This window comes from Epilithonimonas bovis DSM 19482, assembly GCF_900108115.1.
Taxonomy (GTDB): domain Bacteria; phylum Bacteroidota; class Bacteroidia; order Flavobacteriales; family Weeksellaceae; genus Epilithonimonas; species Epilithonimonas bovis.
Genome location: NZ_FTPU01000019.1, coordinates 1 through 57,671 on the forward strand (window position 1 = coordinate 1; position 57,671 = coordinate 57,671).

Sequence of the window (57,671 nt, forward strand, 5' to 3'; positions counted from 1 at the left end):
ATGAAAACCCTTTCTTGGTAACGCTCATTAGAAACATGGTTTTGTACCAAATTAAGAATGAAAGATTAGAATTTTGCATAATCGTTCCACTTTTCAAGGAAATTCTTTTACGACACTTTTTGCATTCGTAGCTCCAGATGCTTTTAATCCAGAAATGCTCCTTGTGACCGCACTTGCAAACCACTCCGATTTTATCTCTCTGCTCCTTAAAATGAATTCTGCAATCTTCCTCTCTCCCAAAATGCGTTGTAAAACTAAATATATTCATCTAACTAATTGAATTATAAGTAAATATACGAAATTATGTGTAATTACGGATATTCATATTTTATTAAACCTAAACAAATTCACACTTGGAATGTAGATAAACGATGGGAAGGTTACCAAATTTTGATTTCGCCCATACTTCTACAAGAGTACAGTATTGACTTTAGCTTTTTTCAGTATAACATTAAAGAAGCCTTGTTCCTAACTAATGATGAACAAAACCGAATAGAAAATTTATACGAACAAATTTTTGAGGAATACCAAAAAGACAACTATGACATGGCTCTCTTGTTGGCCTATTGCAATCTGATATTTACTTACATCGGCAAATGCTATAAACGTCAGTTTGAAACCAGACAGCCACTTTATAACAAATTAGTTACAGAATTTAAGAAGTTACTGAACGATTACTATTCAAACGGGCAGCAAGGAATGCCAAACGTTCATTATTTTTCAAATAAATTACATTTGTCTTCCAACTACTTTGGCGACTTAATCAAATTCAACACAGGTAAAACGCCTTCAGAGATTATTCAGGATAAAATAATTTCAGAGGCAAAAAAGCATTTGGAAATATCAAATAAAACCGTTGCTGAGATAGGGTATGATTTAGGCTTTGATTATCCCACATACTTTACAAGATTCTTTAAAAAACAGACGGGATCAACACCCACAACATATAGAAAAAATAAAGCCAGCAGGTAATAGCTAAGTTTTCGTTGCGTGCGTAGCACGAACAATGAAAACACTGTTGAACTGGAGCTTGGGAAGCTTTTTTACAGGTTTTTTCAAACATTATGAATTTATCGTAAAATTTTTAGAGGATATTTCAAGAAAGCAGGTTGTTCTCTTTTTTTTGTTGCCATTTTACTGATTAATAATTAGTTTTACAAAGTAACTAAATATGGAGCAGAGAAAGCTACCGAAGGTTTAGTTCAACATTGGTAACCGTTGCACAACTCCCTATTTCTGATAAAATATCATGATCAACTATAAAAAGCGACCTCTTTTAAAGTAATTTAAGAGGTTTTTTTGTGAACTGAAAACACGAATGAAGTCGTAGTTTTCCCATGATTTTTAGACACAACCTGCATAAATGTCATTTGAAATACGAATACCCATTTTTCTATAAAACATTCTGGCGAATTACGCAAGGTTGCCAGGACCCACAAAAATGCTGAGTTTACCAATATCTGGCTTGGGCAATCGATCAATCAATTCAGTGGACAATCAACGGCCCAGATTATTAAGGATCTGATTGAACAGGCGGAAAATTACAGCCGCTGAAAGATATTGCTAAAGACATTAAAAAATGTCCCTAAAACACCATTTAATATAATTTTCTTATTTTCACAATTCTTTAGCTGTCCTGTGTACTCAAAATACCTGTACCATTCTGTAGGCAGCTTCTCGAAATCTTGACTGATAATTAGCTCTGGCTTTTTTATTGTTTAACCAGGTTGCTCAGCAACTTAATATTTTATCGTTCACCGTTATCAGTCCATTATAAGATCATTGTCAGAGAAAGAAAGATAAAATGTGTCCTCCAGTTCAGTGGTGTTAATTCATTTATGTATTTTGCGCCCACCATTTTACTGGAAACAGGGCTGAGCACCCAGGCTGCTTTAACGGCAACTATTGGCAACGGTATTGTTTCTGTCGTCGCTACTCTTATTGGTATTAATTTTATTTCCAAGAAAGGAAGGCGCCCCATCATTATCAGTGGTTTGACGGGCGTTATATGTTGCCATATCCTTTTGGCCAGTGCTTTTTTGCTGTTGCCTGAGACACCAGTCAGAAGTTACATCATCCTTTTCCTAATGCTTGTGTTTCTGTTTTTTGTGCAATCTATGGTAGCGGTAGTTTACTGGCTGATGATCTCTGAAATGTTTCCGCTTCGTCTCCGTGGTATTGCTACAGGGCTGGCGGTGTGCATGCAATGGTTTGCCAATGCAGCAGTAGCGTTTTTATTTCCGGTTTTGCTGGACAGCCTGGGCGGGAAAACATTTATCATTTTTGCGGTGATTAACAGCCTTTCCCTGCTGTTCTTATGGAAGTTTATGCCGGAAACCAAAGGTAAATCCCTGGAGATGCTTGAAAAACATTTTGAAAAGGAACTTTCGTAGGCAGATCGTTATCTATGCTAATAAATCTAACCATCAAGAATTCAGCTATTGGTAATTTTGATTTATTATGAAAGGTATCAGGCTACATGATTGAGAAGCCTGTATAGATGAAACTGTACCCAGTACTATATATTTGCCAGGTGCACAGAAAACAGCCAGGTGCTGATATAAAATAAAATTAAGGCTGATTTCTCAGCCTTAATCTCATTATGTTAATTGTTACAATAGATTTTATTTGATACTTTTGGAAAGCTCGAGCATGGCTTCTATCGGCTTAAGCGCTTTGAGCCTTAACTCTTCATCAATAATAATCTCCGGAAGTTCGTACTTCATGCACAGGTACAGTTTTTCCAAAGTGTTGCGTTTCATATAAAAGCACTCGGAGCAGTTGCAACTCTCGTCGAAAACTAGAGCCGGGATCAATGTTTTATGCGGGGCGCGTTTCTTCATCTCATGCAATATGCCTTCCTCTGTAGCGATGATAAACTCCTGGCAATCGTCTTTTTCCACATAATTGAGGAGGGCAGATGTTGAACCGATAAAATGCGCCAGTTCCAGCACCGGTGATTCGCTCTCGGGGTGTGCAATCAGTTTGGCATTAGGATGCTCCGCCAGCTGTTTGGCAATACGTTCCATAGAAAATGCTTCGTGCACGATGCAGCTCCCGTCCCAAAGGATCATATCCCTTCCTGTTTTTTTGCTGAGGTAACGGCCCAGGTTTTTGTCTGGGGCAAAAATGACAGGGCGGTCTTTTGGTAAAGCTTCGATAATCGTTTCTGCATTGGAACTGGTGACGATGATGTCGCTCTCTGCCTTAGTTTCTGCATTACAGTTGATGTAAGTGGCTACGAGTGCGTTAGGATATTTTTCACGCATTTTTCTCAGGCCTTCACCGCTGCATCCGTCCGCCAGAGAGCAGCCTGCCAAAGTGTCGGGTAAGACTACTTTTTTATTCGGATTAAGTATTTTTGCAGCCTCTGCCATAAAATGGACACCGCAGAATGCGATCATGTCAGCATCTGTATCTTTTGCCTGTCTTGCCAATTGCAGTGAGTCGCCAAGGAAATCAGCAATATCCTGGATAGGCCCAGGCTGGTAGTAATGGGCGAGGATGACGGCATTTTTTTCTTTCTTAAGATCAAGGATGGCTTTTATAAGATCGTCGCCGGTAGGGATTTCCAAACCTTTAAGATCCAGAAAACCTTTTACAGGCATCTGATCTACGGCGGTGTCAAGTGTATCTTTCATCTCGGTTTTTTTTAGATTAAATGAATGTGGAGCTGTGTGTTATGGCTCAACTAATGATTTATAAATTGGTTAATCACCTTTTCTACTTCGGCTTTTGCTTCTGCCAAATCGGTATTAACGATGACGGTGTCAAACTGGTCTTTATAGGCCATCTCTTCTTCGGCTTTGGCCACTCTGGTTCTGATGGTCTCGGCAGAATCTGTATCTCTGGAGATCAATCTCCGTTCCAATTCCGCAATGCTTGGTGGCATGATAAATATGGACAGGGCCTTATCCCCAAAAATGTTTTTGAGCCGGACGCCGCCTTTAACATCCACATCAAAGATGACTACTTTGCCTTCCTGCCAGATCCGCTCTACTTCAGACTTTAGCGTGCCGTAATATTTGTCGGTGTAAACCTCTTCAAATTCTACAAATGCCTGTTCCGTAATTTTTGTGCGGAACTCCTCGGGTGTCAGGAAGTAATAATCCTGAGCGTGTTTTTCTTCGCCTCTTGGCAATCTTGTAGTGGCTGAAACCGAAAAACTCAATTGTGGCACCACAGATAAACCGTGCTTAACCAATGTGGTTTTACCACTACCGGATGGTGCCGAAAAAATAATTACTTTTCCCATACGCAATTGGTAAATTTAATTATCAATTATCAATTATCAATTATCAATTATCAATTATCAATTATCAATTATCAATTATCAATTATCAATTATCAATTATCAATTATCAATTATAATATATTAAGTGTCTGTTCTTTTATTTTCTCAAGATCATCCTTCATTTCCACCACCAGTTTCTGGATTTGGGAATGATTGGCTTTTGACCCCAGTGTATTAATTTCGCGGCCCATTTCCTGAGCGATAAAGCCCAGTTTTTTACCGTTGAAATCTTCGTTATTCATCACATCCAGATAGTACCTTATGTGTTGGGCCAGTCTTACTTTTTCCTCAGAGATATCCAGTTTTTCTATATAAAACATGATTTCCTGATAATATCTGGTTTCATCGATATTCTCAAATTCTTTAAGCGAGGATTGATAACGGTCTTTCACATTGGCAATTCTCTCTTCCTCAAAACCGGGAACTTTGGCCAGGTTGCTTTCTATCTTCAGGAGGTTTTTTTCAAGTTCTTTATGCAAAGTCAACCCTTCGGTTTTCCTGAATTCCAGAAACCTTCCCACCGCCTCACTTACAACCCCGAAAAGAAACTGCCATTCCGGCTCATCTATTTCGGATGTTTTTGTAGACAATGCTTCCGGCATTCTTACGGCCATTTTAAGATATTCGAAATCCGGCCCATCTGCGGAGATACCCTTGAGCTGGCTGATATAATTATTGATAACATCCCTGTTGATGGTGACATCATTGCTCTCTTCCAGATTTTCGCACTGGACGTAGCAGTCGACCTTGCCTCTCAGGATTCTGTCATTCAGCATTTTTCTGATTTCATATTCCTTTTCCTTGTACCGTACTGGGGTTTTTATATTGAGGTCAAAGTTTTTGCTGTTCAGCGACTTGATGTCTACTGATACTTTTTTTCCTTCAAACAAAGCCTCAGCCCTGCCGAAGCCTGTCATAGATAATATCATAAGATTCTTATAAGGTTGCAAAGATAATCATTTTCGGTCAGGAGAAAATTGTTAGAATTGTATTATGCTGATCAAAAACAGGAATTAACATTATGATTGTATAAACTTGGTGTTTTTTTGGAATACTATTTGTGTAAAATCGTATTTTTGCGGACTATGAAAAGATGGTATCTCTACCCTTTTTCCTTAGGTTATCATTTGGTTACTAGCATCAGGAATCGGATGTATGATTGGGGAATTTTTTCTTCTACGAAATTTAAAACACCAATTATTGGTGTCGGTAACCTGTCGGTAGGAGGCAGCGGAAAGTCGCCGATGGTTATGTACCTGGCGGATTTTCTGTCGCGCTCTTGCAGAACAGGAGTCTTGTCACGCGGTTATGGGCGCATCACAAAAGGTTATAAGATCGTTAACTATGACAGTAACTATAAATTGGTAGGCGACGAACCTATGCAGTTGTTTGAGCGGTTTCGGAACCGTTTTGTCATTGGTGTTTGCGAAGACCGTGTGTATGGTGCCAAAAAGATTATTGATGAGATGGATCTGGATGTCCTCATCCTGGATGACAGCTATCAGCACCGTGCCATAAAACCGGGGATGAATCTTCTGCTTACCGATTATAACGACCCATATTTTAAAGATTTTATTCTGCCTGCGGGAGATTTGCGCGAGAGCAGAAACGGGATGAAACGTGCCAATATCATCATGGTGACCAAATGCCCGGATGATCTTACCGAAGAAAAAAAACAATATTATATCTCCAGGATCAAGCCGCAGCATTACCAGAAGGTGTTTTTCTCTGCAATATCGTATGACGAAAATATTTTGGGCATTGATAAAATAATGCCGGTAAAAAACCTGGATTATTACGATGTCCTTCTGATTACCGGGATTGCCAATCCTTCACAGCTCCTGAAAGAGATTGCGAAGTATAATAAGAAGGTGAAGCATCTGCAGTATAAAGATCATCACAACTTTACCGATGATGATATAAAAAAGATAACCAATGAATACAAAAAACTGGGCGAATACAAAATGATCCTGACGACAGAGAAGGATTATGTACGCCTGAAGACGTTTGATTATCTGCGTGATAAGATCTTCTATTGGCCAATAAACGTGGAGATTGATAAGCGCGAAGAGTTTAATAAGATTATTCAGAATTATGTTAGAAAAGTATAAGCATACAGCAGAATTTATCAAAAATATTATTGGGGAGACACCTGATTTTGCCATCGTTTTGGGTTCCGGCCTTGGAACACTTCAGAACGAGGTAGAAGCTATCCATACCTTGGATTATAAAGAGATCCCTCACTTTCCGCAAACGACAGTTGCTGGGCACGGCGGTAAGCTGATTTATGGTATGCTGGAAGGTAAAAAAGTTCTTATGATGAGTGGAAGATTCCACTATTATGAGGGCCACTCTATGGAGACGGTGACATTCCCGATACGGGTTTTTCATCTTTTGGGGATCAAAAACCTGATTCTTTCCAACGCTGCCGGGGGCGTTAATCCTGACTTCAGCGTGGCCGACATTATGATCTTGACAGATCACATCAATATGATGCCCGAGCATCCGCTGAGAGGCCGTAATATAGACGAACTGGGGCCACGCTTTGTGGATATGAGTGAACCTTACAGCAAGAAGATGATTGCCGTTGCAAAGGATGTCGCCAAGACCGAAGCTATTGATGCTAAAGAAGGCGTTTATGTGGCACTGTCCGGGCCAACATTCGAGACACCGGCGGAGTATGGTATGGTACGGGCCATTGGTGGAGATGCTGTCGGGATGAGTACCGTGCCCGAAGTTATTGTTGCCAGGCATCAGGGGATGGATTGTTTTTGTCTTTCTGTTATCACCGATTTGGGAGGTCCGGAAATTGCCTTTGCAGTCTCACATGATGAAGTTTTGGAAGCCGCCAACAAGGCGATGCCTAATGTCATAAAATTAGTCAAAGGCCTGGTAAGAAATTACTGATTATATTGGTAAATGGATATTGGCGGCAAAATGGCCGCTTTTTTTTTAAATTGTAGAGGTCATAACTTAATTACATTCTAAAAAATATAATATTCTCCCTAATAAGACAGATTTTAATTTCAGCATTTGCATAATCAGAAAAATCTGAGAGAATTAGAAATAATCAGAAATCCTTGTAATAAAGAATGGCGTTATGAAAATATCTTTTGACCTCTATTAAATTATATTGACTAAATTCGTTGTAAATAATTAAAAAAATGAAGAGGATTTTAGCTTACATCTTACTGTTGGCTTTTCAGTTTGGTTTTTCCCAGGAGTTTCCCAAAGTGCTTAAAACCAATTTTTCTAAAGAAGCTTTAGCACAAAAATTACAGGATGAAAATGGGAAAGAGATTTCTATTAAGGACATTCTGGATCATCACAAAGGCAAAGTAGTCGTTTTAGATTTCTGGGCTGGTTGGTGCAGAGATTGTTTAAAAGCGTTTCCAAAAGCTGCCGAACTCGAGGCGCAAAACCCAAATATTGATTTTGTTTTTCTTTCACTGGAACGCTCCAGAGAAGGTTTTGATAAAAGCCTGGATAAATTTGAGATGAAGGATAAAGAAAATTACTGGTTCGCGTCGGGTTGGAAGAATGATTTCAACAATTATATTGACCTCAACTGGATCCCGAGGTACATTGTGGTGGATCAAAAATCGAACATTGCAAAATACTATGCCATCTCACCGGATGACCCAGAAATTCAATCGACAATCGACAAGCTTACAAAATAATAATATACAATCCCGAAAAATTTCCGGGATTTTTTTTGCTTAAATTTGTAGTAATTGATGAAAGAAAATTGAAAAAGATTGGTAATTAGTGAGTCTTTAGAACATCATCAATATTGTCCCATTGCTTAAAAGGTTTAATTTTATTATACTAATTTCTAAAATCTTGTATTTAACTTCCACTTCATGCAAGCTCAGCGCAAAATAATACACGTGGATATGGATGCGTTCTACGCTTCTGTTGAGCAGCTGGATAATCCGGGACTGCGTGGGAAAGCTATTGCCGTAGGTGGCGGCCACCGTGGCGTGGTTGCCGCTGCGAGTTATGAGGCCCGGAAGTTTGGTGTGCGCTCCGCAATGCCCAGTAAGACAGCCAAAGAAAAATGCCCGCAGCTGATTTTTGTAAAACCACGGTTTCACAGGTACAAAGAGATCTCTGCCAAAATCAGAAATATTTTTCACGAGTATACCGATTTGGTTGAGCCGCTTTCCCTGGATGAAGCCTATCTGGATGTGACCGAGAATAAAAAGGGTATCGAATCTGCCAATGATATCGCACGTGAAATTAGGCAGCGCATCTTGGAAGATACCGGATTGACGGCTTCCGCAGGGATCTCGGTTAACAAATTCCTGGCAAAAGTAGCTTCTGATATCAACAAACCCAATGGGCAGAAAACCATTCATCCCACTAGGATTGATGACTTTCTGGAGAAGCTGCCGATAGAGAAATTCTACGGCATCGGAAAGGTTACTGCCAACCGCATGCACGAACTTCATATCTTTAAAGGTGCCGATCTCAAAGCCAAATCTTTGGAACAGCTGGAAGGGCTTTTTGGTAAGTCCGGGCGCTATTATTACAATGTAGTGCGCGGTATTCATAACGGTGAGGTTAAGCCTGACAGGATCCAGAAAAGTGTGGCTGTGGAACGTACGTTTTGGGATGACATTAATGAGGACGAGGAGATTGAAGAAAAACTGAAATCCCTTAGCGATGAACTCCAAGAACGGTTAAGCAAAAAAGATATTAAGGGTAAAACACTGACACTGAAGATTAAGTATAAAGATTTTTCCCTCTACACAAGAAGCAAAACGCAGGAGTTGTATTATGAGAATGCTACGAAATTTTACAACACAGCCAGGCAGCTCTGGGAGCTACGCCCGTTTGATAAAGCTATCCGCCTGCTTGGGCTGTCGCTTTCTAACCTGAATACAGATGAGAAAAAACAAGTATCGGTACAGTTAAAAATACCCTTTGAGGAATATGAATTGTGAAGTCTGAATCCTCCTTCAATATGCCCGTTAAATCAGTGCTCCTACCAGAATCAATTGCATTAAGTGAAAATCGGAGACGGATATATGTCACAGATAAATTATTTAGGCTGTCTAAGTAAAATTTTTGCTCATCTGTTGGCTTGATATTTTCATAGTTCAACGCTCACAAAATCTTTAATAACGAAAATATCTACCCACTATGAACGGTACAATGATTCAATTTTTCCACTGGTATACACCTGGAGACTCTTTTTTGTGGAAACACGTTAACGAATCGGTTTCTTATCTTGCGGATCTTGGCATTACTGCCGTTTGGCTGCCGCCTGCCTACAAAGCGATTAGCGGAGGTTACGGTGTTGGCTATGGCCCTTATGATTTGTTTGACCTGGGAGAATTTGATCAGAAAGGAAGCGTCCCTACCAAATACGGCAACAAAGACGAGTACCTTGATGCGATTAAGGCTTTGAAAAGCCACAACATGCAGGTCATTGTAGATATAGTGCTGAATCACAAAGCCGGCGGCGATGAGCTTGAGACATTTCAGGTGGTGCAGGTTGATCAAAATAACCGCAACAAAGTCATCTCTGATGTCATGGAAATTGAATCTTATACCAAATTTACTTTCCCGGGAAGGCAAAAAAAATATTCTGACTTTGAATGGAATTTTACCTGTTTTACCGGTGTGGATTATGCCGAAGGCAAAGATCCGGGTATCTATAGGATTATCAATGATTATGGTGATAACTGGGATGAGATCGTTAATGATGAGAAAGGCAACTATGACTTCCTGATGTATGATGATATAGAGCATCGCAACCCATTTGTAAGGAAGGAGCTGAACTATTGGGGTAAGTGGTACCATGACCAGACCGGTTTTGACGGTGTGCGACTGGATGCGGTAAAGCATATCTCACCCGACTTTTACAAAGAATGGCTTAATAATCTGCGTTCCAATGTAGGAGAAAATATTTTTGCAGTTGGCGAATATTGGGCGCCTGGGTTTTTAAAACTATTAGAAGCTTATATAGATTCTACAGACGGCTGCATGAGCCTCTTTGATTCATCACTGCAAAACAACCTGCATACGGCCTCCAAAAATCCGGATTACGACCTGAGAGAGATATTTACAGAAACCTTGGTGGGATCTCGTCCTGATAAAGCAGTGACTGTGGTGGATAATCATGACACACAGCCATTGCAGGCTTTGGAAGCGCCAGTAGATACGTGGTTCAAACCAATAGCCTATGCTCTGATTCTGTTGCGAAACGATGGCTACCCATGTGTTTTTTATCCCGATCTTTACGGCGCCAGCTACAAAGATCATGGCAAAGATGGCAAAGAGTATGAGATTGTCCTTGAAAAAGTAGACGCCATAGAAGCTCTTTTAAAAGCCAGAAAGGATTATGCTTACGGGGAACAGCAGGATTACTTTGATGACGCCCACTGCATTGGCTGGGTAAGAAAAGGTGATAAAGAACATGGCGGCTGTGCTGTTGTGCTAAGCAATAAAGATAAAAATCATAAATCAATGGAGATGGGGAAGATCTATGCAGGAAAAACTTTCTTTGATTTTACGGGACATTTGCAGGATAAGATTGTTGCTGACAAGAATGGCCGGGCCGACTTCCCATGTCCGGCAGGCAACGTAAGCGTTTGGGTGGCGGAGTAAGATTAGATTATCCAGGATATGACAACCGGTTTCCAGTTTAGAAAAATTGATCAGGAAGATGATCTTTTTGATTACGTTTACGGCTTTTCTGCCTTAGAAAATATTTCCGGTATTTCTAATGGTGTTATTATCCCAAACGGAAGGGTTGACCTGCATCTGTATAAAACCAAAGGCGGCGAATTTTGCATCAGCCTGGTTGGCCTTGAGACCAAGCCGAAAAGCATGCGGGAAGATGAGATTACTACACTTTTTTCAATCAGTTTTAATCCATTGGGGATAGAATATATCCTCCAACGTGACATTGCCGGTATTTTGAATCATGGGGAAAAACTTTCTCCGGACTTTTGGGATTACAGGGAAAGTGATTTGGATGACTTTTCTGCTTTTTGTGAAAAATCGTTATCCATGATTGTATCTTTAATCCCGGGCAAAACCGATCCCCGCAAAAAACAGCTTTTTGATCTTATTTTTCAAACGAATGGAGAAATGGGTGTAAGGGACATTTCGCAGCGTATAAATTGGGGTGAACGTCAGATTAACCAGTACTTTAATAACCAGTTTGGGCTTTCTTTAAAAGCCTATTGTAATATACTTCGTTTTCAGGCTTCGTTGGCTCATATTAATAACGGGCAGCTGTTCCCTCAGCTCAATTACTATGATCAGTCCCACTTTATCAAAGAAATCAAAAGACTTTCCGGGGCTTCTCCCAAAGAGTTGTTTAAAAATGAAAATAACCGATTTTTACAATTTTTACATTTTAACAGCAAGTAATTTTGCATTATTAAATGGAAAATAATGTTGTTAAAAGATAAAAAAAGTAGCCATCGTTGGCGGTGGCCCTGCCGGTTTGTCACTGGCAAGATTATTACAGATAAAAGGTGCGGACGCCCGTGTTTATGAAAGAGATCGCGGACGTGATGTGAGGGTGCAGGGTTCAACTCTGGATTTGCATCCGGGAACAGGCCTGGAAGCTATTAAGCGTGCCGGCCTTTTAGATGAATTTTATAAACATCACCGTCCTGCGGCAAGCAAAATGCTTCTGACAGACAGAATGATGAATGTGAAGTTTGACGAAAGTGCCTTTACCGAAATTACTGCGGAAACACGCCCGGAAATAGACAGGGCGCCACTTCGTGACATTTTGCTGGACTCTTTACAGCCTGAAACCATGGTTTGGGACCGGCATTTTGTAGCTATGGAAAGAACGGGCGACGGCTGGATGTTAACATTCAAAAACGGTGCAACGGCTTATGCAGATCTTGTTGTAGCAGCAGATGGCGCCAACTCCAGGCTGCGCCCTTATATTACAGATATTAAGGCTGTCTATTCCGGCGTTACGATGATAGAGGGTAATATTTACAATGCAGAGAAGTATATTCCTCAGCTTTTTACCTTTGCAAAAGGCGGCAAGGTGATGGCTTTTGATGATGAGAAGTTTATTGGCTATGGCTCCAAAGAAGATGGATCTGTGATGTTTGTTATCAATTTTAAGGCAGACGAGAATTGGCTTTCGCAGAGTAAAATCGATTTTACAGACAGGGATGAGGTGTTGGCCTGGTTTCAAAAAGAGTTTTCTGGCTGGAGCCTCGGATGGCAGGAGTTTTTCACCAATGAGCAAGTTTATTTTATCCCACGTCCACAATATTATTTCCCGAATGATCAGGCATGGGAAACTCAGGCTAATCTTACAATGATTGGTGATGCGGCCCACAGGATGCCACCCTATGCAGGCGAGGGTGCCAATGTTGCCATGCAGGATTCTTTTGAGCTGGCAGAAGCCCTAACCAGCAATCATTTTGCAGATTTGCAGTCTGCTATTTCTTATTACGAGAAAGATATGGTCAAAAGAGGCGCAAACGCTACCAGGGAAACTTTGGATAATCAGGAAAGAATGTTCTCAAAAGACGGATTAGATCAGATGACAACATTCTTTAATCAGGTAAAAGACAAAGAATAATGCCTTAGTATCCGGCTTCTGCACTGCCTTCGCCAAGAAGCGCTTTTGCAGAAGAAGTTCCTATTCTTTGGATTCCCATTGTAATCATTGTTTCGGCGTCCGCAGGTGTTTTAACACCACCAGCCGCTTTTACAGGAAGTTTGCCGGCGTTGTCCAGCATAATTTTAACCCCTTCGAAGGTGGCGCCATTAGGTTTACCATCTTCGGTTTTATAGAAGCCTGTTGACGATTTGACAAAAATTCTTGAGAAATCCTTTTCTTCGAAATTATCCTGAGCCCATTTCCAGATATGTGCTGTTAAATCTGCAATTTGTTGATCTGTAAGTGCTGCGATCTCTATAATCCATTTCACGGTTTTACCGGCTTCTAATCCCAGTTTTGTACCGCTTATGAATTCATTCTCTACCAGAGACAATTCTCCTTTTTTGTAGGCTTCGTAATTGATGACATAGTCTAGTTCGTCCACGCCATCCAGGATAGCCTGCTCTGCCTCTTCCAGTTTTTCTTCGAGAGAATAAGTCCCTTCATGAAAACCTATAACAGTACCCACCAAAACGTTGGAATGCTGTGAGGTAATATAATCTTTGATCAGTTTTACAAAATTGGGCCGGATCATCACTTCTTTAAAATGATAAGTGATGGCTTCATCGGTAAGCGCCCTGACTTTATCGAATGTTTGTTCCTCTGTAAGGCCTGACTGTTCGGGTGTCTTCAGGTATGTAGAGTCTAAGTATTGATTAATTTCCATAATTACAAAAATAAAAAAAGGACTTTAAAACGAAGTCCTTTTTAATAATTTTATAAAATTAAACTCTCAGCTGCCTGTTGATGCTCTGCTCCAGCGATATAAAAGTTTCTGTGCGGGTAACGCCTTTTAGCTTTTGTATTTTATTCAGGATCTGCATAAGGTGGTCATTGTCCTTGCATAGGACTTTTAGGAAAATAGTGTAGTTGCCTGTTGTGTAGTGGGCTTCTACAACCTCATTCACAAGGTTGAGGTTTTTTACGGCATCCTGATAATGGCTGGGTTGCTCCAGAAAAACACCTATATAAGACACCACTTTGTAACCAATTTTCCTTGGGTTAAGAAAAGATATTGAGTTTTCTATCACACCGGCCTGTTCCAGTTTTTTGATTCTCTGATGTACGGCGGTTGTGGAAATACCCACGTTTTTGGATATCTGCGCCAGTGATGTTTTGGCGTTATCCATCAGCATATAGATGATCTCTTTATCTACCCCGTCCAGATGGTAACCGCTTTCAGAAGCACTCTTCATATTTTAAGTAATAGTTAGTTTTATAGGTCAATAATTAATTTTAAAAACATTGATTTCCAAATTGGCTAAAAAAAATGTTCATTATTTTTAATTTTTTGTAAAAATAAATAAATTAATAGAAAATGTAAAAAATATTATGATTATTTCAAAACAATTAATACAGAATGTGTATTATAATGAATGGCGTTTTGTGTAACTTTTGGTTAAAATTAAATTGACATTCAGTTAATGATTAGTGGTTTGTTTGTTGTTTAACTATCTGTTATTAAGTGTATTAAATGCATTTTTTTTGCGGTTTTGATATAAAGGGGTGATTTTGTAAAAAAGTATATATTTAAAAAATATATATAGACCTTTTTTATGAAACATTTTTATAACCTGATCGCATTCTTAATTGCGATCGCAACATTTGCGCAGCAGCAGACTGTCACTTCTACAATCAGTCCTGCAACTTTTAACGACGACGAGTCTGTTACCATTACATTTAACGGTAATAGTATTGATGAGACAGCCTGGGGAATTGCCAACCATTCGCTTTATCTCTGGGCCTGGTCTTATGACAGCAGTGATGCCAATCCGTTGGATTGTCCTACCAACGGAACGTGGGGCGCATCCAACGAAGCCAATAAGTTGACTTACAATGCCGGTAATGATACTTATACAATTGCCTTTGTTCCAAAAACTTTCTACAACAGGACAGGGATTGGAAAAATAGGTTTCCTTCTGAAAACAAAAACCGGAAACGGACAATCTCAGAATTTCTATTCAGAGGTGGGGCGGTTTCAGTTTGTCACAACCACACCTGCGGACGGCTCGGTTAATTTTGTAGCTTCCGGCACCAGTTATCCCATCACTTACAGCACTTCTCTGCCCGCCAACTATGTTGTAAAATCGAACGGAAACACCATCTACACCGGCAACAATGTATCCGGTATTTCTGTTTCTCCAACCATTACCACAGATAATCAATTTCAGGTAACGGCAACAGACACGGCGTCTGGTACAACTCTTACATCCAATTTCTCTGTTTCCCCATCAGCTGACGTACAGACGGCTGCTATGCCGGCCTATATGAGGCAGGGGATCACTTATGACCCTGCGGACCCTACAAAAGTTGGCCTGGCTCTCTATGCGCCTTATAAAAATTATGTGCATGTGATTGGTAGTTTTGATAATAATAACTGGCAGATCTCATCCAATTACCTGATGAAAAGAGATACCAATAATCCGGATCTTTACTGGATCGAAATTACTGGACTTACGCCACAAAAAGTCTATACTTTCCAATACAGAACCAGTGACGGGATTAAGGTCGCCGATCCTTACTCTACCTTAGTTTTATCTCCGGATGATGATTCCTGGATTTCTTCTGCGATTTATCCGGAATTACAGAACACGATGAAATATCCTGCAGGGCAACAGTATGATGTATCGGTGATTCAAACTGCAAAACCGGCTTACAACTGGACAGTAACGAACTTCCAAAGGCCTGCAAAGCAGAATCTGATTGTGTACGAAGCTCTGGTAAGAGATTTTACGGAACAGAAAAACTGGCAGGCGATGATTGATAAAATCCCATATATCAAGGGACTCAATGTCAATGCCATCGAATTATTGCCGGTGATGGAATTTGATGGAAATAATTCTTGGGGTTATAATCCGGGATTCCATCTTGCGTTGGATAAAGCATACGGAACACCTGAAAAATTCAAGGAATTTATTGACAAGTGTCACCAAAATGGTATTGCAGTAATTTTAGATGTTGCACTTAATCATGCGACAGGAAGATCTCCGCTAGAAAGATTATGGTCCACAAGCACCACTGGCGCTTATGGAGATGTGGCGGCTAACAACCCATACTTCAACCAATTGCCAAAACATGCTTACAACGTATTTTATGATTTCAACCATTCAAAACCAGAAACAAGATATTATGTCAACAGAGTACTTGAACAGTGGATCTCGGAATATAAAATTGACGGTTTCCGCTGGGATCTCACCAAAGGTTTTACCCAGAATTGTACACCTTCGGACGAGGCCTGTACCGGTGCGTACCAGCAAGACAGAGTTGATGTTCTGAAGTTATATTCAGACTATCAATGGTCTTACGATCCAACTTCATATATTATTTTTGAACATTTGGGCGGAAACGCTGAAGAAAGAGAGTGGGCAAATTACAGACTGAATGAAGGAAAAGGTGTAATGATGTGGGACAATCTAGTTGGAGCTTACAATCAAAACACAATGGGTTATGATTCTGACAGCAATTTCAACCGAGTGGATTTCGAAAACCATACTTTTTCTGAAAGAAGAAACATCAGCTATGGTGAAAGTCACGACGAAGAAAGATTAATGTTCAAAAACCTAGCTTACGGAAACACCAATGGTTCTTACAATGTTAAAGATTTAAATACTGCGCTTGAAAGACAAAAAGCATTTGGTGCAGTTTTCTTTACAGTTCCAGGACCAAAAATGATTTGGCAATTTGGAGAATTGGGTTACGATTTCAGTATCAACCGATGCGAAAACGGAACGATTAGCAACGATTGCAGAACTTCTCCAAAACCTGTAGCTTTTACTTTAGGTTATGATACCAACGCTAATAGAAAAGCGGTTTATGATACTTGGTCAAAAATATTAGCAATCAGATTATCTAATCAAGTTTTTGATACAACTACTTTCACAGTAGAATCAGGAAATCTTTTACCAAGAATTTTTGTTTGGAATGATGCTTTACCTTCATCTTCTTTGAAAAATGTAGTTGTAGTAGCGAATTTCACAACAACGGCTCAAACTGTAACACCTAATTTCCCTTACGCCGGAACTTGGTATAATTTGATGGATAATTCTTCTATGAACGCTGGCGGTTCTACAACTGTCGTGCTTCAACCAGGAGAATTCAGAATTTTTGGTAATCAGACGGCTCTGGCAACTGATGAAACTAAAATTGATGCCAACAAAACATCATTACAAATCGTTCAGAATCCTGCTACTGACGGATTATTGAAAATCAGATACAGCAAAGCTAAAAACGGACAGATCAACATATACGATCTTAATGGCAAATTGGTAAAATCTTTCGGATTGAAATCTGCTAAAGGAGACGAAACATTCTCTGTCAACGGAATGACTTCTGGAACATACTTAGTTCAGTTAAAATCTGATGAAGGTTTGGCAGTTTCTAAACTAATCATTAAATAATACAAAATAAATTTTAAAATCAAATAAAATCGCCTCGAAAATTCGAGGCGATTTTTTATTTTTCAGAAAGTTCTTTCAGTTTGCCGAGCCCTTCCGAGAACGATTTGTTCATCTGCCAGGTCATCAGTGGTCTCATCGGTTTATAAAGCGTTTCAATTTCATAATCAATATTCCAAGTCACTTTGGTTCCCGAGCCTTCCGAAGCCAAAAGCAGGTCAGACGTTGCAGTATCATCCATCGGTTTGATAAAATGCATTTTCGTTGCCACTTTTTCGCCAGGCGTTATGGCCGTTATTTCCTGTTCACCTTCACCCACATCCTCATTGCCTTTCCAGTGGTAGCCGTCGCCCACCTCGCCACTCGTTCCTTTGTAAGTCACCGCCAGATTCGGGTCATATTTCATCCACGGGTTCCAGGTGTTGAAGGCTTTCATAGAGTTTACATTTTGCCACACTTTTTCTTTCGGAGCATTGATAACTAGAGAGTGTTCGTTATGACATTTGCTGTCAAAAAACAACATTGCAATCACACAATAAGCAATAAAAACCGCCAAAATGACGCCAATAATTTTCAAAAATTTTTTCATAAGTAGATTTTTATTTATTTTTAAAAGTCTTATGGAATCGCTATCGATTTCATAATTGACATAGTTTAAGTTAAAACAAATGTAAACAGAATTTCGTTTCGCAATAACTTTTATATACCTGTTTTTCATTTTTTGGGCGCCTGTATCCGCCCTCCGTTCCCGCTATTTTTTTATTGCGCAGAAACTGAGTCCGACAATAGAAATTGCATCCACCGCAATAAAAAAATGAGCTCCACTCAGGTCGGGGCGCAATTTTGTCATACTTTCAACTTTAGGTACTAAATTTGTGACTTCAATTAGATTAGAAAAAGGCTTCGAGAGCCTCAGCCTGACAGTGTAAAAACAACATACTTTGTACGTTGTCCTGCTGAGGATCTCGAAGCACATAAAAAATAAAATTCCATATTAAAATTATGAACCCACTTTTAGAAAAATTCAATACAAAATATACTTCATCACCTTTCGAGGAAATCAAAGAAGAACATTATCTTCCAGCATTTCAGGAATTAATTAAAACTTCCGAAAAAGAAATTGATGACATCGCCAATAATTCCGAAGCACCGACTTTCGGAAACACAATTGAAGCAATGGCTTTTTCAGGAGAGCAATTGGACAGGGTTTCCAATATTTTTTTCAATCTCAATTCTGCCGAAACCAATGACGAAATTCAGAAAATCGCTCAGGATGTTTCGCCGTTATTAACGGAATTCTCTTCCAAAATTTCGCAAAACGAAAAACTGTTTGACAGAATAAAAACGGTTTACGACCAAAAAGACAGCCTTTCTTTGAATGAAGAACAACAAATGCTACTCAACGAAACTTATAAAGGTTTTGTAAGAAGTGGAGCTTTGTTAAATGATGAAGACAAAAAGAAACTTGAAAAAATCAATATGGATTTATCTGTTAAGTCGCTTCAGTTCGGGCAAAATACCTTGGCTTCAACCAACGCTTACTTCAAACATATCACAGATAAAGAAGAATTGAAAGGAATTCCGGAAGCTATTCTTCATCAATACGAAGAAGATGCGAAAGAAAAAGGTTTGGATGGTTATGTCATTACGCTCCAATATCCAAGTTATCTGCCGGCGATCACGTATGCAGAAAACCGTGAACTGAGAAAAGAATTAGCTCTGGCTAACGGGAAAAAATCCTTTGATGGTGGAGAATTCGACAATCAGAACCTCATCAAAGAAATCGTAAAACTTCGTCAGGAAAAAGCGGAATTGCTGGGTTATAAAAATTTCGCCGATTTTGTTCTGGAAGAGAGAATGGCACAATCGCCCGAAAAAGTGTTCAATTTCCTGAATGAACTTTTGGAAAAAGCAACGCCTTATGCTCAAAAAGAAATTGAGGAATTGAAATCTCTGGCAAAAGCCGACGGAATTGAGGATTTGCAAAGCTATGATCACGCTTTTTACGCTGAGAAATTAAGAAAACAAAAATTTGATCTCAACGATGAAGAGCTGAAACCTTATTTCCAACTGGAGAAAGTGCAGGAAGCGGTTTTCGGATTAGCCGGAAAATTGTTTGGACTGGAATTTAAAGAAATTGATGATATTCAGAAATATCACGAGGATGTTAAAACTTATGAGATTGTTGAGGTTGGAAGTGGGAAGTTAGAAGATGGAAGTACAGAAAAAGGCTTCGAGAACCTCAGCCTGACAACTGACAACTATCAACCATCAACCAATTACAAAGCTCTGCTTTATGCCGATTATCACCCAAGAAAAGGGAAACGTGCCGGAGCCTGGATGACGAGCTATAAAAATCAGTACAAAAAAAACGGTGAAAACTCCAGGCCACATATTTCAGTGGTTTGCAACTTCACAAAACCGACAAAAGATACACCGAGTTTATTGACTTTCAACGAAGTGACAACTTTGTTCCACGAATTTGGGCATGCGCTTCACGGTATTTTAGCAGACACCCAATATCCTAATCTTTCCGGAACATCGGTTAAATGGGATTTTGTGGAACTACCTTCCCAGTTTTTGGAGAACTTCTGCTACGAACCCGAATTCCTGAAAACTTTTGCCAAACATTACCAAACCGGAGAAATCCTGCCAGACGAAAAAATCGAAAAACTGTCGCAAAGCAAGTCGTTTATGGAAGGTTATCAGACGATGAGACAGCTTGGTTTTGGGCTTTTGGATATGGCTTATCATACCAAATCTGATAAAGTTTCGGACATCAAAACTTTTGAAACCGAAGAAACCAAAGCCACCAATCTCTACCCAAGTAATCCGGAAACTGCGGCTAGCCCAAGTTTTTCCCATATTTTCCAGGGTGGCTATTCGGCAGGATATTATTCCTACAAATGGGCTGAGGTTCTGGATGCCGATGCATTTCAGTATTTCAAAGAAAACGGAATCTTCAATCCTGAAATTGCTGCGAAATATAAAATACTCCTGTCTTCCGGAGGAACAAAAGACCCGATGGAACTGTACAAAAACTTCCGTGGCAGTGAGCCAAAAGTGGAAAGCTTGCTGAAAAGGGCTTTCGGAGAATAATCCCTTTAAAAATTAAAAAAAAAAAATCGGGAAGCTCATTGCAACCCGATTTTTTTATAGACTTAGTTGATAATTTACATCGTCATACCGCCATCTACAGCCAATGCCTGACCGGTAACGTGTTTGGCTTCTGCCAAAAACAGAACGCCTTGCGCAATGTCTTCCGGGCTTTGATCTACACCTTGAGGAATCAGTGAACTTATATTTCTTTCCCAAGATTGTTCTTCGGTTTCGCCTTCTTTTTTCCATCGGTCGGCAATGCCGCCTTCGCCACGCCACATTCCGGTCCCGATAATGCCCGGGCAAATGGCATTCACGGTAATCCCTGTGGTTGCCACTTCTTTGGCGATACTGTTGGTAAACCCAATCACTGCAAATTTGGAAGCCACGTAGTGAGACAAGTGCGCCATGCCCATTTTGCCGGCGATAGATGCGGTATTAATAATCGCGCCGGCACCTTGCGGTTTCATCACTTCCAAGGCAGCTTTTGTACAGACAAAAACACTTTTCGCATTAATACCCAACACACGGTCCCATTCTTCGGTGGTCAGTTCTTCGATACTTCCAATGCCTACGACGCCTGCATTATTACAAGCCACATCCACAGAACCTAATTTTTTTGCCGTGTCCTGAAAAATATTTCTTACCGTTTCGTAATCAGAGACATCACCACCAAATGTTAGTGTTTCTGCGCCAAGTGCTTCTACATCGGCTTTTACTTTGTTCAGGAATTCTTCCTTCAGATCTACCAGAGCCAATTTTGCGCCTTCTTTGGCAAATGCCACTGCAATCGCATGGCCAAGCCCTCCGCCTGCGCCTGTTACCAAAACTACTTTGTTTTCAAATTTTTTCATAATGTTTGATTTTAATTTTTACTTTTTTATTGATGGTATGAAGTTAAGAAAATTCAGGATTAATCAGAAAAATAGGGAGAAGACAAACGTCAGTTATTAATAATATTCGAGAAAATCTCATAAAACAACCTTTTCTAAGCCGGGAACTTTTTTGATTAAGATGCATAATTCAATAAAAATCAATATTTTTGTAATAATATGTAGAAAACAACGCCGGCACAGATATAAGGATAGATCACAGCAAATTGAATAAAGGTGTTTATGTGATCCGTGTTAATCAGGATGGTCAGATTTTTACACAAAAAGTAATCAAGTAATAAACTCATATTAAACAATTTCAAAGTCGGTTTTATAGCCGGCTTTTTTTTGTGATCAGCATCAATATTATGTTAATTTTTGTCATTATTAATCCTAGATTTTTAACATAAAACCTGAAAGAAAACAAATTTCATGACTGTTTTCCGTGTAATGGCATAAGGTTTGCAAATTGTTAAAATGTTAAAGTAAAACGAAAAAATTAACGATATGAAAAAAATATTTTTTGGTGCAGTTGTTTTAGCAGCAGGATTGTTCTCAACTGCGAACGCACAGATTCAGGAAGGTAACTGGATGGTAGGTGGTAATTTAGTCGGCGCTGATTTTGGGCTTAACAAAGGTGGTGGATATAATTTTGCAATTCAACCTAAAGGAGCATATTTTATTAAGGATAATGTTGCTGTAGGTGGTTATGTGGATCTTGGTTTTAGTGGTGCAAAAGATGCAGCAACAACATTTAAATATAATGTGGGTGCTTTAGGTAGATATTATGTTTCTCCCGGAGAAGCTGGTGTAGACAATCTTCTTAACCACGGACGTTGGTTCTTTGAAGGTAACGTAGGTGTTGGCGGAAGTTCAATTTCAAAAGGAGGTGCCTCTTCTAATGGGTTGAATTTTGGATTTGGTCCTGGATATTCTTACTTTATTACGCCTAATATTGGTTTAGAAGGACTAGTGAAATATGATGCTAATGCAGGGTTTGGTAATGTTGGTTATACACACAGAATCACGTTTGGGGTTGGATTTCAAATTTACTTACCAACTTCACAAGCTAAGAGAATTGCCAACGAAGCAAAATAATTTTAAAATCTTTTTTTAGATATATTATAACCGGCAAATTGTCGGTTTTTTTATTAATTTTATATTTATGGAATATTTACACACCGTTTATGCGGTTTTACAACGCTGGTACATCCGGTTTGCTGAGTTAACGCCAAGATTGATTGTCGGTATATTGGTTTTCCTTTTTTTCCTGACAACCAGTACCTACCTTAGTAAATGGACAGTTAAACTTTTCCACAAGTTATTTCCTAAAACCAAAAACGATTCTGTAGTAACGCTGGTTGCTGTATTCAGATTTCTGATTATCCTTATGGGAACGTTTATCTCGCTGGAGATTATGGGCTTTAGTGGGTTTTTTATGAAGTTCCTAGGTAGTTTGGGGGTTGCCGGTGTTATTGCCGGCGTGGCACTCAAAGATCTTGTTTCGAGTATATTTTCGGGGATGCTGGTTGGTATTGATAAGGCTTTCAAGGTTGGAGATTATGTGACGATTGGCGGAAACTCCGGAACCGTGCAGGATATAGGCCTGTTAACAACCAAACTGATTACAGATGATGGCAAAAAGGTTTATATCCCCAATCAGGTTATTTTTAATTCAGCGTTTTTCAATATTACAGCCTCGCCACAACGCAGGATTATCCTCGATTTTGAAATTCCAGTAGGAGAGGATATTGCCAAAGCCAAAAGGGTTATTCTTGATGAAATAACACATATGCCACATGTGGATAGGACAGACGCTGCTGATGTTCTGTTTACCAATGTTACACAAGGTGTTTTTAATCTCCGGGTTAGATTTTGGTTGGAGATTGGTGGTGATTTTGCCACGCTGAAAAGTACTGCCATTATGAGTATTAATGACCGGCTTGCTAAAGAAGGGATTAACCTGGTAACGCCTACGAGTATTAATATTACCAATGTGGAAAATCCGGAGGATAAAAAATAGTTATAGACTTTGACAGCTTTCAAAATAAAAAACCGTTTCATTTGAAACGGTTTTTTGTATAATTTTTATCTTAGATAGATTAAGCTAAAACTTCTTTTACTTTATCAGCAGCTTCCTGCAAAGTAATTGCTGAATGGATTGGCAGTCCAGCTTCGTCGATTAATTTCTTAGCTTCTTCAGCATTAGTCCCCTGCAATCTCACGATCAATGGAACCGGGAATTTACCAATCTCTTTATAAGCGTCTACAACGCCCTGAGCTACTCTGTCACATCTTACGATACCACCAAAAATGTTAATAAGGATAGCTTCTACATTTGGGTCTTTAAGAATAATATCAAAAGCTGTTTTTACACGTTTTGCATCAGCGGTACCACCTACATCCAGGAAGTTGGCTGGGTTACCACCGGATAATTTAATCATATCCATAGTCGCCATTGCAAGACCGGCACCATTTACCATACAAGCTACGTTACCATCAAGCTTCACAAAGTTAAGGCCAGCGTCGCCAGCTTCTACGTCCATAGGGTCTTCTTCTCTTTTATCTCTCAGCTCAGCAAGATCTTTGTGTCTGTACAGGGCATTGTCATCCAAAGTTACCTTAGCATCTACCGCAATAATTTTGTTGTCGGAAGTTTTAAGAACCGGGTTAATCTCAAAAAGAGAAGCATCAATACCTGTGTAAGCATTGTATAGTGCGCTGATGAATTTTACAAAATCCTTGAAAGCGTTACCTTCCAGTCCAAGGTTGAAAGCGATTTTTCTTGCCTGGAAAGGCTGAAGGCCGTAAGCCGGATCAATCACTTCTTTATGAATAAGGTGTGGCGTTACTTCTGCCACATGCTCGATATCCATACCACCTTCGGTAGAATAAACAACAGTATTCTCTCCAAGAGCTCTGTCCAAAAGGATTGATACATAAAACTCTTTCGTCTCTGTCTCGCCAGGATAATATACATCTTCAGCAATCAGTACAGAATTAACTTTTTTCCCTTCTGCAGATGTTTGTGGTGTCACAAGCTGCATCCCGATAATGTTGCCGGCATTTTCCTTAAGCTTTTCCATAGTTGGGGAAAACTTAACGCCGCCACCTTTACCACGGCCACCAGCGTGGATCTGAGCTTTTACTACCCATCCCTGTGCACCGGTTTCTGCGGTTAGTTTTTCAGCAGCAGCCACTGCCTCGTCCACATTGTTTGCAACAAAACCGCGCTGGATGTTAACGCCGTATTTTGCTAAAATCTCTTTTGATTGATACTCGTGAAGATTCATAATATTGTATTGATTATTTTTTAAATTTTATAAGATGGACAAATTTAATAAAAAGAGATGAATTATAGGATATAATTGTCTGATTGAAATCAGTTTTGTTTATAACTGAGCTATAATCCGGCAAATGATGTTTCTATGGTTTACTGGTGCCCAAATTTTAAGTCAATTAAATAGTTTTGAGTATTTTAAGAAACCGTTAAAAGCCCAATTCGCCGTATAATACAAAGATTTTAGCGCTGAAAATTTCATATAATCTCTGTAAACCAGGTATTGGTCCTTCATTACATCAGATTTGTTTCTGGAAACACTGTTGGGAAGCATCCGGTATTTTGACAAAGTCTTTTTCAAAGGTTTTCCTTGCGGGATTTTTTTGAGAAGTTCCAGCCACATCACGTGATCTTCGCGTTTGGTACCTTCGGGGAAGTAGAGTTTCCCAACTCTTTTGGAATCGTACATCGAGGCTAACAAAGATAATCGGCATGTTTTCAAAAGATTGTCAAAATTGACAATAGTATCCGCCTCGAAATCGCCGATTTTTGTCGGATTAAGGTTTTCATCGCAACGGGAATAGGTAGAATAAGCCAGTTCTGTATTTTCAGATTTCATAAAGTTGACCATTTCTTCAAGAAAATTGGGTTCCCAAAAGTCATCGGCATCCAAAAAAGTAATGAATCTTCCGGTCGCATTTTTAAGTGAAATATTCCTGGCATGTCCGGCGCCACCATTTTTCTCTGCTTTGAAAACTTTGATTCTTGGGTCATTTTGATTTTCAAGAATTTCTACGGATTGGTCGGTTGAACAATCATCGGTAATCAGCCATTCCCAGTCTTTGAAAGTTTGATTAAGTACGGAACTAATGGTTTCTTTCAAATATTTTGAAGAATTGTAACATGGTGTGATGATTGAGATTTCCGCCACTTGCGATTTTTTACAAAGATAAATATATAGACTTTAAGATAATAGATGAAAGATAAAAGACTTTTAATAATGAATAATCAATATTTCCGTACAGTTTGTCATTCCGTAGGAATCTCAAATTGCTTAGATTCCTACGGAATGACAAAAAGAGTATTTAAATGTGGATGTTGATTCGAAGCTGAAACCTGCGCCCCGACCTGAGTGGAGCTCTTTTTTGTGATTGCGATTGCTAAATGGTTCTATTGATAACTAAGCTTGCTTCGCAATAACAAAAAAAGCGGGAACGGAGGGCGGATAAAGGCGCCCAAATAATTATTATTATCGAAAAGCAAACATGAAAATTTTGAGTTGTGAATTGCTTTCAAAATCTTAACTTTGTGAATCTTAAAAAAATTATTCATTATTAATTCTTACTTTATAGAATGTTTTACGACCATCAGCAGATAGAGAAAAAGTGGCAGAAATACTGGGAAGACAACCAAACTTACAAGACTTCCGACTCAAACGATAAACCGAAATTCTACGTCCTCGATATGTTTCCGTATCCTTCCGGAGCAGGATTACATGTAGGGCACCCACTCGGTTACATTGCTTCTGACATCTATGCGCGATACAAAAGACATCAGGGCTTCAACGTTTTGCATCCGGTTGGTTACGATAGTTTCGGGCTTCCGGCGGAGCAATATGCCATCCAGACAGGGACGCATCCTGCCATTACAACCGAACAAAATATCACGAGATACGAGGAGCAGTTAAGAAAAATTGGTTTTTCTTTTGACTGGAGCAGGGAAGTGCGGACTTCAGACCCTTCCTATTATAAATGGACACAATGGATTTTTATCCAATTGTTTCATTCTTGGTATAATAAAGGTACAGATAAGGCGGAATCTATCGAAACCTTAATCCAACATTTTGAGGAAAAAGGAACGGAAGGTCTTGATGCGAATCAAAATGAGGAACTGGATTTCACTTCAGAAGAGTGGAAATCTTATTCTGATATTAAAAAAGAAGAAATCTTATTGAATTATCGTTTGGCTTACAGAGCGGAAACAACGGTGAACTGGTGTCCGGCTTTGGGAACCGTTTTGGCGAACGACGAAATAAAAGACGGAAAATCCGAAAGAGGTGGTTATCCTGTTTATCAAAAGAAAATGATGCAGTGGAGTATGAGGATTTCTGCCTATTCCGAGAGATTGTTGCAGGGTCTTAAAACTTTGGATTGGCCTCAGCCTTTGAAAGATGCTCAGGAATATTGGATTGGGAAATCTCAGGGTGCGCAGGTGGAATTTAAAGTTCAAAGTTCAAATATTCAAGGTTCTGAAACGTTGAACTCCGAATCCGAAACTTTGCACATAACTGTTTTCACAACGCGACCTGATACAATCTTCGGAGCGACCTTTATGGTTTTAGCGCCGGAAAATCCTTTAGTTCAAAATTTAACTACTCAGGAACAAAAAGCTGAGGTTGATAATTACATAGAAGAAACTTCTAAAAAAACAGAGCGTGATAGAATGGCTGACGTGAAAAACGTGAGCGGTGCTTTCACAGGAAGTTATGCGATTAATCCTTTTACCGGGAACAAAATTCCGGTTTATATTTCGGATTATGTTTTGATGGGTTACGGCACCGGAGCTGTAATGGCTGTTCCTGCACACGATGAGCGTGACCATAGATTTGCTAAGAAATTCGGTTTGGAAATCATTAATGTAATTAAAAATGATAATGATGTTCAGGAAGAAGCTTATGATTCTAAAGATTCGGTTTGTGTGAATTCTGATTTCTTGAATGGTCTTAATTATAATGATGCGAAAGCAAAAATAATTGCCGAAATCGAAAATAAAGGAATCGGTCACGGAACTACGAATTACAGACAACGTGATGCGATTTTCTCCAGACAAAGATATTGGGGCGAACCGGTTCCTATATATTATAAAGAAGGAATGCCTTACACGTTGCCCAATTCTGCTTTGCCTTTGGAGCTTCCTGAGGTTGAAAAATATTTACCAACCGAAGATGGCGATCCACCATTAGGCAATGCAAAAACATTTGCCTGGGACGAGGTGAATCAGAAAGTAGTCGATACCAATTTGGTTGATGACAAAACGGTTTTCCCGTTAGAATTATCCACAATGCCAGGTTGGGCGGGAAGTTCCTGGTATTTCCTGAGATATATGGACCCGAATGATGATGAGGTTTTCTGTAAAAAAGAATTGTCAGATTATTGGGGGCAGGTTGATTTATATATTGGAGGTAGTGAGCACGCAACCGGACATTTGTTGTATTCCCGTTTCTGGAATATGTTCTTAAAGGACAGAGGTTATATCGAACAAAATGAGCCTTTTCAAAAGCTGATTAACCAAGGAATGATTTTGGGGATGAGTGCTTTTGTTTATAGAATTGATGGAACCAATCAATATGTTTCTAAAAATTTAGCGAAAGATTACAAAACTCAAGCAATCCACGTTGACGTATCATTATTAAAAGGAACAACCGACGAATTAGATACAGAAGCTTTCAAAGCCTGGAGACCCGATTACGCGGATGCAGAATTCATCTTGGAAGATGGGAAATACATCACAGGGCGTGAAGTTGAAAAAATGTCCAAATCCAAATACAACGTCGTCAATCCTGATGATATTTGTGAAGAATATGGAGCAGACGGTTTAAGATTATATGAAATGTTCCTCGGTCCATTAGAGCAATCCAAACCTTGGAACACGCAAGGCCTAAGCGGTGTTTATGGTTTCCTGAAAAAATTCTGGAATTTGTATTTTGATGGTGATCAATTCTCTGTTTCTGATGAAGAGCCAACCAAAGAAGAGTACAAAGTCCTGCACGCATTAATCAAGAAAGTGGTTTACGATATCGAGAATTTTTCGTTCAATACGTCTGTATCATCATTTATGATAGCAGTCAATGAGTTACAGAAACTAAAATGTAATAAAAGAGCCATTCTGGAACCATTAGCAATTATTATTTCACCTTATGCGCCACATATTTGTGAGGAGGTATGGAATTTGCTAGGACATAACGATTCAGTAGAATTTGCAGCGTTTCCTCATCTGGATGAGTCTTATCTTGTTGAAGATGAGATAGATTACCCTGTAAGTTTCAATGGTAAGATGAAGTTTAAGATAAAATTGGCAGCTGATCTGGGCAAAGATGAAGTTGAGGAAACTGTAATGAATAACGAAGAGGTTAAAAGGATCTTGGGTGCAAATTCGGTGAAAAAATTCATCTTTGTTCCGAAAAAAATCATTAATATTGTTAGCTAATTAAGTGATTCTTGGGAAATGTTAAGAAAAATTATTATTCTCCAAAGTCTATTGCTTGGAAATTAAAATGATAATAAATGCAAATCAAATTTAATTAATTTCTCTTAATGTTCACAAAACAGATAATAAATTCACAAAAACACTGTTTTAATTTAATTAATAATTAAAGTTCTGTCTTTTTATAGATAAAAAAATCATAAGTCAAAGCAAAAATATTTTTGCATTTTTAAAATATTTGACTTTATTTTACACGATAAAATTTAACAATTATAATTTAGTTTTAATATGGAAATGAATGTTTCAAACACAGATGAGCAAGTAGTTGCTAGAAAAAAGGGAGGTCTTAATCCTGCGATTGTTATTCCAATTTTATTTTTAGTTGGTATTGCAATCTATTTATTTATTTTAGGAAATCCATCGAATTTCCAGCAAGAGGCACAAGACGGTGGTGCTTCAGTTGCGTTTTCAAGCATCCCACACGAGAAATTGGTACCACAAGGTTTAGGTGTTATCTACATGGGAGGTTTCCTTGTTCCTGTTTTGATTACTTTCATGATTATTGTAATCGTTTTCTCAATAGAGCGTGCATTTGTTCTTAGCAAAGCAGCTGGAAACGGAAACGTGGATAATTTTGTAGTCAAAGTAAGAAGTTTGTTGAACAGCAACAAAGTAGATGAGGCATTGGAAGAATGTGACAGACAACAAGGTTCTATCGGGAACGTTGTAAAAGAAGGTCTTACAACTTACAAAGCTTTGGCTCATGACACAACTTTGGACAAAGAACAGAAAATGGCTGGTCTTAACAAAGCTATCGAAGAAGCTACAACATTAGAAATGCCAATGCTTGAAAGAAATATGAATATCTTGTCAACTTTGGGTACTGTTGCAACTTTGGTCGCACTATTAGGAACCGTAATCGGTATGATCAGATCATTCCAGGCTTTGGGTAACGCAGGTGGTACACCAGATGCAGCAGCTTTATCAATCGGTATCTCAGAAGCCTTGATGAATACGGCACTAGGTATTGGTACTTCTGCAGTAGCGATTATCCTATATAACTATTTTACATCTAAGATTGACGGTCTTACTTACAAGATTGATGAGATCTCTATGAGTATTCAGCAGTCTTTTGCAGAATTTCACTAATAGAAAAACTTTGGGGCTTTCCCCAAATTGTAGAAATGCCAACGATGGTATTCTGAAAATAATATAAATAGTTAATTAAGGTATTCAAATAATGGCGAGAATAAAACCAAAAAGACACGGTGTGGCTTTGGATATGACAGCGATGTGTGATGTAACGTTCTTACTTTTGACGTTCTTCATCATGACAACGCAGTTCAAAAAGCCAGACGTGGAACAGATAAAACCGCCTTCCTCGATATCAGAAAAGTTACTTCCTGATGCCAGTCTGATGATAATTAATGTTAACAAAGACGGTATATTCTATTTTCAACCCGTAGACAATGCAACTGAAAAAATTCAGCTTCTTGAGAGAATGGGGCAAAAATACAGGATTACTTTTACCGATGCAGAAAAAGTAGCTTTTTCTAAGCTAACAGCGGTAGGCGTTCCTATGGGACAATTAAAAAGCTTTCTTGATCTTCCTGCCGATAAGCAAAAAGATTTCAAAGCAACAGAAGGTGTCCCTATGGAGGATACAAACAAGCAGTTAATTGATTGGGTACAGCAGAGTCTTGCGATTAATCCTAACTATAAGTTGGCAATCAAGGGCGATGTAACCACAAAATATCCAAAGGTTAAAGGATTGTTTGAAGGTTTAAGAGATATAGATTTTCTTAAATTTTGGCTGATCACATCACAAGAAACTAACCCAGGAAATTAATTCTATAAAAAATGGCAGAAGTACAGGTAAAAGAAGATAGCGGGAAAGGCGGCAAAGTCCGTTCGAAAAAGCATAACCCCCGCGTAGATATGACGCCGATGGTAGACTTAAATTTCCTTATGTTAATGTTCTTTATGTTTACCACGACATTCAGCAAACCCAATGTTATGGATCTTGGTCTTCCGGCAAAACCTAAAAAAGAACAGAAACAACCGGATACAGAGATTAAGTTAAGTAATTCCATTTCTATCATCATAGGAAAAGATAACAAAGTCTTTTACCATCAGCAGGACCAGCAGGGCCTTAATGATCAGACTTTATTAGAAACTACCTTTGACAGAGAAGGAATCACAAAAGTAATCGAGCAGGCAAAAGCCGGAGCCGCAGATAAAGACAAATTTACTGTCATTATCAAGCCAACCGACGATGCCGTATATAAGAATTTTGTAGACATTCTTGATGAGATGGCTATTACCAAAAACGAAAGATATGGGGTTACTGATATCAAACCGTGGGAACTGGCTATCTATAAGAGAAAAGTTGGAGAGCAATAATCCATCTGCAAATATCATTTTAAATTATTAACAATGACAGAAGATAATGTGAACTACACTCCGTCTTTGGATGAGATTGTTTTTCAAAACAGAAATAAAGAGTATGGAGCATATGACTTAAGGACTCAATATCCTAAGCTGCTTACAAGATCTTTTATTATCGGAACCATATTCTTTCTGCTTCTTGCAGCGTCACCTCTGATTTACCTTAAAATTCAGCAAATGAATGCTAAGGAAAAAACAGAAGTTGATGCCAAATTGGTTAACATTCTCGAAGAAGAACCAATCCTGGAGCAGCCGAAAGAAGAAACTCCTCCACCTCCACCTCCACCAAAAGAGGAAGAGAAGCAGGAGGTTATCCAAAACGTAGTTCCTGAACCTAAGAGAGTTCCTAAGATAGAGACACCTCCGCCGCCAATTACAAAGCAATTGGAGACGACTACAGGTTTGGTAGCACAAGAAGGGGTGAAAACACCTTCTTATACGCCACCACCACCACCGCCATCTACAGGAACCAGAACAGGAACCGCTGAAGTAAAACCTGTAACCAACGAGGTTTATGAATCCGTTGACCAGGCTGCAGAATTCCCTGGAGGTACAAACTCTTTCCGTACGAAGTTCCAGAATAATTTTGATGCTGGAAATCTGGAAGGTGAAGGGACGTTGAAAACAGAAATTACCTTTGTAGTAGAAAAAGATGGGTCTATCACCCAGGTTAAAGCTACAGGTCCTAACGCTGATTTTAACAGAGAAGCAGAGGCAACTGTAAAAGGGATCAGAACTAAATGGACACCAGGTAAGGTTAACGGCCAGCCGGTAAGATCTAGATTTAGATTCCCAGTTACGATGAATTTCCAATAAAAGATTAATTAGTAACGTATTATATAAAAGAGAAGTTTTTTTAACTTCTCTTTTTTTATTAGATTTGTAGTATGTTTAATTGGCTTTCTTTATTAACAGGTTTCTTCTACATCGTCTTAGGAGTTGTTGTTATACTTTACAAATTTTTCATTATTATTCTTGAACCAAATGTGGCTTACATGTTGGGAGCACTTCTTATTGCTTACGGTATCTTCCGTATCGTGAGAGGGATTATCAGAATAAAAAATAACGATTAACCAATGAAAAAAATAATCCTTGTGCTTTTGGCTGTTACGGCTATCCTTTTCTCCTGCTCCAAGACCAAAGATAAAGACATTGATAATCCAAATAAGGGCGAAATCACAGTAGAAACAGATGAATCTTTCAAAAGTGTAATAGAGGCATTGGCAGAGCGCTATATGGCGCTTAATCCGTTAACAAAGATTAATGTTGTTATCAAGAAAGAAGATCTTGGTTTTCTGGATCTGCTTAATAAGAAAGCCCGTGTGGTGGTCATGTCCAGAGAATTATCAAATCAGGAAAAAGCCGCTTTTGACACCAAGGTGGAGCTACCATGGCAACCAGCCAAATTTGCTGCAGATGCCGTTTTGTTTGTCGTACCAAAAGATTCGCCGGTAGAATCTGTATCAATGGATGAGATCTATAAAGAATTGACATCCGACAGCAAGAATCTGATCTTTGACGGAACCAATTCCAGTAACCTTAATTTCGTTGCTCAGAAGTTTAATAAAAAGCCTGCTGACCTTAAGTTTTCTATTATTAACGGTAACGAGAATGTTGTGAGTCAGCTGAAGAATTACCCGGGCAAGATTGGTGTGATCAGTTACAATACTATTAGCCGGCCTTTTGGAGAAGAAGCTCAAAGATTAAGAACCGAACTTAAGATTTTGAAAGTCATCAAAAATGGCAAAGTTTATGAGCCATCGCTTGATAATCTTAAGACGATGAATTACCCCTTTACCAGAGTATTATACCTTCTTACCAATGAGACTTATTATGGATTGGGCAATGGTTTTATACGGTTTTCCTGTCAGCAGTTAGGACAAATTGTGGTAGAGAAAGAAGGGCTACAGCCATACAATATTTTTAAAAGAGAAGTACAAATGAGATAGGTAAATTTTAATGTTTTTTTAACGCAGAAAATTTTTTTATCTAAAATAATGGTCTGAATATTGTCAGTCATTCCATCGATTAATTTTGAAAGAAATAATGAAAATAGAGAAAATAATGAATTTATCAAAGAAAATAGCTATTACTGCTGCAGTAGGTTTTTTTGTAAACCTGTCTTTTGGACAGAGTGTTCAGGAGGGTGTGAATTATGTAGATAGTCAAAAATACGCTAAAGCAAAACAAAACTTTACAGATCTGATTAATCAGAATCCTAAAGACGCTAATAATTATTTTTATCTGGGTAATACTTACCTTACCCAATTTGAGCCCAATTTTGAACAGGCTCAGGACAATTTTAACAAAGGTCTGGCAGCCGACCCTAAAAGTTTCCTTAACAAAATCGGTTTGGCTACTGTAAAACTAGGCAAAGGTGACAAATCTGCCGTTGCAGAGATCCAACAGATTGTAAAAGATTCCAAAGAAAAAGATGCAGAAGTTCTTTACCGTGCAGGTGAGGCGCTTACCACATTTGAGAAAAACAGTTCACCGGATCTTGCCATTACTTTTTTGAATAAAGCCATAGAAAAAGCGCAAAAAGGTGGTGTTCCTGCCAATTATTATTACTCATTAGGTGATGCTTACAGATTAAAAAAAGATCCTGGTAATGCGATGTCAGCTTATGATAAAGCAGAATTGGTTGCTAAGAACAAAGCGTCTGTTTACACAAGAATGGGAACGCTTTGGATTGCCGCACAACAATGGCAACGTGCCAAGGAAAATATTGATAAAGCTATAGCTGTAGACCCTACTTATGCCCCTGCTTATAAAGCGTTGGCTGGTTTTAATATCAAGTATCAGAAAAATGCAGAGGCTACACAAAACCTTATCAATTATACCAAATACGCAGACGAAGACCCTTATACACAGTTAGAGATTGCTAAGCTTTATTTTACTAATGAAGATTACGCCAATGCAAAAACTACTTTAGATTCTGTTTTTGACAAGGTAGATGATCCAATCAAATACAGATTAAGAGCTTACATCCAATATGGTGATGGCGATTATGCAGGTGCTCAGCAGAACATAACTACATTTTTGTCCAAGGCTGATAAAAGCAGATTGCAGCCTTCAGACGAAGGGTTACAAGGATTGATCGCAGCCGGTCTTGCTAAGAATGAAAAAGATGCGGCTAAAAAGGCGCAACTGGAGTCTACAGCTCAGCAGAAAATTGCAATTGCCAAAGCTGCTAAAGATGAAACGCTTAACTGGGACGAGGAGCTGGCAAAAGTAAAAGGCGGTATTACAGCTTCTTCGATAGATCAGGGGGCTACATCTCCTGCAATTGAAGCGCTTAAGGCCAAAGTTGCTGCCAATGCTCAGGATACAGATGCATTATACAAGTTAGCTCAGGCTTATCAGGAAGTTAAAAACTGGAATGGCGCGATCCTGACTTGGGGTAAAATGGCCGCTTTATTACCAGACTGGGCACCGGCTTATTACAGCCAGGGATATGCGTACCAGCAGGCTGGAAACAATGATATGGCCAAAACATCTTATGAGAAGTTTATCTCTCTTGTAAAACCTGCAGAAGTGGAAGCTAACAAGCAAAGCTTAGGTTATGCGCATTTCTTTGTCGCATTTATGGAGAAAGATTCTAATCCGGAAAAAGCAAAACAAAATATTGCAAAATCTCTGGAATATGAGCCAACTTATCCTGATGCTGTCAATCTTCAGAAAGCCCTGAATAAGTAATAATAATCTTACCAATACAAGCTTCCCGATTACATCAATTGGGAAGCTTTGTTTTTAGTAAATTTGTAAAAAATATCAGAAGTATGACATGTGATATATTGGCAATCGGTGCCCATCCTGATGATGTGGAACTTGGTTGCGGCGGAACCATTGTTAAACTAATCTCTGAGGGGAAAAAAATAGGAATCATTGATCTCACAGAAGGCGAATTAGGTACCAGAGGAACCCGTGATACAAGAGCTGCTGAAGCCAAAAATGCTGCTGAGATTATGGGAATCAGCGTCCGTGAAAATCTAAAGCTTAAGGATGGTTTTCTTAACAATTCCGAAGAGTATCAACTGAAAATTGTGGAAAAGATAAGGAAGTACAGACCCGAAATAATCCTGGCCAACGCGATTGACGACCGGCACCCGGATCATGCCAAAGCCGCAAAACTGATCTCTGACGCATGTTTCCTGTCTGGACTTAGAAAAATCGAGACCTATGACGAAGGAGCACTTCAGGAAGTTTGGCGTCCCAAACATGTCTTCCATTATATCCAGTGGAAGCATATTGTACCGGATTTTGTCATCGATATCACCGGATTTTTAGATCAAAAAATAGAGGCTTGCATGGCGTACAAAACACAGTTTTATGATCCCAATTCTGATGAACCTGTCACACCTATTGCAACCAAGGATTTTTTGGAGAGCCTTACATACAGAGCACAGGATCTTGGCCGGCTGTCGGGTGTAACGTATGCAGAAGGCTTTACCACAGAAAAATTACTGGCATTTAAAAATTTTGACGGAATTATTTGTTAATAACAAAGAAAATATTATATATTTGCACACGCAAAAACGGTGATTGTAGCTCAGTTGGTTAGAGCGTCGGATTGTGGTTCCGAAGGTCGTGGGTTCGAGACCCATCATTCACCCAACAAAAATCGCTTCTCTTAAGAGAAGCGATTTTTTTATTTTGTATCACATGATTCATCTAATAAAAAAGCGCATTATCTAGATAATGCGCTTTGGTTTTTATATTAGACTTCATCATCAGACTCAATCGTATAAGATGATCTGGTCTTATAGTCTTTATCATGTCTTTCTGATATAACATCTTCCCCTTTCTGCTGAATGATAAAATCTGTAGATTCATTGAACAGTTCCTGGAAACTTTTAAAATCTTCTTTATAAAGATAAATTTTATGTTTTTCAAAAGTTGCTTCCCCGTTTTCACCGAAGTTCTTTTTACTTTCTGTAATCGTTAAATAATAATCACCCGCTTTTGTCTCCCGCACATCAAAGAAATATGTTCTTCTGCCTGCTTTCAACACCTTTGTGAAAATCTCATTCTCATGTCGTTCCTTAAATTCACTCATTGTTAAATATTTTTTAGAAATCTGTATTAACAAATATAACAGAATTATCGGAATTTCAAAATATTTTGTTAAAAAAAGATGCTAAATACCGGTTTTTCTTAAATTTTTGATAAAATGTGATAAGTGATTTAATAAAAATTAATTCAGGTGAAGTATATGATCTGCCCTTTTTGCGCTTGATTCTCTGTGAGTTATTATAATAGATGTGGTGGTTTTTATATCCTTATCTATATTTTGCAGGATATTTTCTTCTGTCTCTGTGTCCAGGGCAGAGAGGCAATCGTCGAAAATAAGGATGTTAGGTTTTTTTATCATTGCCCGTGCAATGCAAATCCTTTGTTTCTGGCCTCCGGAGAGCATTACACCGCGTTCTCCCACCATGGTGTTATATTTATTTTTAAACTCTTCTATATTCTTGTGGACATCCGCTTTTTTCGCCATTTCTACCACCAGATGATGTGATGGGTGATCTACAGCAAAGCCAATGTTGTTCTCTATGGTGTCAGAGAAAAGATAACTCTCCTGTGGCGTATAACCAATCTGGTCTCTGTACAATTGCAGATTATGGTCTTTCAGATTCTTTCCATCGATCAATATTTCACCTTCATCAGGATCAATAAGCCTGCAAATTAATTGGGCGATTGTAGATTTGCCGCTTCCTGTTTTCCCCATGATGGCTAATGATTTCCCGGCATCTACTTTGAAACTTAGATTTTCCAAAGCTTTGATGCCAGTATTTGGGTAAGTATAACTCAGATTGCGAAATTCGATTGTTCCGGTTATGGGGTAGGTTTCGCCGTTGGTATTAATAATCTCAGACTTCATGTCCAAAAATTCATTCACACGCTGCATACTGGCTTCTGCCCTCTGGTTGACTGATGTTACCCAACCCAGCATAGAAAACGGAAAAATAAGCATATTGATGTACATGAAAAAGTCTGCGATCGTCCCCACACTCATTTCCCCGGCAATATATTTTTGTCCGCCGATGTAGAGTATGGCAACATTCAGAAGGCCGATAACAAAAATAATAATGGTAAAAAAGTAAGCCTCGGTACGGGCAAGATCCAGGGCTTTGTCCTGATAATCCTTAACCTTGATACCATAATTTTTTTCGATGTACCGCTCTTTGCTGAAAAACTTAACCACGCGGATCCCGGAGAAGCTATCCTGTACAAAAGTTGAAATCGCAGACTGGCTCTTCTGCATTATTTTCGATTTTTTGTTGATAATATCGCTTACTTTATAAATACCATAAGAGAGTATAGGCAGAGGAATAAGTGTCCAAAGCGTCATCTGCAGGTCGGTCATAAACATATAGACGCTGGTGATGATCAACAGGATAATGAGATTGACCACATACATCACGCCTGGTCCCAGATACATCCGTATGGCAACAACATCCTCACTCAATCGGTTGAGAAGGTCGCCAATCGTCGTCTTTTTATAATCGGTTACAGATAACTCCTGATAATGCCGATAAATTTTGTTTTTTAACTCATATTCTATCCTTCGTGAAGCTACTATAATCGTCTGGCGCATCATAAAAGTAAAAAAACCGGAAAGGAGTGAGCAGACAATCAATATCCCCGAATTGATAAAAATAATCCGGAAATAAGTCCAGTTGTTCTTTATGTTATCAATAATATTAAGATCGGGCGACAGTTGCAGTGTAGAATAATTCTTCTCGATAATATTGATGGTTTGCCCAATATACTGGATCTTGTAGATCGCAAAAAAGTTGCTCAGGACAATGAATAAGAATCCCAAGAAAAGTAACGATCGGTGTTTCCAGAAATATGGGTTGAGTGTTTTTAGCGCTTTCATTTTTTAAGCTTTGATTTTCCAAAGCTGCTGCAAAATTAATAAATATAAATTTCAGAATAGGTTTTGAGATTTAATTTGAAAATTATTCATATTTAGATGGATTTTTACGTGCAAAATCGTGTTAAAATTGACATTAATGAGTAATTTTGTATCTGCAAAAATCTAAACAAGATATGACTCCTAAACCAAAATATGACGTCGCGTTAATTGGAGGTGGTATCATGAGTGCAACATTGGCAACAATGCTTCATGAATTTGACCCCAATCTGGAAATTGTAATTTTTGAAAGACTTGGCGAGGTTGCAAAAGAAAGCTCCTCTGCCTGGAACAATGCAGGAACAGGACATTCCGCTTTTTGTGAACTGAATTATACGCCGGAAAAAGATGGTAAAATCGATATAAAGAAGGCCGAGTATATTGCAGAACAGTTTGAGGTTTCCAAACAGTTTTGGTCTTATTTAATTAATAAAAACATTATACACAGCCCAAAAGAATTTATCAACTCCTGTCCTCACATGAGCTTTGTGTTTGGGGAAAAGGATGTAGAATTTCTTAAAAAAAGGCATCAGGCCCTGCAGCAATCTCCATTATTCCAGGGGATGGAATATAGTGACGACCACGGCAAACTCAACGAATGGATTCCTCTGATGATGCAGAAGAGAATGGCTACCGATAAATTAGCCGCTACCAAGATGGACATGGGTACCGACGTAGACTTTGGGATGTTGGCTACCAAACTGATACAACATCTGGATAGTACAGAATCGGTAGAAGTGTTTACTTATCACGAGGTGAAGGATATCAATGCAGATGGCCATGGTGGCTGGGAGATGAAGGTGAACGACAGAAAGAATCTCCATAAACAGACAATACATGCAGATTTTGTGTTTATTGGTGCGGGTGGCTATGCGTTGCCGTTGTTGGAAAGTTCCGGGATTGAGGAAAGCCGTGGTTATGGTGGTTTTCCGGTGAGCGGGCAGTGGCTGGTAACAACCAATCCCGAATTGGTAGAGAAACATCACGCCAAAGTTTATACACAGGCTACAGTAGGCGCGCCGCCAATGTCTGTTCCGCATCTGGATCTTCGGATTATTGACGGTAAAAAGGCTTTGCTTTTTGGCCCATTTGCAGGTTTTTCAACCAAATTTCTTAAGGAAGGCAGCTATCTTGATCTTCCGGAAAGTATCAATTTCAAAAATATCCGTTCATTATTTGGTGCTTGGTGGCACAATATGCCTCTTACAAGATACCTTATTCAGCAGGTTACCATGAGCAAATCTCAAAGAATGTCTCACCTGCGGGATTTTGTAACTGATGCTAAAGAAGATGATTGGGAACTGAAACATGCAGGACAGCGTGTGCAAATTATCAAACGTGACCGATTTGAAGGCGGCAGGCTGGAATTTGGGACCGAAGTAGTCGTTAACAAAGATGGAAATATTGCATCACTTCTTGGCGCATCGCCGGGCGCAAGTACTTCTGCATTTGCGATGATTATGGTTTTGGAAAAATGTTTTGGTGACAAACTGAAAACAGAATGGCACGAAAAACTTCTGGAAATGATCCCTAGTTATGGTAAAAAGCTGGCCGAACATCCGGAACTGATTAATACAATCCGGACCTATTCCAAAGAAAAGCTGGAGTTACAATACTAGATAATTGTGATAATGGAAGAAACCATTGTAAAACCTGTCATCGCTGATGAACTTCTGCTACAGTTGCAAGCTGAAATAGTGCAGGAGAAGCAGGTTATTTTACACTGTGGTTATAAGTCAGATGTCCATCTGGAAGAGAAAATTAGGATTTGGTCTTCTACCTATCTTGTAGACAGGCATTCCAACCATATTTCTAAATTGATCCACTGTGAAAATATCAGCCTTTATCCGGAATGGACAGATCTTCCTTTTGGAAAGCAGTATTGGTTTACCCTTGTTTTTTCTGGTTTGCCGTCGGATTGTACGGTTTTCGATTTTATCGAATATATTCCACAGTCCGGAGGATTTTTCCGGGAAGGCATCAGCAGAAATGCTTCTGATGTTTACAAAATTCAGATAGATTAGTAAAAAAGGTTCAGATATGTTTTCTGAACCTTTTTTGTTTTAGTTAGCAAGCTTTTGCATCTGCTGTCTAATCTTGTCCTGCAGTCCTTCTGATGCTGCAACCAAAGGAAGACGGAGATAATTCTTGATAATTCCTTTTTCTGCAAGTATGGTTTTTACGCCGCAAGGATTGCCTTCTGCAAAAATCAGGCGTGTGATTTCTACCATTACGTTATGAATTTTATAAGCTTCATCCACTTCGCGATTGAGAGCCAGTTTTACCATCGTAGAAAACTCTTTGGGATAGGCCTGCCCAATCACAGAGATGACACCATCCCCACCAGCCAGTGTTACCGGAAGTGTGTACTCATCATCACCGGACATCAGCGAGAAATGTTCTGGTTTTTGTCTCAGGATATCAAAATATTGCAGGATGTTTGGCGCTGCTTCTTTAATCATAAAAAGATTAGGGAATTCATTTGCCAGACGCAGCGTTGTAGAGGCTTCCACATTTTGGCCTGTTCTGCCAGGTACGTTATAAATGATAATCTTAGCTCCTGTCTCTGCCAAGGCTTTATAATGCTGGTAAAGACCTTCCTGATTTGGTTTGTTATAATAAGGCGATACGGATAATACAGCATCAAAATCTGACAGATCCGTTTCTTTGATCTGTTTCACCACCTCGGCAGTATTGTTCCCGCCAATGCCAAGAACCAATGGTAGCCTGTTGTTATTAATCTTAGTGATATGAGCGATGACCTTTTCTTTCTCTTCCTTAGAAAGTGTTGCAGCTTCTGCTGTGGTTCCCAATACGACAAGAAAGTTGGTGCCGTTATCTATATTATAATCAATTAATCTGGTAAGAGAATCGTAATCTACAGAAAGATCTTCGTTGAAAGGTGTTACCAGAGCTACACCCACGCCTTTTAACTGAGCCATTTTTATAAAAAATTAATTTCCCAAAGTTAAAGTTTTTCATTAGAATGTTAGGCATAGAGGATTGTTTTTTTGGCGAGTGAAGTAAGTTTTATGTAAATGAAATTTTTTAAATAATCATAAGAGATGCTACTGTTTACTTAGAGTATTGCCAGACTTTCTATATTTTTGTAAAAAACTAATTGATGAAGACAAAAAGCTATACTTTCCTGTGGATTATATTAATTCTCAATGTTATCATTTCGCCACTCTTTATTCCAAATGGTGGGTTAATAGGTGACATACAGCATTATGTAAGGCTTGCTTATTATTTGCCGGATGTTAAATGGAGCCTGTATCCTCTTGGTTATCCATTTTTTTTGAGAGCGTTTTATACCATTACCGGTGATTATTATTGGGCTGGCAGGCTTATTAATATCTTATGTTTTACGGCGATTGGCCTTTTTGCCTACCTGAAAAGTTTTCATTTTAAGGAAACTGTTATTTTGCTTTGTGCCAAGATTTTTATTTACTCGTATTTCAATATTCTTTCAGAGGGGATTTTCCTGTGCCTGATGTATTTTTTATTTTACATCTTGTATCAATATTTTTACGGGCAAAAGAGAAAACAACTGGTATTAGCGGGATCTCTTCTAATGATCTTGCTTTTCAGCATTCGGTATTCCGCTTTATATATCTATTTTGCTTTATGCATTTATTATGTATTTTATTATTTTTCTAAGTTAAAACAACAAAACGTCGCGTTTTTCAAAGCGTCATATTTTTGGTTTTTGTTTTTTTCAGGAGCCGGGATATTTCTATATGCCTTGTTTAATTACCTGAACTTTGGAGATGTAATGGGAGAAGGATTTAGAAACCCGTCTGATCTTAAGCTTTTTACAGAGGAGTTTTATATAGCTGTATTTGGTCTTTTTAATGCCTTCAACCCGGTACTGGCAATCAAATCAGTAAAATTAACACCGCGCGCTTTGGCTGTAGAACTGTTTTTATTGATTATTAATTTCATATCCATTGGGTATTTTGTAAAGATCAGTAAAAATTATTTTAGGAAAACAAGGGATTTTTACTTTTACGGACTGATAATTTTTATCGGTATTAGTTATCTGCTGTTGATTTTCCTTTCGTCTTTTTATCAGGGCATTGATAATATGGACATGCGGATACTTTGTGAAGGCTCTTTCTGTTTTTTCTATGTATTCATTTTCATTTATTATAAAGAGAAATATAATGAAAAAGTCATATTTTGTACGGCTGTATTTTCATTCGTTTTCAATACCATTTATGCCATAAAAATCCCCAAATTTTATCTTACTCAAAAATATGAGGTAGAAAAAAAACAAGGAGATATTGGAAATAAAAAATATTTTTTTGATGACATTGGCGATCATGAAGATAATGGTTATAAAATTCCTTTAACCAATAAAATAGTAAGGTATAATAACCCTTATGTGCAAAGCGGGTTTATCAACGCCTACATTATTATGACAAAATATCCCCAGATATATATTCTTCTGGATGAATCAACCGTAAATAATAAAGAACTTATTATCTATAATTCTCAGTTGCAGAATGCGGCAAACAATGAGCATAAACCTGATAAAAAATAGTTTTGATTGGTTAGGATGTTTTTTAATTTTCTGTAATCTCACAAACATTATCAGTTTAATTATTAGCTTTGTATCTCATTAATTTTAGATGAAAAATAGAATATCAGGCTTAGGCCTTATAGCTGTCCTTATGATGGGCTGTAAAGCCCCTCTTAATCTGGCCTCTGTACATACAGAAAAAAATATTTATATTACCGATAGTCTTACAGACGATGAGGCGATGGACGCAATCATCCAGCCTTACAAACATGAGCTTGAGGGTAAAATGAATACCAAAATATCCCATACAGATACAGAACTTAACAAGTCGGGAGATAACAGCAATCTCGGCAGTCTGTTAGCTGATTACACTTTTGAAGGAGCCGATGAATGGGCAAAAAAAAATAATCAGCCACCGGTAGATGCGGCCGTTATCAATATTGGCGGAATTAGGACGATTATCCCAAAAGGTGATATTCTCACCAAACAGATCTACGAAGTAATGCCCTTTGAAAATGAAATTGTAATCGTTAAATTGCATGGTAAAGATGTGGAAGGCCTTTTTGATTATTACCTGGCCACCCAAAAAAACAATCCGGTTTCCCATCTGATTATTGAGACCGATAATCAATCGATTTCTAAAAAGCTCATCAATGGGAAACCGGTAGATTATAATAAGGATTATTATATTGCAACCTCGGATTATCTGGCAATGGGTGGCGATAATATGGCTTTTTTCGGAAAAGGAAAACTAATTGCGACAGGTATCAAAATGCGGGATCTTTTTATAGAAAAATTTAAACAAAATCCCAACATTTCGGCGCCGGATGATATAAGATTGATTTTCAAAAACAAAAAAGTAGAGGAGTAACTTAGCAGATACCGTGGAACTTATGAATAGAAAAGAGTTTTTAAAATATATGGGTGGTGGAAGCCTAGCTCTGACATTAGCACCCAATCTTCTTTTAGCGGAAAATTCTGTTGATTTTACAGCCGGGTCATCCTATAAATTAACCATTCTTCATACCAATGACCAGCACAGCAGGATAGAACCTTTTGATGCGTCTTACACCAAAAATCCTAATCAGGGCGGGTTTGCGAGAAGAGCGTCATTAATAAAAAAAATACGTTCGCAGGAAAAGAATGTGCTACTGCTGGACTCCGGTGATATTTTCCAAGGGACACCCTATTTTAACTTTTTTGGAGGTGAGCTGGAGTTCAAATTGATGAGCATGATGCAGTATGATGCCTCAACAATGGGAAATCATGATTTTGATAATGGTCTGGAAGGTTTTCTCAAGATTTTGCCTAACGCTAAATTCCCTTTCATTTGCTCTAATTATGATTTTACAAATACAATCCTGGACGGTAAAACAGAGCCGTACAAAATATTTACAAAAGATGGGATCAAAGTAGGGATTTTTGCAGTAGGAATTGAGCTTGATGGCTTGGTTGGTAAAAAGAATTATGGAGAAACAGTGTATAACAATCCTATAGAAGTTGCGCAACATTTTGCGGATTTTCTTAGGAATGATAAAAAGTGTGACCTGGTAATTTGCCTGTCTCACATAGGGTTTGATTATCAGGATGAGCCCGAAAAAATATCCGACAAACATCTGGCGGCTAAGACGTCCGGGATAGATCTCATTCTTGGCGGTCATACCCACACTTTCTTGAAAGAACCTCTTATTTTTAAAAATAAAGAACACAAAAATGTGATTGTCAATCAGGTGGGTTGGGCCGGGATTCTTTTGGGGAGATTGGATTTCTTTTTTGATAAAAATAAAACCATAAAAAATATTTCGTGGAATAATCAGTTAATAGATGATAGCATAATTGTTTAGGATGAAGAAAATTTTATCAATATTGGCTGTTATGTCAGTCCTACTATATCAGGCACAGAACTCCGGGAAATGGAGTGATTTGTTCTCTTTTAACAATGTAAAATGCATAAGGGAAGACGCTGAAAGGCTTGTAGCAGCTACTGAGAACGGCGTTTTTTATTATAATGTAAACAGTGGCGAGATCAAAAAGCTGACAAAGGGCAATGGCCTTCATGATGTCAAAATTTCCGCCTTCGATTATAATGCATCCACACAAACTGGTATTGTAGGATATTATGATGGTTCTATGGATGTTATCACGCCTAATGGCGTTTTTTATATTGTGGATATCCCATTGGCTACAAGCTATAATGGCTCCAAAAAAATTAATCACATTGCAATTACCGGTGACCGCGCTATTATCTCAACCGGGTATGGTGTTTCTGTTTTTAACATTCCTAAAAAGGAGTTTGGAGATACTGCATTTTTTGTTACCGGATCTGGTTATCTTACTGCCAATGCTGCGGTTATCAAAGACAATACGGTGTATGTGGCGACAGATTCCGGAATCAAATACCATGAGATTAATCCTACATTCTCTGTGTTTTCCGCAACTTCATGGGGCAGTATTGGAACAGGCAGCTATAAGATAATTGATTATAAGGATTATATGGTAGCTGCAGGAACTAATCAGGTTTATTACGGTACGCCGGCATCTTTGCAGCAGATCCCTGGCAGTTTTGATGCTGTGAGAGATATTAAGATTGTTAACAATAATATTATTATTGCTGGCAATACGCAGGCCTATGTGTATTCTTCTAATGGTGCTCTGCAAAAGAAGATTGACGCGGGTGAACTCATTAATACCGCCTATCTATATGCTGACAGGCTATATACAGGGACTCAGTTATCTGGTATATACGATGAGCAGAAAAAGATTTATAAGCCTGATGGCCCTTACAATAATATCTCTTATAAAATTGCTGTACTCAACGGACAGGTATGGATATCACCAGGACAAAGAATTAAGTATAGTAATCCCAACACAAACAATCTCGGCTATTATCATTATAATGGAAGTAGTTGGATCTATCCTGAATATTTCAAAATCAACACAAATTTTAATGTTTTGGATGTAACGCCAAACCCGGCTGATCCATCGCAGGTTTTTTTCTGCAATTATGTTGGTGGAAATGAAAAAGGGATCTATAAAATGGTAAATGATGAATTATCTAAGGCGTATTTAATTAATACTGATGGCACTTACAATAGGCCAGCCGGTTGTGTTTTTGATAGTTCTAATAATTTGATTTGTTCCGTTGCTTTTGTAAATAATACTACTAATACAGGATACTATTATCTTGATAGAAGTGCCGACAATTTTGTATTAAAAAGCCTGAATGTAGCCGAAAGGGCACAGAAACCTGTAACCAAGGAAGGTATTTTATACATTCCTTTTCCATTAACCGGGATGGCAATTTATGATTATAATAATACAATATCTAATACCTCAGATGATAAATTTAAGTTTTTGACAACAAGTAATAATCTGCCATCCAACGTATGTTTTTCAGCAGCAGTGGACAAAAATGATGATATTTGGATTGGTACCAGACTGGGATTACGGATTCTCTCAAACCCCAAGTCTGCGATTTTGGAGAGCAGTCCTCAGACAGATAACATAGTGGTCACAGATAATGGTTTGGATGAGGAACTTTTTCGGGATTCCAGTATTTTACAGATCACAGTAGATTCTGGCAATCAGAAATGGGTGTCGGTTGATGGTGGAGGTGTATTCTATATCAGTTCCAATGGCGACAAGACCATCTATCATTTCACCAAAAATAATTCACCTTTACCCAACGATACCGTTACGGATATACAGATTGATGAGAAATCAGGGAAGGTTTATTTTGTAACATTAGACGGCGTGGTCTCTTTCCAGGGAGATGTAACTGATGTCACTTCTAATTTTGGAAATGTACTCGTTTATCCCAATCCTGTGATATATGCACAGTACAAGGGCAATGTCCGAATCCGCGGTCTGGCACAAAAAACTAATATCCGTATAACCGATGCTGCAGGAAATCTTGTGCATTCTGCAGTAGCCAACAGTGGCTATTATGAATGGAACCTTGCAAATCAGAGAGGTGTAAGAGTAGCCTCTGGTGTGTATTATGTATTGATGACAAACGAAGACGGTACAGATACTGCAACAGCTAAAATTGCAGTCGTTAATTAAGAATAATGACACAACAGGCTTTTTTACTGTCTTATATAAAATATGGAGATCACGATGCGGTTCTCCATTGCTTTTGTAAAGAGAGTGGCTACACCAGCTTTTTTGCCAAAGGGATTTATGCACCAAAAAATAAAAAAAAAGCATTTCTTTTCCCGCTTAGTGAGATCCAGATGCAGGTTTCGGATAGAAAAAAATCTATACAAAATGTGTTGAAGATTGAACAAACAGGCAAAACAGGATTTACTTCAGATATCAGAAAAAATACCATTCTTTTTTTTGCAGCAGATCTCTTGAATCAAATATTAAGGAATGAAAATCAAAATCAGGAGATTTATCAGGAGATTACCATATTTCTTGACCATCTGAAGGTGGACAATTTCCATTCTCATCTGGTTCTCACATTTTTGCTGATAAAGAGGCTTGGTCTGCAGCCTCTTTTTTCTGATAATCAATTCTTGAATCCGGAAACCGGTACATTTGAAGCCTTAGAATCACATCGTGACTTTGGGAGGGAGGTTTCTGCGGTGTGGAAATTTCTTTTGCTTTCACCCGACGCCTATGGCATACAGATGGATCGCAGCATGAGGCAGGATTTTCTTAATTCGGTTATGATTTATTTACATTATCACCTTTCAGATTTTAGAGAACCCAAATCCCTGGAAGTTATCAAAGAAATTTTTTAAAATGATTAGAAAAGCCTTAGAAAAAGACATTGCAACAATTCAGGATCTTGCAAAAAAATCCTGGTATGCTACTTACTCTAATATTTTGGATCAGCGGCAGATCAGCTATATGTTGGGACTGATGTACGCAAAGGATGTACTCGAACAACATTTCCGGAATCCTAATTTTTATTACTATCTGATAGAATCAGACGGGGAATCATTAGGATTTATGGGATATGAAAAGCATTATGAGACTGATGTTACAAAGCTTCATCGGCTTTATTTTCTGGAAGAAGCCCGAGGAAAAGGGCTGGGAACATCAGCTATTGATTTCCTAAAACAGGAAACAATCAAAAATGGTGACAGCCGGATCATCCTCACAGTTAATAAGAATAACAGGGCTAAAAAATTTTATGAATCGCAGGGCTTCAGTAGTTATGATGAGGCGGTTTTTGATATTGGCAGTGGTTATGTGATGGATGATTATCTCATGGAGTACTTTTTGTAATTTTAAATTTTATTTTTTGACAAAAAATAAAATTTAAACAACTGATTAACAGTTTACTTGCCTTTTTTCTTCGCAAAAATTGATATTAGTTTGGTTGATATATACAATTATTGTATTTTTACGCGGCGTTTGAGACAATCACTCAAAAGCAATAAATTTTTTTTCATCATTTGTGTTTTTAGAATCGTACTTTTTGTGCGATTCTTTTTTTTTATAACTCGTATAACAGTACCAGATGGATAAAGTAAGAATAAGTGACACTGCCGGCCTGTTGGTTAGATTTCAGAAAAAGATCATTGGTTATACCAAAAAAGTCACTGACAATTCCCTCATTACTGATAAAGAATTTTTGCTCATACAACCTGTCCAGTTTCATTTTTGGTGAATATTGCTCCAGGATATTTTTTACAAAGGCGGGATTTTTAACAGCAAGAGCTTTCAAAAGGCTTTTCAGGACATAGAGTTGCACGCTGTACTGCAGTTCTTTGTTTGCTGAGTTTCTGGCACACAGATAGGCTATAAAACTGGCTTCCTGCTCACGGGCATATCCCAACTGGTGAGACATCTCATGTGCCAGGGTAAAAGGTAATTGCGAAGCTGGGATATTGGGGTTATACTGCGCTTCTGCCGTAAAAGGGTTATAATAACCATAGATACCTGTTTTATTCATCAACGAATCAAAAAGACTTGGCTTAACAGATATATTGCTTACGGCAATTTTTTTATTGATGAACTGCGGGAGATTTTTTTGCTGTGCAATAATTTCCGTTTCCAGCTGGCGCACATTATCAATCTTAATCTTATGATGATCATCCTCACTAAGTTTTTCTCTGGTAGCCTTGCATAAATAAAGATATTTGACAGCCAGTTTCTGAATGGCTTCTTCTGATATCTTTTTATTTCCGAGTTTTTCTATCACAGGTTGCTGAAAGTATAGCATCCCCCAAAAACATTGATAAACAAAGTAGGTAATATTGGCAGTTATCAAAATATACTTTAGGAAAACGGCCTTTTTTGTTATAATCAGCCTGAGCAGCAAATAAAAGAAAAGCAATGTAGCTGCAATATAGATTACATCTCCGACTGACCAGCTTATTGCTGAAAACAAACTGATGTGGAGCTTTTTTTTCCATTCAAACAAATTAGAAAAAAGGTGGATGGCAAAACCAAATCTGGACAAGATGTAAAACAACAAAAATTGGACAACCAAGATGATTGCCCAATATTTAATTTTAAAAAATTTAGAATTTCTAATGTCCACTTCCTGATAATTTTTCTTTGTCCAGGCTAATGCCCTGCGCCTTGAGGATTTGGGTGACTCTTACGGCATAGAATGCAAGGTAAGCAAAACAGACAACACCTACAATATAACTGCTATGGATGGATGTAAGATCTGCAATATAACCTTGCAGCCAGCTGATAATACCACCACCCATAATCATCATAATCAGCATGCTGCTACCCTCATTGGTGTGTTTTCCAAGCCCATTGACAGCCAGGGCAAAGATACATGGCCAAAGTGTACTGCAAAACAAACCTACGCTGGTAAAGGCATAGACGGATAACATGCCATCTGTAGTCATCCCAAGGACAAGTGCCAGGATACCGGCAAGAGAGAAAATCAACAGCATTCTTGCCGGATTACCTTTGCTTAGGACATCTGCGGTAATCATAACCAGAATGACGAATGGATAGATGTAGAATGGTTTAAGATCATGCTGTGCAATAGCATTAACAAGCAGGAATACACCAAATGCCAAATAAGGCGCCAAAAACCTCAGTATTTTTTTGAACCCGCCGGAAATATCAAATGCTTCTACAGCACCTGTCCATCGGCCAATCATAAGACTCGCCCAATAGAGAGATACATAAGGTGCGACATCTTTGGTAGAAAACCCCAAAGACTTTTCCATATAAGCCGGTAGATTGCTGGCTGTAGACACTTCCACACCTACATAAACAAAAATAGCAAACATCCCAAGTACGAGCTGGGGATATTTGAGCGCTGATGTGCGATGCTCACCAGGTGTGGCATCTTCGGTATTTTCGGTGCTTACTTCAGTCCTTTGTGGTAAAGATGAAAATTTTAACAGCAATGCTACCAGAGCAAATGCACCGCCTAAAATAAGATAAGGGATTTTTACGCTTTCTATACTTGCCGTTGTGTTAGCGGTCGAGGCTGAACCAAAAATGGCAAAAGATACAATTAGCGGCCCGATGGTTGTGCCAAAATTGTTGATTCCGCCCGCCATCGTCAGCCTTTGAGCACCGGTTTCGGAAGGTCCTACTTCTATAGCTAATGGGTTGGCAACAATCTGTTGCAAAGAAAATCCAAGCCCAACTATAAACAATCCGGAAATCATCAATATAAAAGATCCGGTATTGGCTGCGGGATAAAACAGAAGTGTTCCGAATGCGGATATCAAAAGTCCTACTATCAGCCCGTTTTTATATCCAATTTTGTTGATAAGGTCTCTCTTCATGCTTTTGGAGATAAACATGTAAATAAGAGAACCTACCGTATACGCCACATAAAAAGCGACAGAAACCAATTGGCTTTGGCTTTGAGTCAGATGGAAAGCTTCTTTGAAAACCGGGATCAATATATCGTTGCTGGCTGCAACAAAACCCCAGAAGAAAAAAACTGTAGCAAGCGGAACAAACTGTCCCCAATTGGTTTTTTGTGTTGTCATGTATTAATGGATGTTAATTTTGAGTTAATAATTATGAAACAAAAATACTTAAAAGTTCTATTAAGTTCCTGAAAAGAATTAATAATATATTTTGATACTATAATAGTTTGATTGGAAGGCTTTTATATTTTCTCTGTTTTCTTTCATCTACTTGTATCGTTGATTATTTAGTAGACTCGGTGAGGGATTGTTCAATCTCCAGATAAGCTTGTTCTTTGAGCTCTTTGATTTTGGCATCAGGCTGTAAAATCTTATTGAAGAAAACCTTTACTACACCGGGATAGCCTTTAGAATTGTCAAACGGGAACATCTCCTTCAACCCTTTGAAGGTGAAAACAGCAATTGGAAACTGATGTTTGCTGGCCAGGATAAAGGCACCGTCTTTGAATTGATCCAGGATAATACTGGTATCATCTGGCACGCCGCCTTCGGGGAAAATCACAATACTTTGTCCTTCTTTCATCCTCTCGGCGCATCTTCTGTAGACATCTGCCCGGCTTCTGGCACTTTTCCGGTCCACCATGACGCAGACGCGTTTATACACAGTCCCGAAGATTGGGATTTTTACGAGTTCTTTCTTTCCAACATAGCATAGCGGATGGTGGGGGAACAGGATGCATGGCAACATGATATCCATAATAGATGTATGGTTGGCAATAATCACATAAGGTTGTGTTCTGTCAATCTTCTGTTGGGTTTTGCTGATAAGCTTGTAGCGGAAGCCCATGCCGTAGAACATCCCTATCGCCCAAAGGCGGACAAAAAAGTAGCAGTAGCGGTAATCCTGCTTGCGGATAGAAAGGATGTAAACAGGTAGAAAAAATATTAATGTAAGAACAGTTCCCAATATCACCATCCAAAACCGCCATGCATACACCAATACTTTTTTCATTAATCTTTGTTTTGAAGTTTTAATCAGTCCAAAAATAATGATTTATCCGTTAAAAATAACTTTTTTCTTAATCGAATAGTTAAGCATAGATACCAGTAAAATGGCCGTTATCTTACTCATCATCTCCTGAGACAATACATAAAAACCAAGGTCTATCGTATCCTTGAAAACAAACCGGAACAATAACTGGAACAATAGCAAACTGATAAAAGTAGAAACTACGGATACCGAAATAAAGTAAACAAATTCTTTTCTCTTAGAATGTTTGCCGCGCTCAAAAACAAACCATATGCTCAAAAAATAATTGCTGATAATCCCACAACATGTAGATAGAATATTACTGAAGGGATATCTGATACCATATAGATTATATTCCCAACTAAAAAGTTTGGGCAGGTAGACACTCAACAGTTTAAAACTTCCTATCTCTACAATAGCACTCAACCCTCCGGCAATGACGAAGAAAATAACCTGTTTTTGTTGTATCAGCAACTGTCTCATTATTTTGCAAATGTATAGTAATTGTTAAATGTTTTAAAATAATAGTTAAATAATTTTTTTGTATCAGAAAATATTTTAATTTTATTTAATGATAACAAAGAGGTGTTCTGATTAAATTATTGATGTTTTATGAGGTTGTTTTTTATGAATGCATTAAAAACTGATCTCTTAGCAAGCCGGATTTTGCTTGTATTAATAGATTCAGACACTGTTATTTTCCTCGTCACACACCAATTTCAAAATATTAATGAATAAATGAAAAACTCTAACAGACCTTACAGAAAATTTCTGCCTCAGCAAAAAAAGATTGAGGAGTTAGAAAAGAGCAGTTCACGGTTCCGAAGAATCTACTCAGAGTATGAGCTGATGTCAGATGAATTATGGAATCTCGAGAGCAGCGACAATACAGAAAGCATACCTGATGATTTTATCAATGCCATCAAGTTACAGACGACTTATCTGGAGGATGAGATACAGGACTGGCTGATAGACGATCACGAGTAACACTAGTTTAAAACCACCCTGTCTAAGTACCCGGAAAAAATGCTACTTTAGCGTTTTTAAAAAATTAAACTATGATTGCGATTGTTGACGGCGGATCTACAAAATGCGACTGGGTTATCCTGGATAACAGCGGAGAAGAAATCCTAAAAACAGAAACTGTAGGTTTTAATCCCAACATTATAAAAGCCGAGCTTATCCCATTGGAGCTTCTTAAAAATGAAGCTTTGTCAGAACTAAGCCACCAGTTGGAGAATATCTTTTTTTACGGTTCTGGATGTGGTACGCCGGAAAACCGGCTCGTTGTAGAGCGTGAGATACAAAAAGTTTTCGCTAATGCTCAGATTGTTGTAAAAGAAGACCTTTTGGCTGCTGCCTATGCGGCCTACCGCGGAGTGCCTTCCATTGTCTGCATCTTGGGAACAGGGTCCAATGCCTGCTATTTTGATGGCGAAAGCGTGAAGACCGAACTTCCGTCACTGGGTTTTTTGATCGGTGACGAGGGTAGCGGCAGTGCGTTGGGTAAACAGCTGGTGCGGCATTATTTTATGAAGAAGCTTCCGCCGGATCTTCATCAGCAATTTACTGAGATTTATCAGTTGCATATCGATGAACTGCTCAAAAACATGTACCACAACCCGCGTGCAAATGCCTACATGGCAGACTTCACCAAGTTTATAGTGGACAGGAAAACGCATCCCTATTTTCAGAATTTTGTTTATAAAGAACTCAGCAATTTCCTTGAGTATCAGGTGATGCCCTACGAAGAGTGCCGCTCCTGCGAAATTAATTTTATAGGATCCATTGCCTATTTTTTTGAAGATGCTTTGCGGGCCGCAGCTTCAGATTTTCATTTTAATATAGGAACCGTGGTACAGAAGCCCATAGAGAGCCTTGTTAATTATCATCGCCAATATATCATCCCAAAACTTTAACTTTGCAGAATTGTTTGGGCGTATCCCTTTGTCTTTGCCTGATTGTCCTTAGGTTATAATAGGATATTTTCAGCAGGCAAACACAAGCGGGTCGGTCTGCGGGCAGTCGCTTTTTTTGTTTTTTCTTAGAGGTTCTCAAGAGTAAATTACCATTTGGGGCTTCGCAAAAAGGAGAAACAAAAAAGAGCTCCAACAGTGCCCTCCGCCCTTACGCAATTTTAAGTAAAAACCCGTGAGTTGTAACGATACAGATTCACATCAAAAGTAAATTCAACAATGTCGAAAAATTCAAGAGATCAAAATGCTTTTGATAAAGCTGCTTTAGATTATCACAGTCAGGAACCGAAAGGTAAAATAGAGGTTATCCCGTCAAAACCGCATTCTTCCCAAAGGGATCTGTCATTGGCTTATTCGCCGGGTGTTGCTGTACCATGTATGGCGATTCATGACAATCCACAAAGTGTTTATGACTATACATCCAAAGGTAATTTGGTTGCTGTAATCTCAAACGGTACCGCAGTTTTGGGACTTGGGGACATCGGCCCCGAAGCTTCGAAACCGGTGATGGAAGGGAAAGGGCTTCTGTTCAAAATCTTTGCAGGAATCAACGTTTTTGATATCGAGATTAATGAAAAAGATCCTGACAAGTTTATAGAAACCGTTAAGGCGATTGCCCCAACTTTTGGCGGAATCAACCTGGAGGATATCAAGGCACCGGAAGCTTTTTATATAGAACAAAGACTGAAAGAAGAATTGGATATTCCGTTAATGCATGATGACCAGCATGGTACGGCCATTATCTCTGCAGCAGCATTGATTAATGCACTGGAGATTGCAGGCAAAAAAATTGCTGAGGTCAAAATGGTTATTAATGGGGCCGGTGCAGCAGCTATCGCTTGTGCGAAACTGTACATCTCTTTAGGTCTTAATCCCGATAATATATTGATGTGCGACAGCAAGGGAGTTATCAATCATAAAAGAGAAAACCTGACTCCGGAGAAACTTGATTTTGTCTCTCAAACAAATATTGCAACACTGGAGGAGGCTTTAAAAGGTGCGGATGTTTTTGTAGGCCTTTCAAAAGGCAATGTAATGTCGCCGGAGATGCTGCTTTCTATGGCAGAAAAACCTATTGTGTTTGCTTTGGCCAATCCGGATCCTGAGATCAGCTATGATTTGGCAGTAGCTACAAGGCCGGATGTGATGATGGCAACAGGCCGTAGCGATTATCCTAACCAGGTAAATAACGTTCTTGGTTTTCCTTATATCTTCCGTGGGGCATTGGATGTCCAGGCCAGGGGGATTAATGAGGCCATGAAGTTGGCGGCGGTTTATGCGCTGGCAGAGATTGCCAAAGAGCCTGTGCCGGAAATGGTAAAACTGGCTTATAATGTAAGAGATATTAGTTTTGGTAAGGATTATTTTATCCCAAAACCATTCGATAACCGTTTGATAACCAAGGTGTCTATGGCTGTTGCCAAGGCAGCGATGGAAAGCGGAATTGCCGGCAAATCAATTGAGAACTTTGAGGAGTACGAGAACCAGCTGCTGGACAGGATGGGCCGCGACGAGAAGCTCGTAAGAATGATGCAGAACCGCGCCAAAGCCAATCCAAAACGTGTAACACTGGGCAATGGCGAAGAATATAATATTTTAAAAGCAGCCCAAATCCTACAGGAAGAAGGGATTGCTTACCCAAGTTTGTTGGGGAATAAAAAACTCATCCGTGAAAAGATGGAAGAATATGGCATTACGCTGGATATCCCTATCATAGATCCTAATGATGATGAGCAGAAAGAAAGCCGTAAAAAATTCAGGAAAACCCTCTGGGACAAACGAAACCGAAAAGGGATCAACGAGTACAAGGCAAAGCGTTATGTGAGACAACGTGATTATTTTGGCCCGTTAATGCTGGAACATGGTGATACCGACGCGCTGATTGTTGGCTTCTCAAAAAGTTATGCATCTGTCCTGAAACCAGTGCTGGAAATCATCGATAAAAAACCGGGCGTTAACAAAGTAGCCGCCATGATGATGATCCTTACCGAGAAAAAGCCGCTATTCTTTGCCGATACATCAATCAACAAAAATCCTTCCGCTGAGGATCTTGTTGATATTGCAAGAATGGCCGAGATTACGGTTAAGTCTTTTGCAATAGATCCAAGGATTGCGATGCTGGGATTCGAAAATTTTTCTGCTAAAGCGGATACGTCCAAAAAAGTGGCTGCTGCGGTAAAGATGCTGCATGAGAAATTCCCAAAGATGGTGGTAGATGGTGAGATCCAGCCCGATTTTGCACTTAATGCAGATCACCTGGCGGATTATCCGTTCTCAAAATTGGGGAGCAATCCTGCCAACGTGCTGGTATTTCCTAACCTGGAAAGTGCCAATTTATCCTATAAAATCATCAGAGGGATGAAGGCTGCGCAGACCATCGGGCCTATCCTGATGGGGCTGAACCAACCGGTGCACGTTCTGCAGATGAGGTCTAGTGTTGACGAAATTGTCAATCTTGCAACCATTGCCGTTTTGGATGCGCAGATGAAGGATAAAAAATAGATTGATCTCTATTAATATAAAAGCAAAAGCCATTTTAAGTAATTAAAATGGCTTTTTTTGTGGTATAATGTGGGAGAATCATCGGGGTTACATGCGCTGTTTCGCGGTTGCGCATCGGTGGCTTGATCTCTGCGCAGAGGACAAAGCACACATGCGCAGAGGAGAAGACACGCGTGCGCAAAGACGGGATGGCCTGTGTGCACGCATTGTGTGTCCCTTTTATCTGCTGTATTTCTCGTATTTCAGGGTGCTGAGCATATCCCTCAGATCTGCCCCGGGGCGGAAGTTAATTTTATTGTTGCGGATCAGGGATGAGGTTACCTTGGCAGCTGTCTCTGCACCATCGCTGGAGATGGAAACCTGAAAATTGCCAAAGTCGCCCAGCTTGACGATCTTGCCATCGGCCAAATGACGGCTTACCACCTTGATAAGATCATTAAGCACCGCCAGCACATCTGTATCCGATACGGTGGTAGAGCCGCCTGCAATCTCTTTGGATAGGCTTTTCAGATTAACCTCGCCATCAGCCTTGGCGCTGGCATAGAACTTGGGAGCTGCCTGCGGATCCTGCAGGTTCTTACGCTCTGTCACATTGTACTTTACTGGCATAATATAAATTTTTAAAATGGTGTTCTGTTATAGGCTGGAATGATAGGGGAAATTGATTCTAAAATGAATGCAGGGAACTGAAAACTTTTAAAAATCATACCCAATCCTAAAACTGAGATTAGGGACTGCCTGGATATCATAGCCTGACTTCATAATTTTTCCGATGCCTAAGCCAATCTGAAATTCGTAGTTGAAATCCCTGGCAAAATTTCTTCGAAATCCCCAGGTGGGTACAACAGATAACATTGGATTGACAACTATCCCGTCAACATTGGATATTACAAACCAATCAGGGGTAAACCCAACCCTGGCAGAAATATAATTTGCAGAATTATAGCTTGTATTTTTTCCACTGTTTTCTCTTTTACTCAGATTATAATACCATTTTGGAGATACCGATAGTTCTGGTGCCAAAGCAAAACCTGTTTTGGAATACAAATCGCCACCCCATATTGATGCTTCAAAATCAATTTCACTCCTTAAAGCAAATTCTTTGGAGAGCAGTGTTTCATTATAACTGTTGAATCCAAATAATCCCGCCTGAATCCCGAAAAACGAATTTTTATTTACTGAATTTTCCTGTGCATTCATCATTGAAAATGAAATCATTAATAATGCAAGTGATAGTTTTTTCATAGTTAATTATTTTTTCCTTTTAATACTGAAAGTTCCTTGCAATATTTTATTTTCATCTTTTTTATACCATTTACCATTTGAGGTTTCTAAGCTTACTTGTGCGTTTAAGACAAAACCATTTTTTGTATTAGCAGAAAGATTTCCATCAGACTGAATATATCCTAAAACCTCCTCAGAACTAGAAATTTTTGTTGATAACATGTTTCCGCTTAAATTACCTGCATTTGTTACATAAAATGTTATATTACCTCTATCATCACCCTCATAAGAACCTATCCAATATCCTTCAAATCTCGATGCAACTTGCCTTTCCATTTCTTCATCTGATGGTAAACAGGAAAGAAGAACCAATCCTAATAAAATTAGTTGTCTTATTTTACTATTAATTTTGCTCCGTGCCATCCTCCATTCTTT

At 38.8% G+C, this 57,671-nt stretch carries 54 protein-coding genes, 1 tRNA gene and 1 pseudogene (1 of these 56 running past the window's edge); 35 read left to right on the forward strand and 21 right to left on the reverse strand.

The window, feature by feature from the left end; genetic code table 11:
- The coding region (locus B0B05_RS09330) for a transposase (protein WP_143745986.1) at positions 1-268 on the reverse strand (268 nt) is incomplete at its 3' end.
- Between the two features lie 35 nt (positions 269-303).
- Between B0B05_RS09330 and B0B05_RS09335 the strand changes: the two genes are divergently transcribed.
- Positions 304-972 carry a helix-turn-helix domain-containing protein gene (locus tag B0B05_RS09335; protein ID WP_084173920.1) on the forward strand — a complete coding sequence of 223 codons (669 nt, stop codon included), beginning with the start codon at positions 304-306 and terminating at the stop codon, positions 970-972.
- Positions 973-1,727: 755 nt separating this feature from the next.
- Positions 1,728-2,393: an MFS transporter gene (locus B0B05_RS09340; protein ID WP_076783387.1), complete on the forward strand. Its 666-nt coding sequence runs from the start codon at positions 1,728-1,730 to the stop codon at positions 2,391-2,393.
- Between the two features lie 231 nt (positions 2,394-2,624).
- On the opposite strand, the gene nadA is transcribed toward B0B05_RS09340, so the two are convergent.
- The 3 genes from nadA to B0B05_RS09355 all read right to left on the reverse strand — a co-directional run bounded on the left by nadA (position 2,625) and on the right by B0B05_RS09355 (position 5,223).
- Positions 2,625-3,641: a quinolinate synthase NadA gene (nadA, locus tag B0B05_RS09345; RefSeq protein WP_076783388.1), complete on the reverse strand. Its 1,017-nt coding sequence runs from the start codon at positions 3,639-3,641 to the stop codon at positions 2,625-2,627.
- Between the two features lie 50 nt (positions 3,642-3,691).
- Complete coding sequence (gene gmk, locus B0B05_RS09350; protein ID WP_076783389.1) at positions 3,692-4,255, reverse strand: guanylate kinase; 564 nt, start codon at positions 4,253-4,255, stop codon at positions 3,692-3,694.
- Between the two features lie 110 nt (positions 4,256-4,365).
- Positions 4,366-5,223 carry a YicC/YloC family endoribonuclease gene (locus B0B05_RS09355; RefSeq protein ID WP_076783390.1) on the reverse strand — a complete coding sequence of 286 codons (858 nt, stop codon included), beginning with the start codon at positions 5,221-5,223 and terminating at the stop codon, positions 4,366-4,368.
- Between the two features lie 156 nt (positions 5,224-5,379).
- Between B0B05_RS09355 and lpxK the strand changes: the two genes are divergently transcribed.
- From lpxK to B0B05_RS09390, 7 genes are all read left to right on the forward strand, one after another.
- The gene (gene lpxK / locus B0B05_RS09360; protein ID WP_076783391.1) at positions 5,380-6,405 is read left to right on the forward strand and encodes a tetraacyldisaccharide 4'-kinase; all 1,026 of its coding nucleotides are present in this window, start codon (positions 5,380-5,382) and stop codon (positions 6,403-6,405) included.
- Positions 6,389-7,201, forward strand: a complete 813-nt coding sequence (locus tag B0B05_RS09365; RefSeq protein ID WP_076783392.1) for a purine-nucleoside phosphorylase — start codon at positions 6,389-6,391, stop codon at positions 7,199-7,201. Before lpxK ends, B0B05_RS09365 begins: the two co-directional genes overlap by 17 nt.
- Before the next feature lie 257 nt (positions 7,202-7,458).
- Entirely contained in the window at positions 7,459-7,974 is a 516-nt protein-coding gene (locus B0B05_RS09370; protein WP_076783393.1) for a TlpA family protein disulfide reductase, read from the forward strand.
- Between the two features lie 183 nt (positions 7,975-8,157).
- A complete protein-coding gene (dinB, locus tag B0B05_RS09375) occupies positions 8,158-9,243 on the forward strand; it encodes a DNA polymerase IV (protein WP_076783394.1) in 1,086 nt (361 codons plus the stop codon).
- A gap of 199 nt (positions 9,244-9,442) precedes the next feature.
- The gene (locus B0B05_RS09380) at positions 9,443-10,912 is read left to right on the forward strand and encodes an alpha-amylase (protein ID WP_076783395.1); all 1,470 of its coding nucleotides are present in this window, start codon (positions 9,443-9,445) and stop codon (positions 10,910-10,912) included.
- Between the two features lie 18 nt (positions 10,913-10,930).
- Positions 10,931-11,683, forward strand: a complete 753-nt coding sequence (locus tag B0B05_RS09385) for a helix-turn-helix domain-containing protein (protein WP_076783396.1) — start codon at positions 10,931-10,933, stop codon at positions 11,681-11,683.
- 52 nt (positions 11,684-11,735) lie between these two features.
- Complete coding sequence (locus tag B0B05_RS09390; RefSeq protein WP_262488148.1) at positions 11,736-12,869, forward strand: FAD-dependent oxidoreductase; 1,134 nt, start codon at positions 11,736-11,738, stop codon at positions 12,867-12,869.
- A 4-nt stretch (positions 12,870-12,873) separates the two neighbouring features.
- On the opposite strand, the gene deoC is transcribed toward B0B05_RS09390, so the two are convergent.
- The gene (gene deoC, locus B0B05_RS09395) at positions 12,874-13,620 is read right to left on the reverse strand and encodes a deoxyribose-phosphate aldolase (RefSeq protein ID WP_084173922.1); all 747 of its coding nucleotides are present in this window, start codon (positions 13,618-13,620) and stop codon (positions 12,874-12,876) included.
- Positions 13,621-13,675: 55 nt separating this feature from the next.
- Positions 13,676-14,146: an Lrp/AsnC ligand binding domain-containing protein gene (locus B0B05_RS09400; protein ID WP_076783399.1), complete on the reverse strand. Its 471-nt coding sequence runs from the start codon at positions 14,144-14,146 to the stop codon at positions 13,676-13,678.
- Between the two features lie 360 nt (positions 14,147-14,506).
- Here B0B05_RS09400 and B0B05_RS09405 point away from each other — a divergent pair, with 360 nt between their 5' ends.
- The gene (locus B0B05_RS09405; RefSeq protein ID WP_076783400.1) at positions 14,507-17,347 is read left to right on the forward strand and encodes an alpha-amylase family glycosyl hydrolase; all 2,841 of its coding nucleotides are present in this window, start codon (positions 14,507-14,509) and stop codon (positions 17,345-17,347) included.
- A gap of 55 nt (positions 17,348-17,402) precedes the next feature.
- On the opposite strand, the gene B0B05_RS09410 is transcribed toward B0B05_RS09405, so the two are convergent.
- The gene (locus B0B05_RS09410) at positions 17,403-17,933 is read right to left on the reverse strand and encodes an SRPBCC family protein (protein ID WP_076783401.1); all 531 of its coding nucleotides are present in this window, start codon (positions 17,931-17,933) and stop codon (positions 17,403-17,405) included.
- Positions 17,934-18,346: 413 nt separating this feature from the next.
- Here B0B05_RS09410 and B0B05_RS09415 point away from each other — a divergent pair, with 413 nt between their 5' ends.
- A complete protein-coding gene (locus B0B05_RS09415) occupies positions 18,347-20,443 on the forward strand; it encodes a M3 family metallopeptidase (RefSeq protein ID WP_076783402.1) in 2,097 nt (698 codons plus the stop codon).
- A gap of 74 nt (positions 20,444-20,517) precedes the next feature.
- On the opposite strand, the gene B0B05_RS09420 is transcribed toward B0B05_RS09415, so the two are convergent.
- Positions 20,518-21,297, reverse strand: a complete 780-nt coding sequence (locus B0B05_RS09420; protein WP_076783403.1) for an SDR family NAD(P)-dependent oxidoreductase — start codon at positions 21,295-21,297, stop codon at positions 20,518-20,520.
- A gap of 218 nt (positions 21,298-21,515) precedes the next feature.
- Between B0B05_RS09420 and B0B05_RS17215 the strand changes: the two are divergent.
- From B0B05_RS17215 to B0B05_RS09435, 3 genes and pseudogenes are all read left to right on the forward strand, one after another.
- Positions 21,516-21,614: pseudogene (locus tag B0B05_RS17215) on the forward strand (T9SS type A sorting domain-containing protein); the annotation flags it as partial.
- 208 nt (positions 21,615-21,822) lie between these two features.
- Entirely contained in the window at positions 21,823-22,413 is a 591-nt protein-coding gene (locus tag B0B05_RS09430; protein WP_076783404.1) for a hypothetical protein, read from the forward strand.
- A gap of 67 nt (positions 22,414-22,480) precedes the next feature.
- Positions 22,481-23,338, forward strand: a complete 858-nt coding sequence (locus B0B05_RS09435; protein ID WP_143745988.1) for a mechanosensitive ion channel family protein — start codon at positions 22,481-22,483, stop codon at positions 23,336-23,338.
- 79 nt (positions 23,339-23,417) lie between these two features.
- Here the strand turns inward: B0B05_RS09435 and sucC are convergent, their stop codons facing one another.
- Both sucC and B0B05_RS09445 read right to left on the reverse strand, forming a co-directional pair.
- Positions 23,418-24,608, reverse strand: a complete 1,191-nt coding sequence (gene sucC / locus B0B05_RS09440; protein WP_076783406.1) for an ADP-forming succinate--CoA ligase subunit beta — start codon at positions 24,606-24,608, stop codon at positions 23,418-23,420.
- Positions 24,609-24,770: 162 nt separating this feature from the next.
- Positions 24,771-25,526, reverse strand: coding sequence for a glycosyltransferase family 2 protein (locus B0B05_RS09445; protein WP_076783407.1), 756 nt, complete (start codon positions 25,524-25,526; stop codon positions 24,771-24,773).
- A 422-nt stretch (positions 25,527-25,948) separates the two neighbouring features.
- Between B0B05_RS09445 and leuS the strand changes: the two genes are divergently transcribed.
- From leuS to B0B05_RS09495, 10 genes are all read left to right on the forward strand, one after another.
- Complete coding sequence (gene leuS, locus B0B05_RS09450) at positions 25,949-28,801, forward strand: leucine--tRNA ligase (RefSeq protein ID WP_076783408.1); 2,853 nt, start codon at positions 25,949-25,951, stop codon at positions 28,799-28,801.
- Between the two features lie 285 nt (positions 28,802-29,086).
- Positions 29,087-29,947: a MotA/TolQ/ExbB proton channel family protein gene (locus B0B05_RS09455; RefSeq protein ID WP_076783409.1), complete on the forward strand. Its 861-nt coding sequence runs from the start codon at positions 29,087-29,089 to the stop codon at positions 29,945-29,947.
- A gap of 91 nt (positions 29,948-30,038) precedes the next feature.
- Positions 30,039-30,647 carry an ExbD/TolR family protein gene (locus B0B05_RS09460; RefSeq protein ID WP_076783410.1) on the forward strand — a complete coding sequence of 203 codons (609 nt, stop codon included), beginning with the start codon at positions 30,039-30,041 and terminating at the stop codon, positions 30,645-30,647.
- An 11-nt stretch (positions 30,648-30,658) separates the two neighbouring features.
- Positions 30,659-31,201, forward strand: coding sequence for an ExbD/TolR family protein (locus B0B05_RS09465; protein ID WP_076783411.1), 543 nt, complete (start codon positions 30,659-30,661; stop codon positions 31,199-31,201).
- A 33-nt stretch (positions 31,202-31,234) separates the two neighbouring features.
- On the forward strand, positions 31,235-32,062 hold the full coding sequence (locus B0B05_RS09470) for an energy transducer TonB (protein ID WP_076783412.1): 828 nt from the start codon (positions 31,235-31,237) through the stop codon (positions 32,060-32,062).
- 71 nt (positions 32,063-32,133) lie between these two features.
- Positions 32,134-32,319, forward strand: a complete 186-nt coding sequence (locus B0B05_RS09475) for a C4-dicarboxylate ABC transporter (RefSeq protein WP_076783413.1) — start codon at positions 32,134-32,136, stop codon at positions 32,317-32,319.
- Positions 32,320-32,322: 3 nt separating this feature from the next.
- The gene (locus B0B05_RS09480; protein ID WP_076783414.1) at positions 32,323-33,195 is read left to right on the forward strand and encodes a PstS family phosphate ABC transporter substrate-binding protein; all 873 of its coding nucleotides are present in this window, start codon (positions 32,323-32,325) and stop codon (positions 33,193-33,195) included.
- A 115-nt stretch (positions 33,196-33,310) separates the two neighbouring features.
- Positions 33,311-34,945: a tetratricopeptide repeat protein gene (locus B0B05_RS09485; protein WP_245799285.1), complete on the forward strand. Its 1,635-nt coding sequence runs from the start codon at positions 33,311-33,313 to the stop codon at positions 34,943-34,945.
- An 83-nt stretch (positions 34,946-35,028) separates the two neighbouring features.
- The gene (gene bshB1 / locus B0B05_RS09490) at positions 35,029-35,748 is read left to right on the forward strand and encodes a bacillithiol biosynthesis deacetylase BshB1 (RefSeq protein ID WP_076783416.1); all 720 of its coding nucleotides are present in this window, start codon (positions 35,029-35,031) and stop codon (positions 35,746-35,748) included.
- A 38-nt stretch (positions 35,749-35,786) separates the two neighbouring features.
- A tRNA-His gene (locus B0B05_RS09495) sits at positions 35,787-35,862 on the forward strand.
- A 104-nt stretch (positions 35,863-35,966) separates the two neighbouring features.
- On the opposite strand, the gene B0B05_RS09500 is transcribed toward B0B05_RS09495, so the two are convergent.
- Positions 35,967-36,305, reverse strand: a complete 339-nt coding sequence (locus tag B0B05_RS09500; RefSeq protein WP_076783417.1) for a DUF3276 family protein — start codon at positions 36,303-36,305, stop codon at positions 35,967-35,969.
- A 138-nt stretch (positions 36,306-36,443) separates the two neighbouring features.
- Positions 36,444-38,132, reverse strand: a complete 1,689-nt coding sequence (locus tag B0B05_RS09505) for an ABC transporter ATP-binding protein (protein WP_076783418.1) — start codon at positions 38,130-38,132, stop codon at positions 36,444-36,446.
- A gap of 152 nt (positions 38,133-38,284) precedes the next feature.
- On the opposite strand from B0B05_RS09505, the gene mqo reads away from it, so the two are divergent.
- Both mqo and B0B05_RS09515 read left to right on the forward strand, forming a co-directional pair.
- Complete coding sequence (gene mqo / locus B0B05_RS09510; RefSeq protein WP_076783439.1) at positions 38,285-39,787, forward strand: malate dehydrogenase (quinone); 1,503 nt, start codon at positions 38,285-38,287, stop codon at positions 39,785-39,787.
- Between the two features lie 12 nt (positions 39,788-39,799).
- On the forward strand, positions 39,800-40,192 hold the full coding sequence (locus tag B0B05_RS09515) for a hypothetical protein (RefSeq protein WP_076783419.1): 393 nt from the start codon (positions 39,800-39,802) through the stop codon (positions 40,190-40,192).
- Positions 40,193-40,231: 39 nt separating this feature from the next.
- Here the strand turns inward: B0B05_RS09515 and dapA are convergent, their stop codons facing one another.
- Positions 40,232-41,110, reverse strand: a complete 879-nt coding sequence (dapA, locus tag B0B05_RS09520; RefSeq protein ID WP_076783420.1) for a 4-hydroxy-tetrahydrodipicolinate synthase — start codon at positions 41,108-41,110, stop codon at positions 40,232-40,234.
- Between the two features lie 182 nt (positions 41,111-41,292).
- On the opposite strand from dapA, the gene B0B05_RS09525 reads away from it, so the two are divergent.
- The 6 genes from B0B05_RS09525 to B0B05_RS09550 all read left to right on the forward strand — a co-directional run bounded on the left by B0B05_RS09525 (position 41,293) and on the right by B0B05_RS09550 (position 47,931).
- Positions 41,293-42,714, forward strand: a complete 1,422-nt coding sequence (locus B0B05_RS09525; protein ID WP_076783421.1) for a hypothetical protein — start codon at positions 41,293-41,295, stop codon at positions 42,712-42,714.
- An 88-nt stretch (positions 42,715-42,802) separates the two neighbouring features.
- Positions 42,803-43,564 (forward strand): 5'-nucleotidase C-terminal domain-containing protein, encoded by a 762-nt coding sequence (locus B0B05_RS09530; protein WP_076783422.1) that lies wholly within the window; start codon positions 42,803-42,805, stop codon positions 43,562-43,564.
- A 22-nt stretch (positions 43,565-43,586) separates the two neighbouring features.
- Positions 43,587-44,537 carry a bifunctional metallophosphatase/5'-nucleotidase gene (locus B0B05_RS09535; protein ID WP_076783423.1) on the forward strand — a complete coding sequence of 317 codons (951 nt, stop codon included), beginning with the start codon at positions 43,587-43,589 and terminating at the stop codon, positions 44,535-44,537.
- A 1-nt stretch (position 44,538) separates the two neighbouring features.
- Positions 44,539-46,758, forward strand: coding sequence for a type IX secretion system anionic LPS delivery protein PorZ (porZ, locus tag B0B05_RS09540; RefSeq protein WP_076783424.1), 2,220 nt, complete (start codon positions 44,539-44,541; stop codon positions 46,756-46,758).
- Positions 46,759-46,763: 5 nt separating this feature from the next.
- On the forward strand, positions 46,764-47,441 hold the full coding sequence (recO, locus tag B0B05_RS09545; RefSeq protein ID WP_084173923.1) for a DNA repair protein RecO: 678 nt from the start codon (positions 46,764-46,766) through the stop codon (positions 47,439-47,441).
- Position 47,442: 1 nt separating this feature from the next.
- Positions 47,443-47,931 carry a GNAT family N-acetyltransferase gene (locus B0B05_RS09550; RefSeq protein WP_076783426.1) on the forward strand — a complete coding sequence of 163 codons (489 nt, stop codon included), beginning with the start codon at positions 47,443-47,445 and terminating at the stop codon, positions 47,929-47,931.
- A gap of 211 nt (positions 47,932-48,142) precedes the next feature.
- Here B0B05_RS09550 and B0B05_RS09555 read toward each other — a convergent pair whose 3' ends face one another.
- The 4 genes from B0B05_RS09555 to B0B05_RS09570 all read right to left on the reverse strand — a co-directional run bounded on the left by B0B05_RS09555 (position 48,143) and on the right by B0B05_RS09570 (position 52,017).
- Positions 48,143-49,192 carry a DUF3810 domain-containing protein gene (locus B0B05_RS09555; RefSeq protein ID WP_076783427.1) on the reverse strand — a complete coding sequence of 350 codons (1,050 nt, stop codon included), beginning with the start codon at positions 49,190-49,192 and terminating at the stop codon, positions 48,143-48,145.
- Positions 49,182-50,624, reverse strand: coding sequence for an MFS transporter (locus B0B05_RS09560; protein WP_076783428.1), 1,443 nt, complete (start codon positions 50,622-50,624; stop codon positions 49,182-49,184). Before B0B05_RS09560 ends, B0B05_RS09555 begins: the two co-directional genes overlap by 11 nt.
- A 163-nt stretch (positions 50,625-50,787) precedes the next feature.
- Positions 50,788-51,516 (reverse strand): lysophospholipid acyltransferase family protein, encoded by a 729-nt coding sequence (locus tag B0B05_RS09565; RefSeq protein WP_143745990.1) that lies wholly within the window; start codon positions 51,514-51,516, stop codon positions 50,788-50,790.
- Between the two features lie 42 nt (positions 51,517-51,558).
- Positions 51,559-52,017, reverse strand: coding sequence for a GtrA family protein (locus B0B05_RS09570; protein ID WP_076783429.1), 459 nt, complete (start codon positions 52,015-52,017; stop codon positions 51,559-51,561).
- 255 nt (positions 52,018-52,272) lie between these two features.
- On the opposite strand from B0B05_RS09570, the gene B0B05_RS09575 reads away from it, so the two are divergent.
- From B0B05_RS09575 to B0B05_RS09585, 3 genes are all read left to right on the forward strand, one after another.
- Positions 52,273-52,521 (forward strand): hypothetical protein, encoded by a 249-nt coding sequence (locus tag B0B05_RS09575; protein WP_076783430.1) that lies wholly within the window; start codon positions 52,273-52,275, stop codon positions 52,519-52,521.
- A 71-nt stretch (positions 52,522-52,592) separates the two neighbouring features.
- The gene (locus tag B0B05_RS09580) at positions 52,593-53,453 is read left to right on the forward strand and encodes a BadF/BadG/BcrA/BcrD ATPase family protein (protein ID WP_076783431.1); all 861 of its coding nucleotides are present in this window, start codon (positions 52,593-52,595) and stop codon (positions 53,451-53,453) included.
- A 276-nt stretch (positions 53,454-53,729) separates the two neighbouring features.
- Complete coding sequence (locus B0B05_RS09585) at positions 53,730-56,012, forward strand: NADP-dependent malic enzyme (RefSeq protein ID WP_076783432.1); 2,283 nt, start codon at positions 53,730-53,732, stop codon at positions 56,010-56,012.
- Positions 56,013-56,231: 219 nt separating this feature from the next.
- Here B0B05_RS09585 and B0B05_RS09590 read toward each other — a convergent pair whose 3' ends face one another.
- From B0B05_RS09590 to B0B05_RS09605, 4 genes are all read right to left on the reverse strand, one after another.
- Positions 56,232-56,621: an HU family DNA-binding protein gene (locus tag B0B05_RS09590; RefSeq protein ID WP_076783433.1), complete on the reverse strand. Its 390-nt coding sequence runs from the start codon at positions 56,619-56,621 to the stop codon at positions 56,232-56,234.
- An 87-nt stretch (positions 56,622-56,708) separates the two neighbouring features.
- Positions 56,709-57,257, reverse strand: coding sequence for a hypothetical protein (locus B0B05_RS09595; protein WP_076783434.1), 549 nt, complete (start codon positions 57,255-57,257; stop codon positions 56,709-56,711).
- 6 nt (positions 57,258-57,263) lie between these two features.
- The gene (locus B0B05_RS09600) at positions 57,264-57,659 is read right to left on the reverse strand and encodes a hypothetical protein (protein ID WP_076783435.1); all 396 of its coding nucleotides are present in this window, start codon (positions 57,657-57,659) and stop codon (positions 57,264-57,266) included.
- Positions 57,629-57,671, reverse strand: partial view of a hypothetical protein gene (locus B0B05_RS09605; protein ID WP_076783436.1) — the 3' end only. Its footprint extends 1,529 nt past the window's final position; the window shows 43 of its 1,572 coding nt (coding positions 1,530-1,572); its start codon lies off the right edge, out of view; its stop codon occupies positions 57,629-57,631. Before B0B05_RS09605 ends, B0B05_RS09600 begins: the two co-directional genes overlap by 31 nt.

What these genes read in the sequence shown, in the direction of transcription:
- B0B05_RS09465 (WP_076783411.1), top strand. Translation starts at nt 30,659, where the DNA reads ATGGCAGAAGTACAGGTAAAAGAAGATAGCGGGAAAGGCGGCAAAGTC.
- B0B05_RS09435 (WP_143745988.1), top strand. Translation starts at nt 22,481, where the DNA reads ATGGAATATTTACACACCGTTTATGCGGTTTTACAACGCTGGTACATC.
- leuS (WP_076783408.1), top strand. Translation starts at nt 25,949, where the DNA reads ATGTTTTACGACCATCAGCAGATAGAGAAAAAGTGGCAGAAATACTGG.
- B0B05_RS09385 (WP_076783396.1), top strand. Translation starts at nt 10,931, where the DNA reads ATGACAACCGGTTTCCAGTTTAGAAAAATTGATCAGGAAGATGATCTT.
- B0B05_RS09365 (WP_076783392.1), top strand. Translation starts at nt 6,389, where the DNA reads ATGTTAGAAAAGTATAAGCATACAGCAGAATTTATCAAAAATATTATT.
- B0B05_RS09420 (WP_076783403.1), bottom strand. Translation starts at nt 21,297, where the DNA reads ATGAAAAAATTTGAAAACAAAGTAGTTTTGGTAACAGGCGCAGGCGGA.
- sucC (WP_076783406.1), bottom strand. Translation starts at nt 24,608, where the DNA reads ATGAATCTTCACGAGTATCAATCAAAAGAGATTTTAGCAAAATACGGC.
- B0B05_RS09405 (WP_076783400.1), top strand. Translation starts at nt 14,507, where the DNA reads ATGAAACATTTTTATAACCTGATCGCATTCTTAATTGCGATCGCAACA.
- dinB (WP_076783394.1), top strand. Translation starts at nt 8,158, where the DNA reads ATGCAAGCTCAGCGCAAAATAATACACGTGGATATGGATGCGTTCTAC.
- B0B05_RS09470 (WP_076783412.1), top strand. Translation starts at nt 31,235, where the DNA reads ATGACAGAAGATAATGTGAACTACACTCCGTCTTTGGATGAGATTGTT.
- B0B05_RS09485 (WP_245799285.1), top strand. Translation starts at nt 33,311, where the DNA reads ATGAATTTATCAAAGAAAATAGCTATTACTGCTGCAGTAGGTTTTTTT.
- B0B05_RS09590 (WP_076783433.1), bottom strand. Translation starts at nt 56,621, where the DNA reads ATGCCAGTAAAGTACAATGTGACAGAGCGTAAGAACCTGCAGGATCCG.
- B0B05_RS09410 (WP_076783401.1), bottom strand. Translation starts at nt 17,933, where the DNA reads ATGAAAAAATTTTTGAAAATTATTGGCGTCATTTTGGCGGTTTTTATT.
- B0B05_RS09580 (WP_076783431.1), top strand. Translation starts at nt 52,593, where the DNA reads ATGATTGCGATTGTTGACGGCGGATCTACAAAATGCGACTGGGTTATC.
- B0B05_RS09370 (WP_076783393.1), top strand. Translation starts at nt 7,459, where the DNA reads ATGAAGAGGATTTTAGCTTACATCTTACTGTTGGCTTTTCAGTTTGGT.
- B0B05_RS09460 (WP_076783410.1), top strand. Translation starts at nt 30,039, where the DNA reads ATGGCGAGAATAAAACCAAAAAGACACGGTGTGGCTTTGGATATGACA.
- B0B05_RS09575 (WP_076783430.1), top strand. Translation starts at nt 52,273, where the DNA reads ATGAAAAACTCTAACAGACCTTACAGAAAATTTCTGCCTCAGCAAAAA.
- B0B05_RS09455 (WP_076783409.1), top strand. Translation starts at nt 29,087, where the DNA reads ATGGAAATGAATGTTTCAAACACAGATGAGCAAGTAGTTGCTAGAAAA.
- B0B05_RS09525 (WP_076783421.1), top strand. Translation starts at nt 41,293, where the DNA reads ATGAAGACAAAAAGCTATACTTTCCTGTGGATTATATTAATTCTCAAT.
- bshB1 (WP_076783416.1), top strand. Translation starts at nt 35,029, where the DNA reads ATGACATGTGATATATTGGCAATCGGTGCCCATCCTGATGATGTGGAA.
- B0B05_RS09600 (WP_076783435.1), bottom strand. Translation starts at nt 57,659, where the DNA reads ATGGCACGGAGCAAAATTAATAGTAAAATAAGACAACTAATTTTATTA.
- B0B05_RS09335 (WP_084173920.1), top strand. Translation starts at nt 304, where the DNA reads ATGTGTAATTACGGATATTCATATTTTATTAAACCTAAACAAATTCAC.
- B0B05_RS09355 (WP_076783390.1), bottom strand. Translation starts at nt 5,223, where the DNA reads ATGATATTATCTATGACAGGCTTCGGCAGGGCTGAGGCTTTGTTTGAA.
- B0B05_RS09500 (WP_076783417.1), bottom strand. Translation starts at nt 36,305, where the DNA reads ATGAGTGAATTTAAGGAACGACATGAGAATGAGATTTTCACAAAGGTG.
- nadA (WP_076783388.1), bottom strand. Translation starts at nt 3,641, where the DNA reads ATGAAAGATACACTTGACACCGCCGTAGATCAGATGCCTGTAAAAGGT.
- lpxK (WP_076783391.1), top strand. Translation starts at nt 5,380, where the DNA reads ATGAAAAGATGGTATCTCTACCCTTTTTCCTTAGGTTATCATTTGGTT.
- B0B05_RS09515 (WP_076783419.1), top strand. Translation starts at nt 39,800, where the DNA reads ATGGAAGAAACCATTGTAAAACCTGTCATCGCTGATGAACTTCTGCTA.
- recO (WP_084173923.1), top strand. Translation starts at nt 46,764, where the DNA reads ATGACACAACAGGCTTTTTTACTGTCTTATATAAAATATGGAGATCAC.
- B0B05_RS09480 (WP_076783414.1), top strand. Translation starts at nt 32,323, where the DNA reads ATGAAAAAAATAATCCTTGTGCTTTTGGCTGTTACGGCTATCCTTTTC.
- B0B05_RS09535 (WP_076783423.1), top strand. Translation starts at nt 43,587, where the DNA reads ATGAATAGAAAAGAGTTTTTAAAATATATGGGTGGTGGAAGCCTAGCT.
- B0B05_RS09565 (WP_143745990.1), bottom strand. Translation starts at nt 51,516, where the DNA reads ATGAAAAAAGTATTGGTGTATGCATGGCGGTTTTGGATGGTGATATTG.
- B0B05_RS09400 (WP_076783399.1), bottom strand. Translation starts at nt 14,146, where the DNA reads ATGAAGAGTGCTTCTGAAAGCGGTTACCATCTGGACGGGGTAGATAAA.
- B0B05_RS09560 (WP_076783428.1), bottom strand. Translation starts at nt 50,624, where the DNA reads ATGACAACACAAAAAACCAATTGGGGACAGTTTGTTCCGCTTGCTACA.
- porZ (WP_076783424.1), top strand. Translation starts at nt 44,539, where the DNA reads ATGAAGAAAATTTTATCAATATTGGCTGTTATGTCAGTCCTACTATAT.
- B0B05_RS09550 (WP_076783426.1), top strand. Translation starts at nt 47,443, where the DNA reads ATGATTAGAAAAGCCTTAGAAAAAGACATTGCAACAATTCAGGATCTT.
- dapA (WP_076783420.1), bottom strand. Translation starts at nt 41,110, where the DNA reads ATGGCTCAGTTAAAAGGCGTGGGTGTAGCTCTGGTAACACCTTTCAAC.
- B0B05_RS09585 (WP_076783432.1), top strand. Translation starts at nt 53,730, where the DNA reads ATGTCGAAAAATTCAAGAGATCAAAATGCTTTTGATAAAGCTGCTTTA.
- B0B05_RS09475 (WP_076783413.1), top strand. Translation starts at nt 32,134, where the DNA reads ATGTTTAATTGGCTTTCTTTATTAACAGGTTTCTTCTACATCGTCTTA.
- B0B05_RS09430 (WP_076783404.1), top strand. Translation starts at nt 21,823, where the DNA reads ATGAAAAAAATATTTTTTGGTGCAGTTGTTTTAGCAGCAGGATTGTTC.
- B0B05_RS09380 (WP_076783395.1), top strand. Translation starts at nt 9,443, where the DNA reads ATGAACGGTACAATGATTCAATTTTTCCACTGGTATACACCTGGAGAC.
- B0B05_RS09530 (WP_076783422.1), top strand. Translation starts at nt 42,803, where the DNA reads ATGAAAAATAGAATATCAGGCTTAGGCCTTATAGCTGTCCTTATGATG.
- B0B05_RS09595 (WP_076783434.1), bottom strand. Translation starts at nt 57,257, where the DNA reads ATGAAAAAACTATCACTTGCATTATTAATGATTTCATTTTCAATGATG.
- B0B05_RS09505 (WP_076783418.1), bottom strand. Translation starts at nt 38,132, where the DNA reads ATGAAAGCGCTAAAAACACTCAACCCATATTTCTGGAAACACCGATCG.
- B0B05_RS09415 (WP_076783402.1), top strand. Translation starts at nt 18,347, where the DNA reads ATGAACCCACTTTTAGAAAAATTCAATACAAAATATACTTCATCACCT.
- gmk (WP_076783389.1), bottom strand. Translation starts at nt 4,255, where the DNA reads ATGGGAAAAGTAATTATTTTTTCGGCACCATCCGGTAGTGGTAAAACC.
- B0B05_RS09570 (WP_076783429.1), bottom strand. Translation starts at nt 52,017, where the DNA reads ATGAGACAGTTGCTGATACAACAAAAACAGGTTATTTTCTTCGTCATT.